The sequence below is a fragment of the Chitinophaga flava genome (assembly GCF_003308995.1).
GTDB lineage: Bacteria > Bacteroidota > Bacteroidia > Chitinophagales > Chitinophagaceae > Chitinophaga > Chitinophaga flava.
Genome location: NZ_QFFJ01000003.1, coordinates 1 through 57,671 on the forward strand (window position 1 = coordinate 1; position 57,671 = coordinate 57,671).

Annotated in this window: 35 protein-coding genes (1 of these 35 running past the window's edge); 16 read left to right on the forward strand and 19 right to left on the reverse strand. The window is 46.9% G+C overall.

What is annotated here, in order from left to right:
• Window positions 1-84 precede the first annotated feature (84 nt).
• On the forward strand, window positions 85-8,625 hold the full coding sequence (locus DF182_RS30960) for a T9SS type B sorting domain-containing protein (RefSeq protein WP_211327321.1): 8,541 nt from the start codon (window positions 85-87) through the stop codon (window positions 8,623-8,625).
• A gap of 137 nt (window positions 8,626-8,762) precedes the next feature.
• Window positions 8,763-11,006 carry a glycoside hydrolase family 20 protein gene (locus DF182_RS30965; protein WP_113619791.1) on the forward strand — a complete coding sequence of 748 codons (2,244 nt, stop codon included), beginning with the start codon at window positions 8,763-8,765 and terminating at the stop codon, window positions 11,004-11,006.
• Window positions 11,007-11,053: 47 nt separating this feature from the next.
• Here the strand turns inward: DF182_RS30965 and DF182_RS30970 are convergent, their stop codons facing one another.
• The 3 genes from DF182_RS30970 to serA form a co-directional block, all read right to left on the reverse strand.
• A complete protein-coding gene (locus DF182_RS30970; RefSeq protein WP_113619792.1) occupies window positions 11,054-12,649 on the reverse strand; it encodes a S41 family peptidase in 1,596 nt (531 codons plus the stop codon).
• A 22-nt stretch (window positions 12,650-12,671) separates the two neighbouring features.
• On the reverse strand, window positions 12,672-13,457 hold the full coding sequence (locus DF182_RS30975; protein ID WP_113619793.1) for a hypothetical protein: 786 nt from the start codon (window positions 13,455-13,457) through the stop codon (window positions 12,672-12,674).
• Window positions 13,458-13,672: 215 nt separating this feature from the next.
• A complete protein-coding gene (serA, locus tag DF182_RS30980; RefSeq protein WP_113619794.1) occupies window positions 13,673-14,908 on the reverse strand; it encodes a phosphoglycerate dehydrogenase in 1,236 nt (411 codons plus the stop codon).
• Between the two features lie 319 nt (window positions 14,909-15,227).
• On the opposite strand from serA, the gene DF182_RS30985 reads away from it, so the two are divergent.
• Window positions 15,228-16,439 (forward strand): serine hydrolase domain-containing protein, encoded by a 1,212-nt coding sequence (locus DF182_RS30985; protein ID WP_245957650.1) that lies wholly within the window; start codon window positions 15,228-15,230, stop codon window positions 16,437-16,439.
• 103 nt (window positions 16,440-16,542) lie between these two features.
• On the opposite strand, the gene DF182_RS30990 is transcribed toward DF182_RS30985, so the two are convergent.
• Complete coding sequence (locus tag DF182_RS30990) at window positions 16,543-17,520, reverse strand: cation diffusion facilitator family transporter (RefSeq protein ID WP_113619796.1); 978 nt, start codon at window positions 17,518-17,520, stop codon at window positions 16,543-16,545.
• A 178-nt stretch (window positions 17,521-17,698) separates the two neighbouring features.
• On the opposite strand from DF182_RS30990, the gene DF182_RS30995 reads away from it, so the two are divergent.
• Window positions 17,699-18,286 carry an HD domain-containing protein gene (locus tag DF182_RS30995; protein ID WP_113619797.1) on the forward strand — a complete coding sequence of 196 codons (588 nt, stop codon included), beginning with the start codon at window positions 17,699-17,701 and terminating at the stop codon, window positions 18,284-18,286.
• Window positions 18,287-18,302: 16 nt separating this feature from the next.
• Complete coding sequence (locus DF182_RS31000) at window positions 18,303-18,815, forward strand: hypothetical protein (RefSeq protein ID WP_147243607.1); 513 nt, start codon at window positions 18,303-18,305, stop codon at window positions 18,813-18,815.
• A gap of 75 nt (window positions 18,816-18,890) precedes the next feature.
• Here DF182_RS31000 and infC read toward each other — a convergent pair whose 3' ends face one another.
• Together infC and thrS are read right to left on the reverse strand one after the other, a co-directional pair.
• Window positions 18,891-19,568 carry a translation initiation factor IF-3 gene (infC, locus tag DF182_RS31005; protein ID WP_113619799.1) on the reverse strand — a complete coding sequence of 226 codons (678 nt, stop codon included), beginning with the start codon at window positions 19,566-19,568 and terminating at the stop codon, window positions 18,891-18,893.
• Window positions 19,569-19,737: 169 nt separating this feature from the next.
• Window positions 19,738-21,699 (reverse strand): threonine--tRNA ligase, encoded by a 1,962-nt coding sequence (gene thrS / locus DF182_RS31010; RefSeq protein ID WP_245957654.1) that lies wholly within the window; start codon window positions 21,697-21,699, stop codon window positions 19,738-19,740.
• Between the two features lie 693 nt (window positions 21,700-22,392).
• Here thrS and DF182_RS31015 point away from each other — a divergent pair.
• Window positions 22,393-22,917, forward strand: a complete 525-nt coding sequence (locus DF182_RS31015) for a hypothetical protein (protein ID WP_113619801.1) — start codon at window positions 22,393-22,395, stop codon at window positions 22,915-22,917.
• Window positions 22,918-22,938: 21 nt separating this feature from the next.
• On the opposite strand, the gene DF182_RS31020 is transcribed toward DF182_RS31015, so the two are convergent.
• Entirely contained in the window at window positions 22,939-25,299 is a 2,361-nt protein-coding gene (locus DF182_RS31020) for a TonB-dependent receptor (protein WP_113619802.1), read from the reverse strand.
• A 69-nt stretch (window positions 25,300-25,368) separates the two neighbouring features.
• A complete protein-coding gene (locus DF182_RS31025; protein ID WP_161964333.1) occupies window positions 25,369-25,959 on the reverse strand; it encodes a DUF3347 domain-containing protein in 591 nt (196 codons plus the stop codon).
• Between the two features lie 228 nt (window positions 25,960-26,187).
• Here DF182_RS31025 and DF182_RS31030 point away from each other — a divergent pair, with 228 nt between their 5' ends.
• The 7 genes from DF182_RS31030 (at window position 26,188) to DF182_RS31060 (ending at window position 37,216) form a co-directional block, all read left to right on the forward strand.
• Window positions 26,188-28,161, forward strand: a complete 1,974-nt coding sequence (locus DF182_RS31030) for an ABC-F family ATP-binding cassette domain-containing protein (RefSeq protein WP_113619804.1) — start codon at window positions 26,188-26,190, stop codon at window positions 28,159-28,161.
• 77 nt (window positions 28,162-28,238) lie between these two features.
• A complete protein-coding gene (locus tag DF182_RS31035) occupies window positions 28,239-28,925 on the forward strand; it encodes a response regulator transcription factor (protein ID WP_113619805.1) in 687 nt (228 codons plus the stop codon).
• A gap of 6 nt (window positions 28,926-28,931) precedes the next feature.
• Window positions 28,932-30,299, forward strand: coding sequence for a HAMP domain-containing sensor histidine kinase (locus DF182_RS31040; RefSeq protein WP_113619806.1), 1,368 nt, complete (start codon window positions 28,932-28,934; stop codon window positions 30,297-30,299).
• Between the two features lie 98 nt (window positions 30,300-30,397).
• Window positions 30,398-31,675, forward strand: coding sequence for a TolC family protein (locus tag DF182_RS31045; protein ID WP_161964334.1), 1,278 nt, complete (start codon window positions 30,398-30,400; stop codon window positions 31,673-31,675).
• A gap of 4 nt (window positions 31,676-31,679) precedes the next feature.
• The gene (locus DF182_RS31050; protein WP_161964335.1) at window positions 31,680-32,771 is read left to right on the forward strand and encodes an efflux RND transporter periplasmic adaptor subunit; all 1,092 of its coding nucleotides are present in this window, start codon (window positions 31,680-31,682) and stop codon (window positions 32,769-32,771) included.
• An 8-nt stretch (window positions 32,772-32,779) separates the two neighbouring features.
• Window positions 32,780-34,105: a carbohydrate porin gene (locus DF182_RS31055; RefSeq protein WP_113619809.1), complete on the forward strand. Its 1,326-nt coding sequence runs from the start codon at window positions 32,780-32,782 to the stop codon at window positions 34,103-34,105.
• A gap of 12 nt (window positions 34,106-34,117) precedes the next feature.
• Window positions 34,118-37,216, forward strand: a complete 3,099-nt coding sequence (locus DF182_RS31060) for an efflux RND transporter permease subunit (RefSeq protein ID WP_113619810.1) — start codon at window positions 34,118-34,120, stop codon at window positions 37,214-37,216.
• Window positions 37,217-37,396: 180 nt separating this feature from the next.
• Here the strand turns inward: DF182_RS31060 and trhO are convergent, their stop codons facing one another.
• Both trhO and DF182_RS32915 read right to left on the reverse strand, forming a co-directional pair.
• Window positions 37,397-38,362, reverse strand: a complete 966-nt coding sequence (gene trhO / locus DF182_RS31065; protein WP_245957656.1) for an oxygen-dependent tRNA uridine(34) hydroxylase TrhO — start codon at window positions 38,360-38,362, stop codon at window positions 37,397-37,399.
• Between the two features lie 274 nt (window positions 38,363-38,636).
• Window positions 38,637-38,864 carry a helix-turn-helix domain-containing protein gene (locus DF182_RS32915; protein WP_113619812.1) on the reverse strand — a complete coding sequence of 76 codons (228 nt, stop codon included), beginning with the start codon at window positions 38,862-38,864 and terminating at the stop codon, window positions 38,637-38,639.
• 296 nt (window positions 38,865-39,160) lie between these two features.
• Here DF182_RS32915 and DF182_RS31075 point away from each other — a divergent pair, with 296 nt between their 5' ends.
• Entirely contained in the window at window positions 39,161-39,553 is a 393-nt protein-coding gene (locus DF182_RS31075) for a response regulator transcription factor (RefSeq protein ID WP_161964336.1), read from the forward strand.
• A 109-nt stretch (window positions 39,554-39,662) separates the two neighbouring features.
• Here DF182_RS31075 and DF182_RS31080 read toward each other — a convergent pair whose 3' ends face one another.
• The 5 genes from DF182_RS31080 to DF182_RS31100 all read right to left on the reverse strand — a co-directional run bounded on the left by DF182_RS31080 (window position 39,663) and on the right by DF182_RS31100 (window position 45,238).
• Window positions 39,663-39,869 carry a hypothetical protein gene (locus tag DF182_RS31080; RefSeq protein ID WP_113619814.1) on the reverse strand — a complete coding sequence of 69 codons (207 nt, stop codon included), beginning with the start codon at window positions 39,867-39,869 and terminating at the stop codon, window positions 39,663-39,665.
• A 480-nt stretch (window positions 39,870-40,349) separates the two neighbouring features.
• A complete protein-coding gene (locus DF182_RS31085) occupies window positions 40,350-42,863 on the reverse strand; it encodes a DUF5686 family protein (protein WP_113619815.1) in 2,514 nt (837 codons plus the stop codon).
• A 78-nt stretch (window positions 42,864-42,941) separates the two neighbouring features.
• On the reverse strand, window positions 42,942-43,298 hold the full coding sequence (locus tag DF182_RS31090) for a hypothetical protein (protein ID WP_113619816.1): 357 nt from the start codon (window positions 43,296-43,298) through the stop codon (window positions 42,942-42,944).
• Between the two features lie 308 nt (window positions 43,299-43,606).
• The gene (locus DF182_RS31095; protein WP_113619817.1) at window positions 43,607-44,797 is read right to left on the reverse strand and encodes an O-succinylhomoserine sulfhydrylase; all 1,191 of its coding nucleotides are present in this window, start codon (window positions 44,795-44,797) and stop codon (window positions 43,607-43,609) included.
• A gap of 21 nt (window positions 44,798-44,818) precedes the next feature.
• On the reverse strand, window positions 44,819-45,238 hold the full coding sequence (locus DF182_RS31100; protein ID WP_113619818.1) for an OsmC family protein: 420 nt from the start codon (window positions 45,236-45,238) through the stop codon (window positions 44,819-44,821).
• Window positions 45,239-45,343: 105 nt separating this feature from the next.
• Between DF182_RS31100 and metX the strand changes: the two genes are divergently transcribed.
• Window positions 45,344-46,402, forward strand: a complete 1,059-nt coding sequence (gene metX, locus DF182_RS31105; RefSeq protein WP_245957658.1) for a homoserine O-acetyltransferase MetX — start codon at window positions 45,344-45,346, stop codon at window positions 46,400-46,402.
• Window positions 46,403-46,692: 290 nt separating this feature from the next.
• Window positions 46,693-49,563, forward strand: a complete 2,871-nt coding sequence (locus tag DF182_RS31110; protein ID WP_211327323.1) for a TonB-dependent receptor — start codon at window positions 46,693-46,695, stop codon at window positions 49,561-49,563.
• Window positions 49,564-49,650: 87 nt separating this feature from the next.
• Here DF182_RS31110 and DF182_RS31115 read toward each other — a convergent pair whose 3' ends face one another.
• The 4 genes from DF182_RS31115 to ychF form a co-directional block, all read right to left on the reverse strand.
• A complete protein-coding gene (locus tag DF182_RS31115) occupies window positions 49,651-51,228 on the reverse strand; it encodes a reverse transcriptase family protein (protein WP_113619820.1) in 1,578 nt (525 codons plus the stop codon).
• Between the two features lie 402 nt (window positions 51,229-51,630).
• The gene (locus DF182_RS31120) at window positions 51,631-53,283 is read right to left on the reverse strand and encodes an SWIM zinc finger family protein (RefSeq protein WP_113619821.1); all 1,653 of its coding nucleotides are present in this window, start codon (window positions 53,281-53,283) and stop codon (window positions 51,631-51,633) included.
• A gap of 25 nt (window positions 53,284-53,308) precedes the next feature.
• Complete coding sequence (locus DF182_RS31125; protein ID WP_113619822.1) at window positions 53,309-56,632, reverse strand: HEAT repeat domain-containing protein; 3,324 nt, start codon at window positions 56,630-56,632, stop codon at window positions 53,309-53,311.
• A 229-nt stretch (window positions 56,633-56,861) separates the two neighbouring features.
• On the reverse strand, window positions 56,862-57,671 hold the 3' portion of the coding sequence (ychF, locus tag DF182_RS31130; protein WP_113619823.1) for a redox-regulated ATPase YchF. It continues 294 nt past the right edge of the window; the window shows 810 of its 1,104 coding nt (coding positions 295-1,104); the start codon falls outside the window, past its right edge — the gene reads right to left on this strand; it ends in the stop codon at window positions 56,862-56,864.

Below are 57,671 nucleotides of genomic sequence, written 5' to 3' on the forward strand. Positions count from 1 at the left end.
ATCCCGGTTAGCTTCCCTGCTACCACTCCTGCCGGTACATACAACTTTGTACTGACTATCCAGGATGGTAACAACGCAGGTTGTGTGGCTACCTATCCGTTCTCTGTGAAGATTGATGGTAAACCAACTGTGAAAATCACTGCTAACCCGGCGGAAATCTGCGAAGGCACTTCCACCACCCTCAGCATTGATAACAGCAATACTGGTTACATCATTAAATGGACACTGGACGGTGCAGCCCTGCCTGCTGCTGATGGCAAAGTATCCTTCACTCACACGCCGACTAAAGTTGGTAACAACGTATATGAAGTAACCGTGACTAACGGTTCTTGTACCGTAACCGACAACACAACGGTAGTGGTAAGGTCTATGCCTACAGCAACTGTACCTCAACCAGTAATCAAACAGTGTGATAACGGTAAGTTCGATCTGGTTGCCAACCAGCCGCTGAGCGATCAGACTGGTAAATGGAGCTTCAGTGGTACTGACTTCGGTGCTACTATCACCAATCCGAACAACTACTCCACTTCCGTTACCAATGTACCTGCGGGTAAATCCGTTACACTGGTATGGACTGTGACCAACAACTTCAAAGCTTCCTGCGTAGCTACTACACAGGTTGTACTGACCAACACAGAAGCGCTCACAGTAAGCAATGCTGGTGCTGACATTACCCAGTGCGGTAACAACAAGTTCCAGCTCCACGCCAATAAACCTAAAGCTACCGAACAAGGTAAGTGGACCGGTACTGGCGTATCCTTCGATGACGATACCAACCCGGATGCTATCGCTACGCTTACCAGCACAGCTACTCCTCAAACGGTAACTGTTACCTGGACTATCAGCAACGGCGTGTGCATCGATAGCAAATCGTCTATCAAACTGATACTGAATGACGCTCCTACTGTAACAGTAACTGCTGTGAACCCGGTATGTAACAGCAACGGTTCTTTCAACCTCGTGCTGTCTAACCCTACCGGTAACATCACTAAATACTCTATCAAAGCGGCTACCACTAGCGCTCTGCCTGCCTTCACTGACATCATCGATGCAGCATGGACCGGCGCTGGCACTATCCCGGTTAGCTTCCCTGCTACCACTCCTGCCGGTACATACAACTTTGTACTGACTATCCAGGATGGTAACAACGCAGGTTGCGTGGCTACTTATCCGTTCTCTGTGAAAATTGATGGTAAACCAACTGTGAAAATCACTGCTAATCCGGCGGAAATCTGCGAAGGCACTTCCACCACCCTCAGCATTGATAACAGCAATACTGGTTACATCATTAAATGGACACTGGACGGTGCAGCCATCCCAGCTGCTGATGGCAAAGTATCCTTCACCCACACGCCTGTTAAAGTTGGTGACAATGTTTACGAAGTGACCGTGACTAACGGTTCTTGTACCGTAACCGACAACACAACTGTGGTAGTAAGATCTATGCCTACAGCAACTGTACCTCAACCGGTAATCAAACAGTGTGATAACAGCTCCTTCAACATCACTGCCAACCAGCCGCTGAGCGATCAGAATGGTAAATGGAGCTTCAGTGGTGCTGACCAAGGTGCTACTATCACTAATCCAAACAACTACTCCACTTCCGTTACCAATGTACCTGCGGGTAAATCCGTTACACTGGTATGGACTGTGACCAACAACTTCAAAGCTTCCTGCGTAGCTACTACACAGGTTGTACTGACCAACACAGAAGCGCTCACAGTAAGCAATGCTGGTGCTGACATTACCCAGTGCGGTAACAACAAGTTCCAGCTCCACGCCAATAAACCTAAAGCTACCGAACAAGGTAAGTGGACCGGTACTGGCGTATCCTTCGATGACGATACCAACCCGGATGCTATCGCTACGCTTACCAGCACAGCTACTCCTCAAACGGTAACTGTTACCTGGACTATCAGCAACGGCGTGTGCACCGACAGCAAATCGTCTATCAAACTGATACTGAATGACGCTCCTACTGTAACAGTAGCTGCCGTGAACCCGGTATGTAACAGCAACGGTTCTTTCAACCTCGTGCTGTCTAACCCTACCGGCAACATCACTAAATACTCTATCAAAGCGGCTACCACTAGTGCTCTGCCTTCCTTCACTGACATCATCGATGCAGCATGGACCGGCGCTGGCACTATCCCGGTTAGCTTCCCTGCTACTACTCCTGCCGGTACATACAACTTTGTACTGACTATCCAGGATGGTAACAACGCTGGTTGTGTGGCTACTTATCCGTTCTCTGTGAAAATTGATGGTAAACCAACTGTGAAAATCACTGCTAACCCGGCGGAAATCTGCGAAGGCACTTCCACCACCCTCAGCATTGATAACAGCAATACTGGTTACACCATTAAATGGACACTGGACGGTGCAGCCCTGCCAGCTGCTGATGGAAAAGTATCCTTCACTCACACTCCGACTAAAGTTGGTAACAACGTATATGAAGTAACCGTGACTAACGGTTCTTGTACGGTAACCGACAACACAACGGTAGTGGTAAGGTCTATGCCTACAGCAACTGTACCTCAACCGGTAATCAAACAGTGTGATAACAGCTCCTTCAACATCACTGCCAACCAGCCGCTGAGCGATCAGACTGGTAAATGGAGCTTCAGTGGTACTGACTTCGGTGCAACTATCACTAATCCGAACAACTACTCCACTTCCGTTACCAATGTGCCTGCCGGTAAATCCGTTACACTGGTATGGACTGTGACCAACAACTTCAAAGCTTCCTGCGTAGCTACTGCACAAGTTGTACTGACCAACACAGAAGCGCTCACTGTAAGCAATGCTGGTACTGACATTACCCAGTGCGGTAACAACAAGTTCCAGCTCCACGCCAATAAACCTAAAGCTACCGAACAAGGTAAGTGGACCGGTACTGGCGTATCCTTCGATGACGATACCAACCCGGATGCTATCGCTACGCTTACCAGCACAGCTACTCCTCAAACGGTAACTGTTACCTGGACTATCAGCAACGGCGTGTGCACCGACAGCAAATCGTCTATCAAACTGATACTGAATGACGCTCCTACTGTAACAGTAGCTGCTGTGAACCCGGTATGTAACAGCAACGGTTCTTTCAACCTCGTGCTGTCTAACCCTACCGGCAACATCACTAAATACTCTATCAAAGCGGCTACCACTAGCGCTCTGCCTGCCTTCACTGACATCATCGATGCAGCATGGACCGGCGCTGGCACTATCCCGGTTAGCTTCCCTGCTACCACTCCTGCCGGTACATACAACTTTGTACTGACTATCCAGGATGGTAACAACGCTGGTTGCGTAGCTACTTATCCGTTCTCTGTGAAAGTACAGATACCTTCTACACCTCCTACTGGTGTCACTGTAAATGCAGCTGAAATCTGTGATAAAGGAGATGTAGTACTGACCATCAACGGTGGCAGTCTCGGTACAGATGAGAATGGCAATACCAATGCAACCTGGAAATGGTATATCAATGGCTGCCCTGGCACCGCAGGCAGCACACCGGTAACGCCGGATGCTGTAAGTGCGGATGGCAGAATAGCTACTTTCAAAAATGTATCTACTACCACTACCTGGTATGTACATGCAGAAAGTACTGGTGCTTGTGGTAACACTACCTGCGCATCAGCTACTGTAAAAGTCTACGAACTGCCGGCTAAAGCCAGCGCAGGAGAAGACAAAACCTACTGTAACGTTACTACAGACCTCAAGCTGACTGGTAATGATCCAGCTGCAGCTGGTGCTACCGGTCTGTGGACCAGCAACAATCCGAAAGCAATCATCCGTAAACCAAATCAACCGGTTACTGATGTGTACCTGCCAGTAGGTGAAACCGCTACCTTCACCTGGACTATTACCAACGGTAATTGCGCCATGACCAGTGATGATGTGGTGCTGACCAACTACGAAACTCCTGATGTGGCTCAGGCTGGCAAAGACCAGGAACATTGTAATGATGAAAACTTCACACTGAATGGTAATGTACCAAAACAGTTTGGTGCTACCGGCAAGTGGACAGCTTCTACAATGACCGGTGTAACTATTGCTGACGCCACCAAGGCTAACACTAACGTAACAGTTGCTGCCGGCACTACTGTTACCTTCACCTGGACCATTACCAATGGTACCTGTGCGGCCACCTCAGATGATGTGGTGATCACCAACTACGCTGTAGCTGCTGATGCTAACGCAGGTCCGGACCAGAAAGAATGTAACAAAACCGACAACTTTATCATGAAAGCCAACGCTCCAAGCGTGGCAACTGCTACCGGTATGTGGAAAGACATCAGCCGTGTACCAGGAAGAGCAACCATCCTTAGACCTACCGATCCGTTGACAGCGGTAACTGTACCAATTGGCGATACGGTAGTACTGGAATGGACTATCACCAACGGTGCATGTCAGACAACTTCCAGCCGGGTTACTTTAATTAACTACAAAACAGCCGCCAACGCTTCAGCCGGTGCTAACCAGGAAAAATGTAACAGTCTCGCCGACTTTGTGATGGAAGCCAATGATCCAGGCTCCTCCAGCGCTACCGGCACCTGGACAGATGTCAGCCGCGTACCAGGCAGAGCTACTATTTATGAGCCTCATAATCCGGCTACCAAAGTGAAAGTACCGGTTGGCGACACCGTAGTACTCCAGTGGACCATTACCAATGGAGAATGCGCCAGCACCTCCAGCCAGGTAACTCTGATCAACTATGCTAAAGCACTCGATGCCAATGCAGGACCTGATCAGGAAGCTTGTAACCAGCTGACCGACTTCACCCTCGCAGCTGATGCTCCAAGTGTACCAAGTGCAACCGGCTTCTGGTCTATCATTAAAGGTAGCGCGGTAATCAGATCTATTAACAGTCCTACTTCCAAAGTAAAACTGAATCCTGGTGACACCGTTACTTTACGCTGGACCATCACTAACGGCGTATGTAGCTCAACATGGGATGACGTAACACTGATCAACTACATGGCGCCAGTAACTGCCAATGCAGGACCTAACCAGGAACACTGCAACGACGCCACCTTCAACATGGACGCCAGCGATCCTGGTGTACCGGGTGCAAAAGGTGTATGGGTAGTGACCAGCAGCAATGCAGCCCTGATCAAAATCAGCAACGTCACCGACAGAAAAACTACGGTTATCGTACCTGCCGGTGAAACAGCCCAGCTGACCTGGGTAGTAAGCAACGGTAAATGCCCTGCTACCAGCAGCAGCGTAACGCTGATCAACCGTATGCCTATCATGGGTAATACAATCCTGGCCGACCAGACCGTATGTACTACTGAAACACCAACGGCTATACGTAGCAATACACTGACCGGCGGTAATGGTACTTACACTTACGTATGGCAACAAAGCACTACTGGTGCAACAGGACCATTCACCACTATCACAGGTGCCAACAGCGACACTTATCAACCCGGTCTGCTCAGCGCAGATATCTGGTACAGAAGGATCGTTACTTCAGGCGCTTGTATCAATAACATCAGCAACGTGGTGAAAGTTACAGTGGTAAATCAGCCTCCTGTAGCGGTATCTGTTCCGCCGGCTATTACTACCGAATGTGTACAGGGTAAAGATTACACTACCCTCTTCGGTAAACCGGTATTCAGTCATGCACCATATGATAATGTGTCTCTGAACGTAACTTATAACGACGTGACCGTAGTAGTCTCTCCTTGTATTACTACCATCACCCGTACCTGGACAGCTATCGACAGATGTGGATTGAGCGCGAAAGCATCTCAAACGATCACCGTACAGGATACCAAAGCACCGGTATTCATTACCAATGCTCCGGCCAACATCACTGTTGACTGTGACAAGGTTCCTGCTAAAGTAGACCTGATCGCCAAAGATGATTGCGCTGGCAACATCACCATCCAACCGGTAGAAGTTCGTAAAGACATCCCTGGTGCCTGCGGCAATAACTACCAGCTGATCCGTACCTGGACAGCCAAAGATGCCTGCAACACCGGCTTAACACTCACACAGGTGATCACTGTAAAAGACATGACCGCTCCTGTGTTCACCATGCGACCACCTGCAGACGTGACTGTTGATTGCGACAAAGTACCGGCCACTATCAACCTGACCGCTACCGACAACTGTACTCCTGGTGTAATCACCGTTACTTCCAGAGACTCAGTTGTACGCAAATCCACCAGCTGCGCCAGCAACTACACTATCTACCGTAAATGGACCGCGCTGGATGAATGCGGCAACGGCAACACCGTACAGCAGATCATCCTCGTACAGGACACCACCAGACCGGTATTCTCTATGCCTGCGCCTAAAGACACCGTAGTAGATTGTGATAAGGTACCAGCATGGCCTACCATCACTGCCAAAGACAACTGTACCGGTAACATCCAGGTGTTTACCAGCACCAAAACCCAGAGAACTCCTGGCGCTTGTGCAGGCAACTACATGGAAATCCGTACCTGGACAGCTACTGACGATTGCGGTAACAAAGCCACCATGCAGCAGACCATCACTGTACAGGATACTTCTAAACCAGTATTCACAGTACTGCCTCCTGCTGACACCACTGTTAACTGCGACAACATCCCGGCACCTGCTACCAATGTAACAGCAACGGATAATTGCAGCACTATGGGTAATGGCCTCACTGTAACACGCCAGACCATCACCGAATCAATACCGGGCGCATGCGGCAGCAACTACCGCATCATCAGAACCTGGATCGCGAAAGACGCCTGTGGCAACACCGCTACCATGAAACAGGTGGTAACTGTAAAAGACACCACCAGACCGGTGATCATGCCTGCTCCTGCAGATGTGACCATCTTCTGCCAGGACAAAATCCCGGCTGCTCCGGTACTCACCGCTACAGACAACTGTGATCCTTCCTTCCCGAAAAAAGCAACTTATAGTGAAGATCCTTATGTAAAAGACATCTGTAAAGGATACACCATCATCAGAAGATGGACCATCACCGACGCCTGCGGCAATAAAGCCAACGACGTAATACAACGTGTGATCATCATGCCTTGTCCGAAGCCACAGCTGGACGCTACCCTGCCAACCAACTGCTCTGACAATCCAAGAGTAGCATTGCAACCGGTAGGCAACGTGTCTATGCCAACCTTCACCCTCGTAGCAGTAACACCTGCCAACGCGGTACCTGGCCTGCCACTCACACAAAGCAGCAACCAGTTCAACCTGAACGGCGCTACTTCCGCGTCCTTTATCATGACAGATGGCAAAACCGGCTGTTCTTCCGATACAATGACATACCAGCTGAAATACATTCAGAAACCGGTTGTCAACCTCGGTAACGACACCACCATCTGCGGCGGCAACAACCTGGTACTGGATGCAGGCGCTTCCAACTTCGCCTACACCATCAAATGGTCTACCGGCGCCACCACACAACGGATCAAGGTTACACAGGCCGGTACCTACTGGGTAAGCGTAAGCAACGGTCAGTGCATAACTACCGATACCATTAAAGTGGGCCTGATCCCGACACCACTGGTAACTATCCCTGATACTACCATCTGCCGCGGACAGTCCGTGAAACTGGATGCTTACGTACAAGGCGCTACTTATCTCTGGAGCACTGGTGCCACTACCTCTTCTATCCTCGTAAGCACACAGGAACAATTCTGGGTGAAAGTGATGAAGAGCGCATGTATCACCATCGACACCGTGAAAGTGAGCGTTAATCCGCCACCAGATATCACACTGAGCCGTGACACAGCTATCTGCCCTGACCAGTCTATCATGCTCACCGTTACTTCCAACGGCGGACGCATCAAATGGCAGACAGGCGAAACCAGCAACTCCATCATCGTCAACAAACCCGGCGGTTATTGGGTAGCGGTAAGCAGAGACAACTGCGTGGTAAGAGATACCGTGAACGTAAGAATGAAACCAGGTATCAATGTAGACCTCGGACCTGACAGGAACATCTGCCCTGACGGCACCATCACCTTCGACGGTACCAACCCGGATGCAGTATCCTACCTCTGGAACGATGGCGACACCAATCCTGTGAAACAGGTATCCAAAGCCGGTAAATACAAACTGGCGGTAATGGACAAATTCTGCCAGCGCGTATACCTCGACAGTGTAAGGGTGAACATCACCGGCCTGCCGAAAATTAACCTGGGCAATGATACCGTGATGTGTATAGGTGAAACCCTGACACTCCGTGCGGAAGGTGGCGGCATCACCAGCGTACGCTGGGATAATGGCAGCACCTCACCCACCCTGCAGGTGACCAACGGTGGTACGTATACAGTGACTGTGTTCAATGATTGCGGCAGCGCAACAGACGACATCAGAGTTAACTTTACACAGTGCGAACCTAAACCACAATTCCCGAACGCCTTCTCACCAAATGGCGACGGACGGAATGACTTCTTCAGACCAATTGTACGCGGACCAATGTTTGAATACGAACTGCGGATCTTCAACCGTTGGGGTGAATTAATCTTCGTCTCCTCCGACAGCCACAAAGGATGGGATGGTAAATTCAAAGGAACACCTGTAGACATCGGCACCTACGTATGGTGGCTCACCTACAAGAAAGTAGCCGGCGGTCCTGCCAATGTTATCAAAGGCGAAGTGACCGTGGTAAGATAAAAATGTGTTGACCGAATACTCCTGTTATGCAGAAAGCATAAGGCCTCCGGGCTTTATGCTTTCTGCTTTTATATCCCCTTTCATTCTCTTTTTTGTGATTCTTTCCCTATCATTGTCGCTTAATCTTTTTGAGTTGTATGTTTAAGCATTGTGTCAGCGCATTAGTATTGACTGCTTGTAGTATTCTTCCGGGGAAAGCACAGTATACCGGTAATCTCGACCTGATCCCGCGACCAGCACATATTACCGCTGGTAGTGGATTTTTCAGGATGAATGCCAAAGGATTGATTTTTCCGGGGAAGGATTTCCGCCAGGCCGCCCAGCTCCTGCAAAAAATGGGTACCCTGCCTTCTGATGTAAAAGCAAGCCCTCACCAGTCTGCTATCATTTTCAAACGGGCAAACGCCGCTGCCATTCCACATCCGGATGGATACCAGATCAGCATCAGTCCGGCTAATGTAACTATACAAGCCCGTTCAGAAGCAGGCGCTATCAACGCCGCCCTATCCCTGCTCCAGTTAAGTCTGCTACAGCCCGACCCGTCTTTATTACCCTGTGCCAATATCAGCGACCAGCCTCGCTTTGGATACAGAGGAGTTCACCTCGACGTGTCCCGGAATTATTTTCCCACTGCTTATGTCAAAAGATTTATCGATCTGATGGCATTGTACAGGATGAATACCTTCCACTGGCATCTTACCGATGGCGCCGGCTGGAGACTGGAAATCAAACGTTACCCGGAGCTAATACGACAGGCCGCCTGGCGCACCCATGGCAACTGGAAAGAATGGTGGAAGAACGGCGATCGTCGCTATTCTCACGAAGGAGACCCCAATGCATACGGAGGTTACTATACACAACAGGAAGCCCGTGATATCGTGGCCTATGCTGCTGCCCGCGGTATTACCGTAATCCCGGAGATTGAAATGCCCGGACATTCTGAAGAAGTGCTGGCCATCTACCCGGAATTCTCCTGCTCCGGCATCCCTTATAAAAACTCGGAATTTTGCCTGGGCAACGATTCCACTTTTTCTTTCCTGCAAAATGTGCTGGATGAAGTGATCAGCATTTTCCCTTCAAAATATATTCATATCGGCGGCGATGAAGCTTCCACAAAAGCATGGAAACAATGTCCAAAATGCCAGCAACGCATCCAAGACGAACATCTGAAAGATGAAAAGGAATTGCAGAGTTATGCTATCCGTCGAATGGAGAAATTCCTGCTCTCCCGCCACCGCAAACTGCTGGGCTGGGATGAAATACTGGAAGGCGGCCTTGCACCGGAAGCAACAGTGATGTCATGGCGTGGTGAAAGTGGTGGTATCGCTGCTGCCAGAGAAGGACATGATGTGGTAATGACACCTGGCTCCCATTGTTATTTCGACAGCTATCAGGCGGACCCTGCTACACAGCCGGAAGCCATCAGCGGATATCTTCCGTTGGAAAAGGTATACAGCTATGAACCGGTTCCCCGTGAACTTAATGCTGCAGCCGCTCAACATGTACTCGGCGCTCAGGCCAATATATGGACGGAGTATATCCCCCATACCAACCACCTTGAGTATATGGTGTATCCCAGGCTGATAGCGCTTTCGGAAGTAGTATGGTCTGACACGCTGTATAAAAACTGGGACAATTTTCAACAACGCCTGCAATCACATTATCACTTACTCCAACGGCTAAACGTAAATTATTATCGTCCCTCCTATGTGGTGAATATCCATCCGGAGATAGATATCACACAACATCAGGCGGCCATCACCTTCAGCTCAGAACAGTACAAACCAACCATCCGTTATACACTGGATGGGAAAATGCCGGATAAAAATTCTTCCTTGTATACCGGTAGATTTACAGTGTCCGGCTCTGCGATCATAACAGCGGCCATCTTCCAGGATACAATAATGAAAGGCAAACCTACCGTACTGGCTGTGGATGATCATCTGGCGCTGGGTAAAAAGGTAATCTACAACCGGCCTTATAACGAGAAATATGCAGCACAAAAAGAAGCGACACTGGTAAACGGCTATCGCGGATCATTAACCTATGGAGATGGCCAGTGGCAAGGTTTTCTGGGAGATATGGATGTGACGGTAGACCTGGAGAAAGTAATATCACTGCACAATTTATCCATCAATTTTATGCAACTTACCGGCCCTGGTGTTTATATACCGGCCTGGGTAGAAGTACAACTTTCTGATGATGGTAAAAATTTCCGTACGGTGCAGCAGGTTAACAATGATGTCCCGGTGAGTCTGTCTACGCTGGCTTTCAAGGATTTTAAGTTTGATCTGAAAGATCAACAGGCCCGTTATATCAGGGTACACGCCCGCAATGAACAACGGGGATTTATGTTTGCGGATGAGATAATTGTATATTGATAAATTATTTGCAGGAAGATGCTTGTAGCATCTTCCTGCAAATAACCTTAACGGTTTAAGCGTAAAGCACGGCTACGTTCATAGTCCACCATGCCGTTAAAACCATTCACAGGTTTCAGCGCCGGTATTCCTACCCGGAGGTTGTCCAGTTCGGGAGTAGCTGTACGGGCTCCAGGAGCAGTAAAGCTGCCGTTGTTTATATAATTGACAATGGCTTTCAGATTGGCGTCGTCAGCTGTATTACCCCATGCAACATTGACGTAGTCTACGGCCGGAGCATCCACATCGATACCAGTATAATACCCTCCCACTCCGCTTGCGTTTTTAGTTTCGAAATTAATGGCGTACAAATCCGCCAGGTATTTCTGGTTATGGTTCTGATCAAAAACAGAAATGTTGAAATCAATGAATCCTACAGGTTTGCCATATGTTTTTTCACCCACCAGTTTTACAGTCATATATGGCTTCAGGTTGTTGAGGGTTAGCTCACTGGCCGAAGCAGTGCTGCCGCTGGTGATAAAGAACACATTATCCAGTGTGAGGCGGCTGGTAGCAGCTGCATAGTTGGTGGTAGTCGTCAGTTTCACATCAGAAATATGTGCCATGATCTTATCATTATAGATCGTGTTGTACATCAGGTTTCCGGCTGCGTTGGCTGGCGCAATAGCGTTGTCAAGATATTCCGCGGTAGAAACGGCACCACCTCCATTATAGCGCAGGTCTACGATCAGGCTGGTAACTCCCTGTGCCTGAAATTTGGAAAAGAGCTGGTCCAATACTGTTCTTGTGAAGGTAGCCTGTCCATTGGAATTGATCACACTGGAGAACGTATACATGGAGAAATAACCCACCTTCTTACTTACCTTGGTCGTTGGATTTGTTACCGTGAGCACGGAATCAAAAACAACCGGGTTGACATTATAGCTTCCTGTATTCAGTGTTTGGGTAAAGGTAGTATTGTCAGGCCGTCTGAATCCCAGTGTAACAGAGGAGCTGTTAAAAATCGCATCGTACGTTGATCTCAGGAAAGCATCGCTGGTGTTGATATTACTGTTCCCATTAACAGAGATAATTTCCCAGCCACGGGTAACACCGAGCTGACCAGCGGGACTGTTTTTATCTGCGTACAACACATAGATATGAGCATTGTTAGATCTGTCCAGCGCTACACCGTAATCAAAACCGAAGTCGCCTTTATTGGTGGCAGCGAATGTCTGTGCGGAAATACCGTTAAACAGCTTGTTGGTGAGTACGCCATTACGGTCCAGGAAACTGTAATGATCATATGGCTTGGTAGTTCCCGGGTTGATCGCATATGTTTTCATCGCCGCCAGCAAACTATCGGCATCGGCATACTTACTGTCCAGCGGATTGATCGACGGCACCTGTGAATACCAATAATATGTAGGCAAACCACGGGAAGGTGTTCTTCCTCCATCTGCATAAGTAACCTGCATAATCTGATACATCAGGTATTTCAGGGAGTCTTCATATTGAGACTGACTTCCGGTAGGGTTGTTAACAGGATTTGTTGTCGGGTCCGGAGACGTTTTATTGTCTTTGCGGCAGGCAATCAACATGATCACGCAGGCAATACCGGCGAAGGCTGCCCTGGCTCCTGAGGTAAACAGATTTTTATGCATAGCAATAGTTATGACAAATGAATTATGGGTGTGTTGCTAATGTTTGTCTGGTCCAGAATTCGTTGGAAAAGAACAACATCATGTTAAAATCGGGGTCCATCGCCATGCCGGGGCCGCCGCCCTGTTCTTTTGCTTTGGCCATTTTTTCTCGCATGGCTTTTTCGTGCTCCTTGCGTTCGGCATTACTGAGCGAATTAACTTTAAAACGATATGCGATCGGCTTATCGTATCCGGCAGGTATTCCTGCTGCGGTAAGGGGTACAGCCATTTCACATACCAGGTTGCCAGCTCCATCAAAAGTGGAGGCGGTACGGATACCGTAGGTGTTGTTTACCGGAATGTTGCCATCTGCAATACCGGTGAAGCCTTCCACTTTAACTTCCTTCACATTGGCCAGGATCTGCTTTTTCCATTCGTCCGCTACCTTTTGCCGCGATTCCTGAGGTACATCCGGTGTTGGAGCCGCTTCAGTGGTCAGGGGGAAAGTAAGGGTAGCTCCTCCTTTTTTCTTCCCTGTCGGATTGATGGATATACTCATTCCTGAGCGCATAATCCGCTGCTGGCTTAGTTTGTCGGGTACGCTGACAACGACGAACAACGTGTCCTTGTTATTAGCGATCGTATAAAAAAGCTTGGTATCGTTATTATAGAATTGTAGGGGCTTGGGCCATTCGGTGGCCTGGCCGTCTATTTTGATATGATCAGGGACCCACTTGTTGGGTTCACTGTCCTGCGCGTTTAGATTAACCTGGCATAGCAGGGCTGCTATCAATCCGGCCCCTGCTATACGTACTTTGATACTGTTCATGCGATTATTTGATTTCTGTTACGCCTGCAAGGTTAATAAACAAATCTGAAACAATTTACTGAAAAAGCGTATAAGCGGGAAAAAGAATCGACGAAAAGGCGTTAAATAAAGTTGGAAGGAAGACAAATGGTGATGTGGGTATGCAGCAGGAAGATATAAGGGAGAAGGGATTTTTGAAAAATCCCTTCTCCCTTATCAATACTATTATAAAACAATTAATACAGTAGTCTGGCCTTGATGGTATGTTTAACGTCTTTCAGCAAAGTAAGTGCTTCCTGAGACAGTTGTGTGTCTACGTCCAGCACCACATAACCAATCTGGTCGTTGGTTTTAAGATACTGGCCCAGGATATTGATTTTATTTTCGGACAGTGCAGTATTGATAGCAGACAGCACACCGGGCACGTTCTGATGCACGTGCAGGATACGGTGGGTATTTTCAATAGGCGGCACGCTGAGAGCCGGCACAGTATGAGAACCAAAGCTGGCACCTTTTTCCAGATAGTTAAGCAGTTTGCTGCTCACATCCAGGCCGATGTTGTGTTGGGCTTCCTCGGTACTGCCACCAATATGCGGTGTCAGGATTACGTTGGACAACTTCTGCAGCGGCGTGGAGAAAGCTGCACCATTTTTTTCCGGCTCTACCGGGAACACGTCTACTGCTGCACCAGACAGTTGTCCGCTTTCAAGCGCTTCTTTTAATGCTTCCAGGTCAACTACTTCCCCTCTCGCATAGTTCAGGAAGATAGCTCCCTTTTTAACATAAGACAGCGTTTCCTGATTGATCATATTTTCAGTAGACCTATTGGAAGGTACGTGCAGGGAAATGATGTCTGCCTGTTCGAACAGCTCTTTCAGAGAACGTTGTTGTACAGCGTTACCCAAAGGCAATTTGGTTTCAGCATCATAGTACATCACGTTCATGCCCATCCCTTCTGCCAGTACACTTACCTGGCTGCCGATGTTACCATAACCTACGATACCAAGTGTTTTACCCCTCAGTTCGTAGCTTCCTTTTGCTTCTTTCATCCATATGCCGTTGTGAGCGGCAGCGTTTTTGTCAACAATACGACGGATCAGAACGATAGATAAACCGATTACCAGCTCTGCTACGGAGCGGGTATTGGAGTAAGGGGCATTAAAAACAGCCACCCCATTTTCGGTGGCAGCTTTGAGATCTACCTGGTTAGTGCCTATACAAAAACAACCTATTGCCTGGAGTTTCCTGGCTGCTTCCAGCACTTTACGGGTAACCTGTGTTTTGGAACGGATTCCCAATAAATGAACATCCTTAATTTCATTGATCAGTTCATCTTCCCCGAGCGCGCCAGCCATTTTGCGCACACTATAGCCTGCGGAGGTAAATTCTGCCACAGCAGCGTCGCTAATATTCTCCAACAATAAAATGCTGATCTTTTCTTTCGGATAACTTGTAGACTTTACCTGTTCCATGATATTATAAAGAATTATATGTAAAAGTTGTTCATGCAATTGGCTTAATAATTGCGGTTACGCGGGTCAAACAAGGCACAAACCTACTCGATGTTGAGGAATTATCAAATACTATCATCATCAAATTAGATTTTTATCAAAAAAAACGCGCTTCCATCCTGTTTTTTTTGATGTTTATTAAGCAACGGGCTTAAAAATATATTAAAAGCTTGCCGAGAGTCAGGTAATATTTGGTACACAAACACAATGAGTATAATTTTAGCGCCTTGTATTTTATCGAGAGAGAATCAGCATTAAGTAAGTCAGTGAATCACCTCTAATGAAGCGATTGAAAGCAGTAAGCATCATCTTATCTATCACAGGTATTGCCATTATCTCCAGTTGTCAGGGCAATGCCGCGCGTAACAAAGCAAGCAGAAAACAAGCCATATCAGACAGTACTTTGTACACGCTCAATTTAACGGCAGCGCAAAAAGAGGCTATCCTCAAAGCTCCGCGCACCATGCAGTTACAACAGGAACTGAGTTCATTTTACAGCAACAAACTACTACGCAGTGGCTTCAACGGAGCCATCATTGTTGCTAAAAAAGGTGTCATCATTTTCGAGCAATATCATGGTTTCGAAAATTACCGCACCAAAAGTCCGGTCATGGACAGCTCATCATTTCAGCTTGCCTCCATTTCCAAAACCTTTACCGGCGCTGCTGTATTATGGCTGGCCGAAAAACAGAAGCTAAGCCTGGAAGACTCACTGCAGAAGTTCTTCCCACATTTTCCTTATAAAGGTATCAAAGTACGCATGCTGCTGAATCATCGCAGCGGCTTGCCCAACTATCTGTATTTCTGCGACAGCCTGGTAAAAGACCAGTCTGGTTTCCTTACCAATGATGAGGTGATCAGACTAATGGAACAGCATAAGCCGCGTATTCAGCATCTGCCGGATACTCACTTCCAGTATTGCAATACCAACTATCTCCTGCTGGCTTCGATTATTGAAAAGGTCAGCGGACAAAAATATGCAGACTTCATGCAGCAGACATTTTTCAGGCCGCTGCATATGGTCAATACTTTTGTATATGACCCTACCTCTTCACCTCATCCTCATCAGACCCAAAGCCATAAGTACAACGGGCAGGCAGAACCCGATACTTATTTCGACGGAGTGATGGGCGATAAAGGTATTTACAGTTCCGCACGCGATATGCTGAAATGGGACCAGGCACTGTATTCCGGTCACCTGCTTGACTCAGCCACACTGAAAGCTGCCTACACACCTTACAGTCATGAAAAAGCAGGCATCCGTAACTATGGGCTGGGCTGGCGACTGATGGTATATCCGGACAGCACCAGAAACATTGTTTACCACAACGGCTGGTGGCATGGCAACAATACTGTGTTTTACCGTTTTGTGGAAGATACCACCACCCTGATCATCCTCGGCAACAAATATAATCGCGGCATATACCAGGCTGTAAAGCCTATCCGGGAAATGCTGGGACATGATGATGGTGAAGAAGCCGGAGCAGAATAAATACCCAAAGGATTTTTAAACCAGTCGTATAAAAATAGAGAAGCGAAGATTACCACAGCATGGTCATCTTCGCTTCTCTATTTTATCTAAAAAAGATACCGGCCTACCCGTGTTTTCTGTTGGGCAGCACGTTATCTCTTGTCCAGGTAATTTCTCCGGTGAAAGCGTGTTGTCTTACCGGGCATGCATCCTTCAGGCAATAGTGGCAGCAGGAAGGAATACAGGGATCCATATGAATAAAAAATTCTACTTCTCCCTCTTCAAACTCTTTATTGACCAGTACTTCCACCTTTTTCACTTCATCATGCGCTTCATTAAGACTCAGGTAATAAGGCATGGTAATATGGCAATCGATATGGTAGTTGTTGCCGTATTGTTGCACTCTCATATTATGAACGTCTATCCAGTTAGGCACCCGGTGAGACGACAGGATAGCAATCACCTTGTCCACCACTTTCATATCTGTTTCGTCCATGAGGCCGGAGATAGAACGGCGCATCAGCTGGTAACCTTTAGTCAGAATCAGTATACTCATTAGCACGGAAACTGCAGGGTCCAGCCAGTTCCAGCCGGTATAGTGAATTACACTCAGGGCAACTATCAGCCCTGTGCTGCTGTATACGTCTGTCATGATATGCTGACCATTACCGCTGATGGTAATGGAGCCCAGTTGCCTGCCAGCGCGGATCAGGTACAGTCCCAGTAACAGGTTGGCAACAGTGGTAGCTCCCAGCAGCCATAAGCCGCTTTCCATGCTATGCAACTCTTTCGGGCTGATGAAATACTGCACCGCTTTAAAAAGGATGAGCATACCCGCAAAAAAGATCATGGCACCTTCGAAGCCGATGGAGAAAAATTCCACCTTACCATGTCCATAAGGGTGATTGGCATCTTTGGGCTTGCCGGAGAGGTAAATACTGTAGCAGGCAAAACCACCGGCGACTACGTTGATGATAGACTCCATTGCATCAGAGAGGATGGCTACGGAGTGGGTCATGTAAAAAGCTACGAATTTGGCCACCGTTAAGATAAAACTAACGATAAGCGACACCAGGATGACGCGTAATTCTCTTCTAAGCAAGGATTCAGATTGAGTGTATGATAAACCGCAAAGGTAAGGTTATTCTGAAAACGGGAGTGGTATCTGGTCTTGAAAATTAATATTCCGGTAACACCCTTCAACAGAAATTTTCCGATCTTAATAGGCATATCCCGTTCCTCATAACAATTTAAATCCTAACGTAAACCTATAAACGAAAATGACAAATAGAGAAATCCGGGCTACCGCTATTGTGGACGAGCTCTTCGGGTTGTATGAGCAGCATGGCCATCATGCTTACGGAGAGCAGGTGACCATGTTGATGCATATGATGCAATCGGCGCTGATAGCGGAACAGACAGGCTTTGATGATGAGATGATACTGGCGGCTTTTTTACATGATATTGGCCATTTTTTTGAAACAGGCGGGCAGATGGACATTTACGGAGCCAGGGCCCACGACACTATCGGTTATCGTTATCTGGTATCCTGTGGTTTTCCGGCGAGAATGGGTCAGCTGGTGGCCAGCCATGTGGCAGCCAAAAGATACCTGACCTGGACAGACAGTGCCTACTATGAAACCCTCTCCGAGGCGAGCAAGGAAACATTACAGTACCAGGGTGGCCCGATGACGGAATCCGAGGCCATGGTGTTCAGGGCAGACCCTTTGTTTGAACAGTATATACAACTGAGGATATGGGATGATATGGGGAAGGATCCTGATATGCCGGTAGCAGCAACAGACCTGGAACGTATGCGGGACAAAATGTTGCGTTATCTGCTGGCCTATGGGCAACTGGAAGAATAATTTTATATTGCTGTCTATGGATTTACGCAAAAAAATACTGACAGCGCATAATAAAGAACATTCTCTCTATATCGCGGGCTGGATTGGGCAGGATGCCCAGCGTTTTGCCCAGTTGATGAAACTCTTTCTGGAAGATGAGTACCGGGTAGTACAGCGGAGCGCCTGGATTATCAGTATTGTAGCAGACCAGCATCCTTCCTTACTGGAGCCCCATTTACGGGATATGGTCAGCCGGATGGATATGCCGGGACTGCCTTCTGCGGTGAAGCGTAATGTGCTGAGGGTAATGCAGGATATGAATCTACCTCCCGAACTGCATGGAGAGGTGATGAATGCCTGTTTTCATTATATAGAAGACCCTAAAGAAATGATTGCTATCAAAGCCTTCTCTATGACGGTGCTGGCCAATCTGGCCAAAGCATATCCGGATATTAAAAACGAGATCCGGGTGGTATTGGAGGATCTGTTAGAACACGATCCTTCGCCCGGTATTCGTTCAAGGGCAAGGAAAGTGATGAGCTCTCTTTGACAAACAAAAAGGCGGCACAACAAGTATAAGCTACTTGTTGATGCCGCCTGTATAAGTTAAAGATGCCAGTTAAGCTTAAGCCTTTTCTTCAGGTTTGCTTTCAGTAGCACGCGGTTCCCTTGGTTCCCTTGGTTCTCTTGGCTCCCTCGGCTCTTTTGGTTCTTTTTCTTTCTTCTTGGCTCCTTTCGGGGCGAAGATGGCGATCATACGCTTACCTTCCATGGTGGGCATGCTTTCGAGGCCACCTACCTCAGCCAGCCTTTCGGCAAACTTCAGCAGGATCAATTCTCCACGCTCCTTAAACATGATCGCACGGCCTTTGAACTGTACATAGGTTTTCACCTTGTTACCTTCTTTCAGGAAGCTTTCAGCATGTTTAGCTTTAAAGTCGAAGTCATGATCGTCGGTGTTAGGCGTAAAGCGGATTTCTTTCACCTCGCTTTTATGCGCCTTAGCCTTCATTTCTTTTTCCTTCTTCTTCTTTTCGTAGAGGAATTTATTGTAGTCGATGATGCGACAAACAGGGGGTACTGCGTTTGGAGAAATTTCAACGAGGTCCAGGCCTTGTTCTTCGGCCATACGCAACGCATCCTCGGTCCTGTAGACGCCCACCTCCACATTCTCACCTACCAGTCTGACCTCAGGAACGCGTATCATCCTGTTGGTCCGGTGTTCTTGTTGTTGTTCCCTGCGGAAATTTGGGTTTTTACCCCTATTATTACCGCCAAAATTTGGTCTGGGTTTTTGTTGCATTAAAAAAATTAAAATTTATTAATTAATTGTCCAAAGTCCATGGTCCACATTACACGCATGGACCAGAGACAACATATACAAAAGTAAGGGGAAATTTCAGTGCAATTAACATACCTGATTCAAGGAATGTTCATTGTTTTATATACTTTTTTTCCACATTTGAAATTGCTTACTCAATTGGCTTGCGGTTGATGACTTCTTCATTCACCGTTGCGATGAATTGTTCCAGGGTCATGGTTCCGAGGTCCCCTTTAGCCTGACGGCGTACTGCCACTGTATTATCAGTAGCTTCTTTTTCACCGAGGACCAGCATGTAAGGGATTTTAGCCAGTTCTGTATCGCGGATTTTCTTACCTATTTTTTCACTCCTATCGTCAATCTCTGCGCGAATTTCCGCTTTTTTTAGCAATTCTGCCACTTTTTCTGCATAGGCCTGTGTCTTCTCACTGATGGGCAGGATTTTCACCTGGGTAGGTGCCAGCCAGAGTGGGAATTTACCACCACAGTGTTCTATGAGAACAGCGATGAATCTCTCCAGTGAGCCAAACGGTGCACGGTGGATCATTACCGGGCGGTGCCGCATGTTATCTGCACCGATGTATTCCAGTTCAAAACGTTCGGGCAGGTTATAGTCTACCTGAATGGTACCCAGCTGCCATTTACGGCCCAGGGCATCTTTCACCATGAAGTCGAGTTTGGGACCATAGAAGGCAGCTTCACCGTATTCGATCACTGTCTTCAGTCCTTTTTCAGCGGCAGACTCGATGATGGCCTGCTCTGCAAGGTTCCAGTTCTCTTCAGAACCGATGTACTTGCTGCGGTCTTCCTGATCACGCAGAGATATCTGTGCGGTGTAATCAGTAAAGCTGAGGCTGTTGAACACATACATTACCAGGTCGATCACCTTCTGGAACTCTTCTTTTACCTGATCCGGGCGGCAGAACAGGTGAGCATCGTCCTGAGTAAATCCTCTTACACGGGTAAGACCGTGGAGTTCACCATGCTGTTCGTAGCGGTACACGGTACCAAACTCGGCAAAACGCACAGGAAGATCTTTGTAGGACTTGGGCGAGCTCTTGTACAGTTCGCAGTGGTGCGGACAGTTCATTGGTTTCAGCATAAACTCCTCACCTTCTTCCGGTGTATGGATAGGCTGAAAACTGTCTTTACCGTATTTCTCGTAGTGACCGGAAGTCACGTACAGATTTTTGTTACCGATATGCGGTGTTACTACCGGCAGATAACCGCTGGCAAGCTGAGCTTCCTGCAGGAAACGCTGCAGTCTTTCACGCAGCATAGCACCTTTAGGGAGCCACATAGGAAGACCGAGACCTACTTTTTCAGAGAAGGTGAACAGTTCCAGTTCCTTGCCCAACTTACGGTGGTCACGTTTTTTCGCTTCCTCAATCAGTGCCAGGTATTCATCCAGCTCTTTCTGGTTAGGGAAGGTAATACCGTAGATGCGGGTGAGCATTTTGTTTTTCTCGCTACCCCTCCAGTAAGCACCAGCAATGCTGGTCAGCTTGATTGATTTAATAAAGCCGGTATTAGGGATGTGTGGTCCGCGGCAGAGGTCTGTAAAGCCTCCCTGTGTATAAAATGTGATGCTTCCATCAGGCAGTTCATTGATGGTTTCCACCTTATAGGGATCTCCTTTATCGGTGAAATAGGCCAGTGCGTCTGCCTTGCTTACATCCTTGCGTATGTATTCGCTGTTCTTTTTAGACAGCTCTACCATTTTAGCTTCGATCGTCTTCAGGTCATCGTCGGAAATGGTGCGGTCGCCCAGATCAATATCGTAGTAAAACCCGTTTTCAATAGAAGGACCATACCCCAGTTTCACACCAGGATACAATGCTTCCAGGGCTTCGGCCATCAGGTGCGCAGAGGAGTGCCACATGGTAGATTTACCATCTGTATCCGTCCACGTCAAGAGCTGCAACGTTGCATCCGTTGTAATCGGGCGTGTAGCATCTACTACCTGCCCATTAACTTTTGCTGCCAATACTTTACGTGCCAATCCTTCGCTGATGGATTTGGCAATGTCCAATGCAGTTGCTCCCGATTCATACTGACGAACTGCGCCATCCGGAAAAGTGATATTTATCATACGTTTTACTATTAGCGTCATACTTTTTTATATGCGCTATATTTCCTTTATAAAATGTTTGCGAAGTTAAGAAATAGTTTGTTAGCTTTTGCTTAGTCCGCCATTGAATTACAGGATTTTAAAAATAATTATCTGTACGGCGGTGGGGTATCAGTCCTGAAAGTTAACAAGTAAACAAATATAACAAATTTGCCTCACTTTAAAAAACGGCTGATCGGCGAATTCTCAAAAACCTGACAAAATCGTTATTGCACAATGACGATAACAGGAGAAAAAACTCACCGTTTTTTCCTGGATTACCAATGAGTCCAAAAAACGATAGAACCCGCTACTACAAACGCACTAAACAGCTACCACTCCTTTCATCTCCTCTTCTTCCCAAAAAGAAATGCAAAAAAAATACTGTGCAAAAAATTGGGATGATCAATGACCCGGGATACCTTTGTCATATCATTCAAAAATATTCATCATGTGCAAATCAAATCATAAAATCATATGATAATGAATTTAATACATTAAACTTCCAGTGAAAGCTGCTAAAGGAAAGGATCAATAAGGTGGAAGCCGATTTATCGAAGATGGAAAACTGGGAATGGCGCAAGTTTGATCCTATCAACTACCATTTTAAGGAAAGCTGGATGAGCTGGAGAAAATGGCAAAGCAAGCTAAATGGGACTTTTTAAAGAACACTTTGTTTAAACCAAATCAAAATTTATGTTCGCTAACAGTCTAAAAATTTATGACATATTCAGGCTTGACCTACATCTCAGTGATGATAAAGCTATGGAACTCGTCAATGAACTGGACACCACTATCTGTTCCCACTATGACGAAAAGCTAAGTACCCTGGCCACCAAGGCGGAGCTACAACTATTGGAAGTAAGAATGGAAAACAGCATCCGGGAGATCAAAGAAACCATGGCCACCAAAGCGGAACTAAAGGAGGTGGACAACAAAGTGGAACAACTCAAAATCCAAATAGAGCAAACACTAGTCACCAAAGATGCATTCGTAAAAGAAATGAAAGATTTGAGAGCAGAAATAAAATCCGATTTTAAAGAGGTATTCGACAAGATGGATAATATGAACAACAAGATGGATGGTTTAAACAATAACTTGAACAACAAGATCGACGCCAATTACAAAGACCTCAACAAATTCATCAAAATCATAGGAGTGGTAAAAGCCGTTATCATCCTCTCCGGCATTCTCGGGCTTCTTATGGCATTTAAAAAATAGCCCCTCCTTCACCTATTTTCATTAAAATCTGAAATTATACGTTACAGAAGGGATGATCGGAAACAATGACACCTGCTTGGCTTTTACCGTCAAAGACCCATCAGCAACACCTCCCTCCTGATCAAAATAAATAAAATAGGGATTCTTCCGGCTGTACACGTTGTATATAGAGAAGGTCCAGCTACTCTTAATCCGTCTCTTTTCTTTTTTAGGCTTCGGTGTATAGATAGCCGACAAATCCAACCGGTTGTAGGAAGCCATACGATATGAATTGATATTCCCGTAACCTTGTATCAGCGTACCTTCCATGAAATAAAAGCGTTCCGGTAATGTGGTAGTATTACCTGTCCCATAAATAAACACACCCGACAAACTCCAGCGCTTGTTCAGTTCCCAGGTAGCTACAGCCACCAGATCATGACGACGGTCGTATTTGGCCGGATACCGTTTTCCGTTGTTCAACTGTGGGAACTCCCGCCAGGTCCAGGCCAGCGTATATCCCAGCCAGCCCGTAAGCCTCCCCTTTTTCTTGTTGATAAAAAGTTCCGCACCATAGGCCTGCCCCTTGCCGAAAACAAAGTCCAGCTCCGGATCGGTCAGCGAAGGCGTATATCCTTCCCGGTACTCGATCTGATTACTCATATCTTTGTAATAGACTTCCAGAGAGGTCTCATAAATATTTTCCTTAAAGTTGCGGAAATAGCCAGCTGAATACTGCCATGATAGCTGGGGTTTTACCAGGTAAGTACTGGGCACCCACACGTCTGTAGGCAACGTAGTACCGGCATTGGAGACCAGGTGTATAAACTGGTAATTACGCGTCACGGATGCCTTTACAGAGCTATGATCATTCCAGGCATACCGCAGGATAATACGCGGTTCGAGGCCCCCATAACTCCTGACCGGCTGGCCACTTGCATATTTTATACTGTCTATCGGCCTGCCGGAAGCATCCCTGGCATAACGTATATAGGGCCCAATCTGCATAAAACCGCTATAACGCACACCTGCATTGAGTTGCAAACGAGGGGATATTTCCCAGTCATCCATCAGATAAACACCTATTTCATGGGCATATTTCTTAAACGCATTCTCCGGACTGAATTTGGTAGAGTCCTGTCCCCCACTCACCGTACTGGGTGTAAACACATGGTAGATATAGTTTCCGCCAAACCGGACATGATGCCGGGTGCTTAAAAAATAATCCAGATCCAGCTTGGCATTTGCATCACGGATACCGGAAGACAACCTTATATCAAAATTATTTTGCAGGGCGCTGAACTGAAATTTATAGTCATTATAAATCAGGGACGTATTGGCAAACAGCTTGCTGTTGAACACATGGTTCCAGCGTAAAGTAGCAGTACTGTTGCCCCAGGGGATCTTCACTTCAAAACGGCGGTTGGAACTGGAGAAACTGAAGACATCCCTTCCCAGATAACCGCTCAGGAACAGACGGTCTTTATCGGAAAGGATATAGTTCATTTTCATATTAAGGTCATAGAAATAATAACCGGAACCGCTATAGGAAGTGTTTTTGATAAAGGGTTTGGTGATAAGGTCAATATAGGTACGACGGCCGGAGATGATGAAGGAGGCTTTGTTTTTTTTGAGAGGTCCCTGGAGTGACAGCCGCGAGGCAATGAGGCCTATCCCTCCTTCTCCCTGGAAAGTTTTATTGTTACCTTCCTTCATGGCAATATCAACTACAGAAGAGAGCCGTCCGCCATAGTTGGCGGGCATACCGCCTTTGATCAGCGTTGTATTTTTGATGGCATCTGCATTAAAGACGGAGAAAAAACCGAACAGATGGCCGGTGTTATAAACAGGGGCTTCGTCCAGCAGGATCAGGTTCTGATCGGGTCCGCCACCGCGTACATAAAAACCAGCATTCCCTTCTCCTGCAGCCTGTACACCAGGCATTAGCTGCAGCGCTTTCAGCACATCCACCTCTCCCATCAGTGCCGGCAGCTTCTTTACATCAACAGCTGTCATTTCAATACGTCCCATGTCTGTACTTTTTACATTCGCATGTTGCTGCTGCCCGGTAATCACCACCTCCTGGGCCACATAGGAATGTGGCAGCATTTCCATGTTCCGGACGGTATTGCTGCTCAGGTTGAAGATAAAGGCTTTGCTTTCATAGCCAACAAAAGAATAAATTATTGTATAGGTGCCCGCAGGCAGTGTAAGAGAGTAAAAGCCGTAGTTGTTGGTTTGTACGCCAGTACCGGCATCTTTTACCTGAATAGTGGCTCCTGGGAGGAATTCGCCGTTGGTACTATCTTTTACATACCCACTAAGGGTATAGCGCTGCGCCTGTACAGACACGCAGGCAATAAGGATCATCAGGAAAGTAACCGCATTACAGACAATCTTCATAGTACTGTCTATTGTTCCGGGGTTTGGCCAGGACAATAGACAGTAATTTACGATTTACCTTTCAAGTAATTACTGATAACTTAAAGTATCTTTTGTTTCGCCGCAATGCAGCATCTTCTTTCCGAAGTAAGGATTGAGGATTTCAGGTTTCTCACTGAGCCAGTAGGCGCCTTTGTCATCGAATGCCATGGGGCAATACTGATGGTAAACGGTTTTTCCTTTCAGCCCTGTATTCTTAACCAGGTCGAATAACATATCAGACACCATCTGGAAAGAGGCACGTTTACCCTCCAGACCTGTTTCGCCTTCAAAGCCGGCCAGTTCAGCACTGATGCTGCCGGTGGTGCCGGTAATGATGCCTAAATGGGAACTATCCATCTGCAGGCTTTGAACCGGTAAACTGTCCATATGTTGTTTCAAGACTGCCGCCGCATTGTTGGCCGCCACGCTGTCTGCTTTTACCAGGGCATCTGCCAGCTGATAATAGGAGTGCATCGCCAGCTGCAAGGAGTCGTAATACACCTGGCTATATGGCGCCTGCAAAGCTGCTGCAGGTGCAGTAGCTGCTTCTTCTGTCGTTTTCGGGGCAGCCTGCTGACATCCATACAAAGCAGCTGCTATCAAAAAGGTCCCTATGGGAACACGTACGCTAAAGTTCATAGATGGTAGCATTTTAAGGCGATAGCATCGCCCAGCAAAAGTAGTAATAATAAGCGGACTGAAAATCAGGCAGAAAATGTTAAAATCTTAATCTCCATTAAATCTTTTTAATTTCTAATTAATTATTAAACAACCAGTAATGCATATAAATTATACAAAAAACAGCTAAACATTAAAATGATATAAGTTCTGGTTACCTTTGCACGTTTTTATACAATTTTTGATTCTATGTTAATCGCATTACAGGACATTACTTTTGAGTTTGGATCCAGGGTTATCCTGGAAAATTCTTCCTGGCATATTGAGCCGGGTGATCGCGTTGGCCTTATCGGACTGAATGGAACTGGCAAGTCAACCCTGCTGCGTATTATCAACGGCGAATATTCCATTTCCAAAGGAAGCGTCAATAAAAGTAAGAACCTGACGATTGGGTTCTTCAACCAGGACCTGCTCAGCTTTGAAACACAGGAGTCGATCCTCACCGTAGGTATGATGGCTTTCGGCAAAGCGCTGGAACTGGAGAAGGAAATCGAAAGGCTCACCAAAGAGCTGGAACATGACCAGACAGAGGAATTGCTGCATCAGTTCAGTGATGCCCTTCATGAATTTGAGGCGCTGGACGGTTACAACATGAAGCACAAAACCGCTCAGGTGTTGGAAGGCCTTGGTTTTACCACCGCCGACCTGGACCGCCCCTATAGCGAGTTTTCTGGTGGATGGCGCATGCGCGTTCTCCTGGCCCGCCTGATCCTGCAGCAGCCCGATGTGCTTATGCTTGACGAGCCCACGAACCACCTCGACCTTCCATCCATCGAATGGCTGGAACGTTATCTGGTAGGCTATAATGGCGCCGTGATCATCGTATCGCATGACCGTTATTTCCTGGACCGTATGGTGAACAAAATCGTGGAAGTATACCAGCAGGAACTGCACCACTACGCAGGATCCTATGCCGACTATGAAGTGGAGAAAGAACTGCGCCGCGAAATGCAGCAAAGGGCTTACGAAAACCAGCAGGACTACATCCGTCAGCAGGAACGCTTTATCGAGCGTTTTAAAGCAAAAGCCTCCAAAGCCGCACAGGCACAGAGTATCGCCAAAAGGCTTGATAAACTGGAACGTGTGGAACAGGTAGACAATGGTCCTTCTAAAATCAAGATGAACTTCACCGTAGACAAAACACCGGGCAAGATCCTGTGTACGCTGAATAATATCAGCAAAAACTATGGTGATATTCAGATATTAAAAAATACCAGCGCCGAAATCAACAGAGGCGACAAAATTGCCCTGATAGGTGCCAACGGTAAGGGTAAATCCACCCTCCTGCGTATCATAGCGGGTATGGAAGCCATGGAAGGAGAACGGGTTCCGGGCCATAACGTAGTCACCAGCTTCTATGCCCAGCATCAGCTGGAATCGCTGGACCTGAGCAGTGAGATCCTGGACGAGCTGAAAAACTTCGGCTCCGGCCGTACAGAGCTGGAATTACGCCAGCTTCTGGGCTGCTTCCTCTTCACCGGCGATGACGTATTTAAAAAGATCCGTATCCTCTCCGGAGGTGAAAAAGCAAGGGTAGCCCTGGCCAAGACCATCATCAGCCAGGCCAACTTCCTCATGCTCGATGAGCCTACCAACCACCTGGACATGAACTCCGTGCAGATGCTGATTGATTCCCTCGCCAAATACGAAGGCAGCCTGGTACTCGTATCGCACGACCGTTATTTTGTAAGCCAGACCGCTAATAAGATCTGGGAAATCGTTGACGGGGAAATCAAGGAATTTAAAGGCACCTACACCGAATACGAAGAGTGGAAAAAAAGAATGGCCGCACAAGCGCAGGCACAGCAGGCTCAGGTGAAAGCCCCTGCCGCCAGCGAAAGTAAAAAAGAAAACAAACAGGCGCCTGAAGCCAGTACCCCCGCTCCCGCCACCAAAGGCGCCATCAATAAGGATGTACAGCGGGAACTGCAAAAACAGCAGAAACAGTTTTCACAGGTAGAAGGGCAACTGGCCAGCCTCAAAGAACGTAAAGCCAACCTGGAAGCCTCCTTGGGCAACCCAGGCACCTATAATGACAGAACTAAATTTGCCCAGGTAGAAAGCGAATACCAGGAAGTATTGAAATTCCTCGAGAGAGCCAACGAACAGTACGAACAATTATTCGAGAAAATCATGCACCTGGAAGCCAACCTGGTAAGCTAAATCCATTACGAATGATGAATTACGAATTGATCACCATTCGTAATTCATCATTCGTAAGGATCATAAAATCTCCCTTTATGCAAAAAATACTGGTGGTGGAAGATGAAGTCAAAGTAGCCAACGCCGTTAAAAAGGGGCTGGAAGAAAATGGTTTTGATGTGGAAGTAGCATACGACGGGCGGATGGGGAAAAGCCTTGCTGCCAGTAATCACTACGACCTCGTCATTCTGGACCTCAACCTGCCCCATAACAACGGATACGAACTCTGCGAAGTCATCCGCCGTAAAAACAACCGTGTACCGGTGATCATGCTCACCGCACTGGGAGGTGTGGAAGATAAAATGCAGGCATTTGAACTGGGAGCCGACGACTATCTGGTAAAACCCTTTGATTTCCGGGAACTGCTGGCACGTATCCGTGTATTCCTGAAACGCGCCGGATCTGAAGCCCCACACAGTACACAGTACAAGATCACCATTGCCGACCTGGAAATAGACCGTGAGAAAAAAGAAGTAACCCGTGGCGGCAAAAAAATTGCCCTCACCGCCAAAGAATACCAGCTGCTGGACTTCCTCGCCTTGCATAAGGGTAAAGTCATTTCCAAGCTGACCATTGCCGAAAAGGTCTGGGACATTGATTTTGATACCGGTACCAACGTCATTGAAGTATACATGAATTTCCTCCGCAAGAAGATAGATAAAGACTTTGAACAGAAGTTACTACATACCAAAACCGGTATGGGATACTATCTTGCGGAAGAATAACCCTGCATGAAGATAAAGTATAAAATAGCACTGTATTATACACTATCAGCTTCCCTGATGCTGATCGCCTTTGCCGTGCTCGCTTATTATTTTTCTGCCAAATCCAGAAAAGCTGAATACCTCGAAAGACTCGAATACCGCGCCCGGTCTATCGCCAATGTAATTATTGAAGACGGCAACGTAAAGGTAGATCTGTTACGTAAGCTGGACCGTACCACTTTCCAGGACCTGTACAAGGAGACTATCCTCGTATACAATCCATCCTACGACCTGCTATACAGCAACCTGAAAGACACTACCATCCGTACTCACCGTAGTCTGCTGGATTATATCAAACAAAATAAACTATACAGCTACGATAAGGGCAACGGCGAAGTAGTAGGTGTGTACTACACTGAAGGCGACATGTCGGTGGTCGTGCTGGTATCTTCCTTTGATAAATACGGTTTCCAGAACCTGCAAAACCTTCGTCAGATACTACTGCTGGAACTGGTCACCGCTGTTCTCATCCTCGTGGGCGTGGGGTACTTCTTTGCCCGGAAAATGGTACAGCCCATCGACCGGCTGGTACAACAGGTAGACAGTATCAACGCCAATAATATGCAGGATGCCCAGGTGGCTGTTAAAGGAAAAGATGAAATTGCCACACTGGGCGCTAACTTCAACACCATGCTGCAACGTCTGAGCGACTCCTTTGACCTGCAGAAAAGTTTTGTCAGCAACGCCTCGCATGAACTGCGTACTCCCCTCGCCGCCATCATCAGCCAGTTGCAGGTAACCCTGTCGAAAGAACGAACCAAAGAAGAATACCAGTCGGTGCTCGCCTCTGTACTGGAAGATGCTGAAAACCTTTCAGACCTCTCCAACGGGCTGCTTCAGCTGGCACAGTCAGAGCTGAACCAGGAACAGTTTGTATTCGCCAGTGTGCGGATCGACGAACTGCTGATGGACATGGCTAATCTGATTCGTTTAAAACAGAAGGCCCACAACAAGGTGGATATTCAGTTTATCAAAGTACCGGAAAACGAACTGCTGGTGACCTGCTTTGGTAATGAAAGTCTGCTGAAAGTACTTTTCCTGAACCTTGTAGACAATGCCTGCAAGTTTTCTCCGGACAACAGTGCACATGTATGCATCGATTTCTTTACCCAGTACCTTACTGTACAAATCAAAAATCAGGGGCCGCTTATCACTGCCGATGAGATCAACAAAATCTTCGAACCATTTTACCGTGGCGAAAATGCGCACCAGACGCGCGGTCATGGCCTGGGACTTTCTATCTGTAAGAAGATCGTTCAGATACATAATGGCCATATCACGGTAACCTCCAATGAAGAAGGCAATACTTTCACGGTGATACTCCCGCATCTCTGATCTCATCTTATCTTAATGCTTTTTTAATATGATTTTAATACATCTTAAAGCCGTCTTTAATTTGGCTTGGGGAGCTTTGTACCATGAAAATTGGCATTATGCGAACCAAGACGGCACTGATTCTATCAGTATGCATTATCAGCCTGGGCATTATACAACCTATACAGGCACAATCTCCCGCTAAAACGGTCACTCTTCAGGCCGTGGAAGACTCCTTCCTGGTTAAGAACTATCTGTTACTGGCACAACGTTACCAGATCGATGCCTCCAAAGCATTGACACGTCAGGCAAAATTATGGAATAACCCATCATTCAGCACGGTACTGGGTTTCGGTAGTACAGACAAGGTCCAGCCCTTTAAGGTAGGCTCCGGAGGGGAAACACAGTACACCATCGACCAGCTGATACAACTGGCAGGTAAAAGAAACAAAAACATCCAGATCGCTGCAGCTGCCACCAGGATGAACGAGGCTACCTTCGATGAACTGGTGCGTACCCTTCGCCTGCAGCTGCGCGAAAACTTCTACACCCTTTACTACCGCCGTCAGACAGGCAAAGTACTGAAAGAGCAACTCGAAAATCTGCAGCGTATCGTAGACGCCTATGTGGCCGCAGATAAAAAAGGTAGTGTGGCACACGCAGACCTGGTAAGGCTGCAGGCCCTGCAGGTAGGTATTGAAAACGATTACGCTGACCTGAAACAGGAAGAACTGGAAGCACAGAAAAACCTGCAACAGTTACTGCATAGCCAGGATTTTTACGAAGCAGTGGTTACCGGTACTGACCTCGCCCCCTATCGCCTTGATCATATCCAATTATCCCCGCTGCTCGACAGTGTGGCCATCAACCGGCCCGATGTGCGGATTGCCAGCGTAGAATACCAGACAGCTGAACTCAACTACCGCCTGCAAAAATCCATGGCGGTGCCCGACCTTCACGTGGGTGCTACATATGACAAAAAAGGTAGCTACATCGATAATTTCATTGGTCTTACCCTGGGTATTGATCTTCCGGTGTGGAACCGCAATCAGGGCAATATCCGTGCAGCAAAGCTACAGATAGGTGCAGAAAAACAACAACTGCAACAACAACAGTCCATTGCACAAACAGAAGTGCTGAATGCCTACCAGCGCATCGTAGCCCTGGAAAAACGTTATAAGAGCTTCGATCTGCACCGTTTCCAGGACGAATTTGATACACTCATTGCTGAAGTAGCCAAAAACTTCAGTAAAGGAAATATCTCTCTGCTGCAGTTTATCGACTATTTCAACAGCTACAGCGACAACGCCAAAAACATCAACAAGTTTTTATCCAACCGGGTAAACGCTTATGAAGAACTTAATTACGCAACAGGACAAGAATTATTTAAAAACTAAGCACATGAAACAGCCTATTATCCTCGTTGGCTTTTCGCTGCTGGCAGCAGTTATATGGAGCGGATGCAAACATAGCCAGGCAGAAGATTCAGAAAAGAGCACGTTCGTACTGAGCGATACAATGTTAAAAAACACCCGCATCGATACTGCTCACCTGCAACCAGTGATGAATGAAGTACGTTTATCCGGTAAGGTAGCCCCCAATGGTGGCAAGGTATTGAAAGTATATCCACTGGTGAGTGGTTATGTAGAAGATATTAAAGTACAGCTGGGTGATTATGTCCAGAAAGGACAGGTACTCGCTGTCATCCATAGCGCCGAAATCGCCGACTACGAGAAACAACTGGCCCAGGCCCGTTCCGATCGTTCCGTAGCAGAGAAAAACCTGAAAGTAGCTCAGGACCTGTATGACAGCCGTCTGAGCACGGAAAAGGACGTAGTCAATGCCAAAGGTGAACTGCATAAAAGTGAAGCGGAAATTACCCGCCTCAACGATCTCTTCAAAATATACCGCAAAGGGAAAGGCGCTACTTACCTCGTTACCGCTCCTATCTCTGGTTATATCATTGAGAAGAACATCAACAACAATATGGAAATCCGTACAGACAACAGCTCCAATATCTTCACCATCTCCGAACTGGACGATGTATGGGTAATGGCCAACGTGTTTGAAACAGATATCGCCAAAATCAAGGAAGGTTACGAAGCCGAGGTAGTAACGGTGAGTTATCCCGATCAGCCCTTCCATGGGAAGATTGACAAGATCAACAACTTCCTGGACCCTGCCACCAAAACCATGCAAATAAGAATCCGGATCGATAATAAAAACATGTTGCTTAAACCGGAAATGTTTGCTACTGTTTATATTAAGTACGCAGACCAGGACCACAAGATTGCTGTTCCTTCCGCCTCCATCATCTTTGATAACAGTAAGAACTATGTGCTGGTATTTAAAGATAAATTCAATATCTCTGTAAGACAGGTGGAAGTTGACAAAACAGCTGGTGATCTGACCTATTTACAATCAGGCCTTCAGGCAGATGAAAAAGTAATTTCTAAAAACCAGTTACTGATATACGACGCATTGAAAGATTAAGCGGGAACATGAGGCAATTATCATCTTCTATAATACTAATAGTACTGTTTGCAGGTAAACTGGCAGGACAAAACAAGGTAAGGGACAGCATCCTTCCCTATACGTTCCATTTCCAGCAAACGCTGGTGACCCAGGGACATTTTAACTTCCCTGCGAAATATTCCGGCGTCAACAGCTTTCAGACGAGCGAAAGCGGTAAAACATCTATTACCAGTACAATTTATGCAGGCATCCGCCCATTGCGGAACCTTGAACTATATATAAACCCGGAACTTGCTGGTGGTGAAGGTCTCAGCCATGCCACCGGCATTGCGGGTTTCCCAAACGGGGAAATCTACCGGGTGGGTGATCCCAAACCCACTATCTATCTGGCCCGGGCATTTGGTGCGTATACCCTGCCATTAACCAGCAAAACCACTGTAGATGAAGATGATCTGAACAATGTAAAAGGCCTCACTCCTACCCGCTACCTGCGGTTTATAGCCGGCAAGTATTCCCTGGCTGACTTCTTTGACCTAAACGCCTTTAGTCATGATCCCCGTACCCAGTTTCTTAACTGGGCACTTATGAGCAATGCTGCCTGGGACTACCCGGCAGATGTGCGGGGATACAACATGGCCTTAACCGTGCAATACCAGTACGACAACTGGATGGTACAGGTGGCGACTTCTCTGGAGCCGCTGGTGGCCAACGGTTCCAAGTTGAACTTTAATTACGCTAAATCCAACGGAAATGTACTGGAGGTTACGCATACCCATCAGCTGAAAAAGCATGAAGGGAACATCCGGCTGATGGCCTATCTCAACCAGGCGCCTATGGGTAATTACAAAGAAGCTATTACCGTCGCAGCCGCCAGGGACACCGTACCGGATATTACCGCGGTAAGGCGTAATGGCCATACCAAATACGGATTCGGTATCAATATGGACCAGGAAGTCGGCAGAAATGCCGGCGTTTTTGCCAAAGCATCCTGGAGCGATGGACATAACGAAACCTGGGCCTTCACCGAAGTAGATCAATCCATCAGCGCAGGCTGGCTGCAACACGGAGCCCCCTGGCATCGCCCTCAGGACAATGCCGGCGTCGCCCTGGTGGTCAATGGTCTGTCGCCTGACCACCGCCACTATCTTGAGGCCGGAGGCGCAGGGTTCATCATCGGTGATGGCAAGCTGAACTATGCCCCCGAAATGATCGCAGAAGTTTTCTATCAATTAAACATTAGCAGGCTACATATTGCTCTAAGCCCCGATTACCAGTTTGTACTGCATCCCGCCTACAACAAGGACCGTGGGCCCGTACACATCGTCGGATTAAGGACCAGAGTGGCTTTTTAAAGAACTGGAGTTATGAATAAATTCATCAGAAATATTGTAGCTTTTTCGCTTAAAAACAAACTGTTTGTTTTTATCAGCGTTGTCACGCTGATCATAGCGGGGGTGGTTTCTTTCCTGCATACCCCCATCGAAGCATTCCCGGATGTTACCAATACCCAGATCGTGATCGTGACCAAATGGAACGGTCGCAGTGCACAGGAAGTGGAACGTTTTGTAACACTGCCCATAGAAGTATCTATGAACGCAGTACAACGTAAAACCAGCGTACGCTCTGTTACCATGTTTGGTCTTTCTGTGGTAAAAATCATATTTGAAGATGATGTAGAAGATTTTTTTGCGCGGCAGCAGGTGAATAATATGCTGGCAGGCCTTGGCCTGCCTGAAGGCGCATCCCCGGAGGTACAGCCCCCCTACGGCCCTACAGGGGAAATCTTCCGATATTATCTCAAGAGCAGTAAACGTGATTCCCGTGATCTGCTCACCTGGCAGAACTGGGTGATAGACCGTCAGATCCGCAGTGTGCCCGGTGTGGCCGATGTGGTAGCCTTCGGCGGCCAGGAAAAAATCTACGAAATCTCTGCCGACCCGGTACGTCTTGCCAAATATGACATCACTCCATTGGAGCTGTATCAGGCCATTACCAAAAGTAATGTGAACGTAGGTGGTGACGTTATCGAAAAAAACGGGCAGGCTTATGTAGTGCGTGGTATAGGTCTGCTCAGCAGCATCTCCGGCATCCAGAATATCATCGTTCAGAATATCAATGGTGTACCCCTGCTCGTTAAAGACCTCGCCGCTGTACGTGAATCGTCTGCGCCCCGCGTAGGCCAGGTAGGACTGGACAAAAGCGACGACCTCGTAGAGGGTATCGTGGTAATGCGTAAAGGCGAAAATCCTTCCGAAGTACTGAAACGCCTTAAAGACAAACTGAAAGAGCTGAATGAGACAGTATTGCCGGAAGACATCAAAATGGAGACTTTCTACGATCGTGACAACCTGATGGAATTCTGCACGCATACTGTAATGCATAACCTGGCAGAAGGGATCATTTTTGTGACAGTGATCGTATTCATTTTTATGGCCGACTGGCGCACTACCGTGATTGTGTCCATCATCATACCGCTGGCACTGTTGTTTGCCTTCATGTGTCTGCGTATCAAAGGTATGAGCGCCAATCTACTCTCCATGGGAGCCATCGACTTCGGTATCATCATCGATGGTGCTGTGGTAATGGTGGAAGGAATCTTTGTAATGCTCGATCATAAAGCCCATAAATATGGGATGGAGCGGTTCAACAAGATGGCCAAACTCGGCTGGATCAAACAAACCGGCGGAGAGCTGGCTAAAGCCATCTTCTTCTCCAAACTCATTATCATCATCTCTTTGATACCTATCTTCTCTTTCCAGAAAGTGGAAGGTAAAATGTTCTCCCCGCTGGCATGGACGCTGGGCTTTGCCCTGTTGGGCGCATTGCTGTTTACCTTAACATTGGTGCCGGTACTGTGTTCTATCCTGCTTAACAAAAATGTGAAGGAGAAAAACAACTTTGTGGTGAATTTCTTTGACCGCATTGTTACCAAAGGTTTCAACTGGACTTACCGCAACAAACGTCTGAGTATTACCTGCTCACTGGCGTTTATAGTGGTTACATTCTTTTCAGCAAAGTTCCTGGGTACTGAGTTTCTGCCTCAGCTTAATGAAGGCTCACTGTGGGTGACCACGGAGCTGCCAATGAGTATGTCGCTCACTGAGAGTGTTAAGATGGCGCATAACATCCGGGAAGATCTGGGCAATTTTCCTGAAGTGAAGCGGGTATTGTCTCAGGTAGGCCGTTCCAATGACGGTACAGACCCTAACGGTTTTTATTTCGTACAATACCAGGTAGACCTGCTGCCTAAGGAAGAATGGAAACGTAAAATCAGCCAGGACGCTCTGATTGGGCAGATGGAAGGACGTTTGAAAAAATACCCTGGTATTATTCTCAACTTTTCCCAGCCCATCAGTGACAACGTTTCTGAAGCGGTGGCCGGTTTTAAAGCGGCCAATGGTGTGAAAATCTACGGCGCTGACCTTACACAGCTGGAGTCTCTGTCGCAGCAAGTCATTGCACAGCTCAAGAACGTGCAGGGTATCAAGGACCTGGGTGTGATCCGTAATATTGGTCAGCCTGAGATGAGCATCAACCTGGATGACAACAAGATGGCGCAATACGGCGTATCTACCGGTGATGCCCAGGCAGTGATAGAAATGGCGATCGGTGGTAAGACTGCTACCCAGCTGTATGAAGGAGAGAAAAAATTCGATATCCGTATCCGTTATGATGCCAACTATCGTAAAAACGAAGAAGACCTGGCCAATCTGATGGTACCTACTATCAACAATAACAAGGTGCCGCTGAAAGAAATCGCGGAAATCAGGACCATTACCGGTCCGGCTTTCATATACCGTGATCTGAACAAACGTTTCATCGGGATAAAATTTTCGGTGCGTGACCGTGACCTGGGGTCTACCATTAGCGAAGCTCAACAAAAAATTAACAAAGCTATTAAGTTACCCAAAGGTTATAGTGTAGGCTGGACCGGTGAGTTTGAAAATCAGGTGCGGGCCACCCAGAGACTGGGGCAGGTAGTGCCTATCAGCCTTGTGGCCATCTTTATGGTGCTGTTTATTATGTTGGGTAATGTGAAAGATGCAGGACTGGTTTTAATGAATGTTCCTTTTGCCCTGATAGGGGGAATTCTCGCATTGCACGTTACAGGTATGAACTTCGGTATTTCTGCCGGTGTAGGTTTTATTGCCCTGTTCGGCATTTGTATCCAGAATGGTGTAATTCTGATATCAGTGTTTCATAAGAACCTGGAGGCAAGAATGAGTCTGAATGAGGCGATTAAGCTGGGAGTTCAGAGCCGTATCAGGCCAGTAGTGATGACAGCATTGATGGCAGCGATAGGTCTGGTTCCGGCGGCGCTTTCACACGGTATTGGTTCTGAAACCCAGAAGCCGCTGGCGATTGTGGTGATTGGAGGCTTAATTACCGCTACAGTTCTTACTTTACTGGTATTTCCGATTATTTTCTATAGCGCTTATAAGAAAAAAGTGGAAGCACTTTAACAATATTACCGGCCTTCCGGCGGATTATTTTTCCGGGAGGCTGTTAACTTTTTAGTTCGCATATAGGTTGATAGAATGGTTATGAAAAAGGTAAAGGCCGGACTAGGTCCGGCCCCCACTGATTTTATAATCTATCTCTACTCCGCCCTGCCGAGAAGAAACAACGCGGGGCGGATTTTTTTATTTCAGTCTTTTTCTTCTGGATTTATTGAACATCAGTCCTTTATCTACACCTTTACGCAGTTCAGCTCTTTCTTCTTCCGGCAGTGCATACACGTCCTTGCAGGCGTCACTGCAGCAGCCATCATATTTCTGGGCGCAGGATTCGCACTGGATGAATAAAAGGTGACAACCGTCATTCAAACAGTTGGTGTGGGTATCACAAGGTTCCCCACATTGATGACATTGACTAATAATATCCTCACTTATTCTTTCACCGAGACGGTCATCGAAAACAAAATTTTTGCCTTTGAACTTGATGGGTAGTTCCTGTTGCCGTGCTTTGTTGGTATATTCAATAATACCGCCTTCCAGGTGGAAAACATTCTTAAAGCCGTGGTGCAGCATATAAGCAGATGCTTTCTCACAGCGGATTCCCCCCGTACAATACATGATAATATTTTTATCTTTCTGATCTTTCAGCATGTCCACTGCCATGGGTAACTGATCGCGGAAAGTATCAGAGGGAATTTCTATGGCCCCGTCAAAATGTCCGACTTCATACTCGTAGTGGTTACGCATATCAACGATGACTGTGTCGGGATCGTCAGTCAGTGCATTAAACCCTTTCGCATCAACGTATTTGCCGCGGTTGGCCATGTCGAAGGTGGGGTCAGAAATACCGTCGGCCACAATTTTGTCTCTAACCTTGATTTTCAGTACGAAGAAAGACTTGCCATCATCGTCTACAGCGATGTTGAGACGGATGCCGTTGAGGAAATCGATAGCGTAGAGGGCATCGCGGAAAGCCTCAAAGTTGTGTTCCGGAACGCTGATCTGGGCATTGATCCCTTCATTGGCAACATAGATACGTCCGAAAACATCGAGTTTAAAGAGGGATTCGTACAATTGATCGCGGAAAGCTTGCGGATCCTGAATTTTCGCGTACTGATAGAAGGAGATTGTAACGCGTTTGATTGTTTCCATTAACAGCCGTTTCTTGAGCTCAGCGGCTGATACTCTGTTGTGTAATACCATTTTGTTTGAAATTTTAAGGACACTTGCGTTGTGAACAAAATTTCAATCATTACCCTGGTTAACAAGGTTGTTGATCGATTCGTCTTGAAAGTATGTCTAAAAACCTGTTTTTTGATCAGGCACCGCAAAGATAGGTAATCCGGCGGGATCTTTTGCTGATGAGCAGGCATGAATATGGCTACAATGCAAGCATTGGCCAAAACGCATAAGCGAAATGCTATATTTATAAATCTTTCATAAGTCCGGAAATATCGGTACCGAGTGCTCTAGCAATGGCTTCCATTGTACTCAAAGTTGGATTACCTTTCCCTGATTCTATGCTCCAGACCTGGGAATAAGCTATGCCGGCTGTATCTGCAAATTCACGTGTGCTCAGACCTGTCGCCTCACGTAGTTTCCGGAATCGTTCGCCAAATCTCTTGGATAAATCCTGGTTGCGCACTCCTATCATTCACACAAATTCAAAAAAAGGGATAAAATTATTGACTTGATAGATCAAGTCATTTTAAAAAAAATATTATATTCGGTTATCTTTGCCTCCCCCAAAAATAACAATATTACGAGGCATCGCTTTTTAGCCTGTTCTAACCGCCAAATTAAGAACACAGGTATAGAAGGTGAGGCCCGCGACGTATGTGCGCGGGCTCTTCTTTGCTGTGTTCGACTTGGCGGTTAGAGCAGCATTGTAAGAGTTCCGCGCTTTTATTTTCCTGCGCGTTTTGTCCCAGAACCAAAACATCGTTTCCCATGATAACCAGGCAGCGCAAGACCTACAAAATTTTCTGGGTAGATGATGACCCCTTTTTTCTGAACTGGATCATCCCTCAGGTAACCGACCAAACCTGTTTTACAGTCCATATCTGTACCAATGCCCGAACAGCACTATACACCATAGGCACAGCCAGTCCGGACATTATACTGACCAACCTCGTCATGCCCGGAATGTGCGGACTTGAAATGATCGCTGCCATCAGGCACCAGAGCCCTTCCATCCCTATTGTGGTAGTTTCCAACAGATTTAATGATTGTGATAAACTGGCAGCTTTCGAAGCGGGGGCCGACTGCTTTCTTTCCAAAGCCGGGGTTAACGGAGAGGTGATCATCGCCGGCATATTACCTTACCTGAACAGAAAAGACTAACACAAAACTTTACAACTTACTCCCTTCTTTGTCTAAAGCAGGGGTTCATAATCCTTATAAATGACAGATAAAAAAAACGCCGGATTTTTATCCGGCGTTCTATAATTTCTTAGGGTTGAATTGTTTCCGCGTCTTTATTCCATTTATATAACCAGTAAAGGGAAAAATAAGCAGCGGCACTAATGATAAAAATGTAACCGATAAAACCAACGGTCCGTAATTCCACGGCACCCGGCAGATCATTCGCTTCTGTTATATATGCTGCGGCGGCCAGCAACATTCCTGTGATAAGGGCTATCAACGCTAGCTTTTTCATAACAAATGGTTTTTCATGGAGTAATGGTCAAAATAACACTTCTGTGTGATAAATTCCATAAAAGTGTATGCGGTCGAGTTTTCAGATTTACAACAGAACTGAACTGACAAATGTTCATCAAAGTGTTAAAAAAATATTTATGGTTTTATAACTATTTGATATTTATTGTATATATCTTTGCATATAAGTTACAACCCCGTATTGGCACCCTTTTTGAAAATAACGTTCTGACGAAAAAAATTGATTAACCCGAAAATGTTATGTTATGAGTATTTACCTTACTTACTTTATGTACGCTATCGTAGGCATCTGGATTTACAGACTGCTGGCTTATTTTTTTGATGAAAGAAAGGAAATGAGAAGCAAAAAACGTTAGGTCATGCTGAGTAGATGTAAAAAATTTGGTTATTTGGGTATTTGTTTACCCCGATAAATTCATCCCCAAATAACCAAATACCTGCTCTTCTCCAGACCTACTGACTAAGGCCGCACCAGATTTCCGAATACACCGCCAAATCCCACTCTTACGCCTACACGTGTATCATCCTGGCTCTGATAACCCGCTACCACATCCACTCTCAGCACCTTCAGGATGTTCTCCAGGCCCAGAAAAGCTTCTACGTAATTATTCTGCCCGTTCACATAAAAAGCATTGGACCCTGCTACCAGATTCCATTTCAAACGATTCAACAATGGGATTTTATTAGTCAGCAGCCCATTAAAATGATGCTCAATATTAGCCGTTACAAAAAACGGAGCGGTATTACTGTATTTGTAATATGGCGCCAGCTGGAAACTGTTGAGATACCGGGTATTGTAGAATGTCTGGTTACCATTAAAATGCTGGAAATCTGGAATCTGGACATTGCGGTCGTTTAGGAAACCACCAGCAGTAAGTCGATAGCGGAATTCGCCAAACAACTTGAAGTTCATACCGTCAAATACAGAGACCCGCCATTTGTCGAAATCAACAATGCTATTGGCCACATTGGGAATCCCTTTACTATAGGACAATTCAAAAGTAGGGTACTTTGATCCCAGCGGCACCTTACGATCCGGCAGCTCCATAAACTGCTGTCCTGGCTGGAAACGGAAATTCAGGTCCACAATAAAAGCCTGGTGCCGGTTGAATGGTACATTCGCCAGATCTTCCGGATGATTGGGCGTAAACTGTTTTTTATCATTCTTAAAAATCACAAAATCGGTAGTGTTTTCTACCGGTATCCGGCTTTCGTAACGCACGCCGGCGGTTAAACGATCATTTGTTTGAAAGGTACGGCTGTATTGCAATTGAGCGAACCAGTTTTCATACAGCTTCATATAGTTTTCTTTCAGGAACAGCGTATAAAACTCGTTGGCGATATTATCTATCGGATTGTCAGGGTTGAACTGGCTGATACGTTTCCCTCCTCCTACTGTCCAGTCATTACGGCCATAACGGTTACGTACACGGCTGTTGGCACTATACGTCATAAACGTATAGGCATTCAGGTGAGTATTGCTCAAACCGTAACGTATATACGGAGTTACTTTCAACTGCTTCTCTTCTCCCAGATTAAAATTGAATTTCGGCTCCAGCGCCAGCACCAAACCTTCCACAGTATTATATTTCAATGCCTTCAACAAACCTGTCAGTCTTATATCATGTGAAACGATGGCGCTGTCTCTGCGGAAATAAGATTTGCGGTTAACACCATTCCACAATACGTCCATCACCTTCACCGGCTTCTGTTTGCGGCGCATAGAGTCGAGTGTATTACCAGACATGGCCGCCAGTTTGTTGGCCTGTGCAGTGCTATCTTTCTGGTGGTAGTCTCTGGACTCTGCTACTTCCAGCGGCACCGGCCGGATACTGTCCCAATAATGCGCTTCTTTTTTATCGAAAGCGGAATCGTATTTAATAACGGTATTGTCAAAAAACTTTGCTGGGAAATTGGGATGAAGATTATAATCGGAATAAACATTCACAATATTGCCTTCCATACCGAAGCCAAACTTATTGACGCCTATATGCAACACCTGGTCTTTAATACGCCACACATCACCCGATACAGGCACATGAGTTTGCCGGATACGGAGTGTGTCCATCAGCTCCAGCTGGTATTCGCTGGTAAGGAAAAGGTCTGTGCTATGGATACGCCAATCATTATCCGTAATAAAAATATACCCGGCAAACAGCGGCTCATGTTTACGCCGGGGTATCACACGGATTCTGTTGACCATCCGGCCATCTTCCATAAACTCACCTTCCAGGCGGTATTTGTAATAGGCCAATGCGTTTTCTGCAATCGGTGAGATATAGCCCCTCGGTCCCATCTGTGTGATAACAGCGGATACATTGTTATCATAAAAACTGATAATGGCCGGAAAACTCATCCCGAAACCACCGCCGCTCTTTCTGTCGGAAATGACTTCCAGCTTCATTTTATCGGGCATGCGACTGGATATCTTAGTGACAGATTCAGAGAGGAAAACCATCCCTTTTCCGGCGCTATCAACACCCATATCCTCTTTATCGACTTTTTTTCCGAGAAACTTTTCGGGCATCCCTTTCATATTCATGGTACCCTTGATATAAGACATACAGGTATACTCCCGCACCTGGTTCTGATAAAAAGCCCTTTTCTTAATGGCTGCACGGATTATAGCATAGGCAGGATCTTCCCCACCGGCTTTCACCACCACTTCCCTGATCTGGAGATTGACGGGTAACAAGATGAAGTTAACGGTTTGCGTAGCGGCGTCTACGTTAATGGTTGTCTCCGTCTTACGGTAACCAATATACTGACACACCAGCGTATAGCCTCCAGGAGCAATATCCAGCTGATATTGTCCGACAGCATTGGTAGTAGTACCGATGGTAGTGCCCTTTATCAGCACAGTAGCGAAGGGCAATGGCGTATTTTTGTCATCGGTCACCAGACCTTTGACGATAGCGGCTTCACAGTACGTTGTCAACAACAGTAAAAACAGGGTAGGTAGGTATTTTATCATATATCAAAAATAACTTCCTGATATTTACGCAAATACCCACCCTTTTGTTTTACCACAATTTTAACAGCACATGATAAGCTAGGAAACTGCTTTCCGGGGAGCCCGTAAGAAAGCGGCACTACAGGCAGCAAAACCAGCCACCAGCGCGCCAAGGAAAGCACTCACCACACCCAGCAACGGAGCACTGCGTACCTTCAGAATCATCTCACTCATACGGTTGGCCAGCAAATGATCATTGCGAACATCCAGATAAAAAGCCAGTACCAACCACAATATAAAAATGGATAGGAAAGCGCTGAAAAAAGATTTACCCGGTGACAATGGCAACACCAGCGTAACAACAAAAGCCACCAGCGCTACGCTCCACCAGGGCATTACAATACCGGCAGCATAGGCCAGGGCAAGAATCAGCAGAAAATGGGAAAAGGATTTCATAATTCTAATATAAGAAAATAACTCCAATTATTCCTGGTCCCAGGGCTAAAGCCCTGGGCTAAATTTGTTGGGGAAAATACGGAGGCCTCTTTATCAATTGGGTATTTGATAAAAAGAGGATTTGGTGTTTTTGATATTTGATATAAAATAGAAAACCCTCTGTTTATCATTTGAGGATTTGATAGAAAGAGGATTTGGTGTTTACTACGTTACAATCGTCATACAAAAAAGAAGGGCCTCTGTTTATCAAATACCCAAATGATAAACAGAGGCCTTCGTATTTTCTCCAACAAATTTAGCCCAGGGCTTTAGCCCTGGGACGACAAATTAAGCGCTTGTTCGATATCAGCGAGTATGTCATTGATGTTTTCGAGTCCTACGGAGATGCGGATCAGGCCGGGGGTGATGCCTACTGTTGCTTTTTCGGCATCGCTTAGTTTAGCGTGTGTAGTGCTGGCCGGGTGAGAGGCGATACTACGGCTGTCGCCAAGGTTGGCTGTCAGTGACAGCAGCTTCAGGCCGTTGAGGAAACGGACACCACTCTGGAGGCCTCCTTTCAGCTCAAAACAAACGATACCACCGCCGCCGCTCATTTGTTTGCGGGCGATTTCATATTGTGGATGGCTTGTCAGGAAAGGATACTTTACACTGGTAAGGTGTGGGTTGCCTTCGAGGGCCTGTGCCAGTTTAAGGGCGCTATCTGAATGGCGCTCCATACGCACATGCAGTGTTTCCAGGCTTTTGCTGAGCACCCATGCATTGAAAGGTGACATAGCGGGGCCGGTACTTCTGCAGAAAGTATAGATCTCCTTGATCAGTTCTTTTTTACCAACGATAGCGCCACCGAGCACGCGTCCCTGTCCATCGATCCATTTGGTGGCGGAGTGGGTAACGATATGTGCTCCTGCTTCGATAGGCCTTTGTAACACGGGTGTAGCGAAGCAGTTGTCTACGTTGAGAATGATATTATGTTTATTGGCGATTTCTGCCAGCAAGGCGATGTCGATGATCTCCAGTCCCGGGTTGGACGGTGTTTCCACGAAGATCATCCGTGTATTGGGCTTTATCATGGCTTCAATACCGGCCGGATCGTTGAGGTCGAAGTAAGAAGATTCGATACCCCATTTAGGCAGAAATTTAGTGATAACGGTATGTGTAGAGCCGAATATAGAGCGTGCACTCAGCACATGGTCTCCGGCTTTGAGCAGGGCCATGAAGCTGGCGAAGATGGCACTCATGCCGGAAGCTGTGGCATAGCCGGCTTCGGCGCCTTCGAGCGCACACATTTTCTGTACAAACTCGTCTACATTGGGATTGCTGAAACGGCTATAGATATTAAAATCCGTTTCATCAGCGAAGGTGGCTCTCATTTCTTCCGCGTTGTCGAAGCAGAAGCTGGAAGTCAGGAACAATGGTGTGGAATGTTCCATTTCGTTGGTCCTTGCTGTTTGTATCCTGACCGCATTGGTTTCCGGTTGGTATTGATTCTCTTTGCTCATAGACATGGTGGTTTCTCCGTATTAGGCATTCAGTTTCACTTCCCAGGTCAGTTTGGTATTGGCCTGACGCAGGGTTTCGGCTACAGAGCAATATTTATTCATGGACAGTTCTACTGCACGGGCAGCTTTGTCCGGATCGATGTTACCAGTAAAGTGAAAGATGATATGTGCTGTTTCCCATAATGCTGGTTCTTTTCCTTTCTCTCTGTCTGCTTCGATTTCGATACGGAAATCCTTCACTTCCTGACGTTGTTTTTTCAGGATCATCAGCACATCGATGGCAGAGCAGCCACCAAGGCCCATGATGATCATTTGCATTGGTCTTACTCCGTTGTTCTTTCCTCCATTTTCAATGGATGAATCCATCAACACTTTATGACCGCCTTCGTCTACGGCTTCCATGTTGAATCCGTCGTCTACTCTTTGTAATGCTATTTTCATGATAAGTGAGTTTCTACCAACAAAGATAAATAATTCAACTGCGTAATTCACAATTCTCTTAGGTAATTCCGGCGTATAATGTAGATTTGCAAAAATTTTGGATTATTGTCTGTAAAGGTTTTTCACAGCAAAGCACCGTTCCGGTTAGAGTCCGGTCAGGTATTACCTGAATTACATATCGCCTATCATACATATGGCACCATGCAAGCAGATGGCAGCAATGTCGTATGGGTATGTCATGCGCTGACGGCCAACAGTGATGTTGCCGACTGGTGGAGTGGTCTTATCGGCCATGACCGCGTTATTGATCCTGCCAGACATTTTATCGTCTGCGCTAATATCATTGGCTCCTGTTATGGCAGCTCGGGTCCGCATACTGTCAATCCTGACACTGAAACCCCCTGGTTCCATTCCTTCCCGGCTATTACTATCCGTGATATGGTACAGGCACACCGTCTGCTGCGTGAACACCTGCAGATACAGAGGATAGACCTCCTCGTAGGCGGCTCCATGGGCGGTTATCAGGTACTGGAATGGGCTCTCACAGAACCGGAGATCATCAGTCGCCTGTTCCTGCTTTGTACCGGTGCAGCAGAAAGCGCCTGGGGCATTGCTATCCACACTGCGCAACGACTCTCCATTGAAGCCGACAGCACCTGGAAAGATGACACCTACAGTGCCGGCCACAACGGTCTTAAAGCCGCCAGAGCCATTGGTATGGTCACTTACCGTAACTACCAGACCTTTATGCGCACCCAGTCTGATCCTGATAAAGAGAAAACAGATGGTTTCCGCGCATCCTCCTATATTAGCTACCAGGGCGACAAACTGGTAAAACGCTTCAATGCACAATCCTACTGGCTCCTCACCAAAGCCATGGACAGTCACAACATCGCCCGCGGACGTCATGAAGATATCAGTACCTCCCTCTCCCATATCCAGCAGCCCGTATTGCTGATCGGTATCAGCAGCGATATTCTCTGCCCTCCCGAGGAACAACGATTGCTGGCCACCTATCTGCCTCATGCAACCTATCACGAAATAGATTCGTCATATGGCCATGATGGTTTCCTCATTGAGTTTGAGAAGATCGGAAAAATACTCTCCCACTGGAACTGTGATGCGTATGATCTTTCTGATGACCGGACGAAATGGGAGCTGTGATTTTTCTGATGCATGTGATTTTTCTGATGAGCGGATGAGGACTGTTAGTATGAGGATGTATTGAAATTTTATTAGCTTATAAGAAAATACCCCTGGGATAAACCCAGGGGTATTTTTTTGCAGAATTTGCAAAAATAATCCTGCCTCTATCTTCTCTGGTGCTCAGCAAATCTCCGCTCCCATCCCCATTTTATCCGGTCATCAGAAAGATCATATGCATCATAGTTGGTATTAGTTTTTTCCCTATATTTAGATATAACCAAGTCTAAATCACTAAACGTCCACTGCGTATGAAAAGCATTCTATTGAAGGCATGTTTGGGCACCCTGTTGCTATGTATGTCCTTATTCCAGGTTACGACAGCCCAAACGCCAACAACTATTACCGGTACTGTAACAGATAAAACTTCCAGAAGCGGTATGCCGGGAGTTACTGTAGCTGTGAAGGGTGTCGCAACCGGCACCATAACAGGCAATGGCGGCAACTTCCAGCTGAAGACCACACATTCCCTCCCATTGACCCTTGTATTTACCTATGTGGGCTATCAAAGCACCGAAAGAGTAGTCAGCAGTGCTGATGAAAAAGTAGCTATCTCCCTCAGTTCAACCGAAATTCTGGGCCAGGAAGTAGTGGTGGCCGCCAGCCGTGTGCAGGAAAGCATTCTGCAATCGCCGGTGTCCATCGAAAAACTGGACGCACGTGCTTTAAAAGCCTCTCCTGCCCCCAGCTTCTATGATGCTCTCGCCAACCTGAAAGGCGTGGAAATGAGCACACAGAGTCTCACCTTCAAATCAGTCAATACACGTGGTTTCAACAGCAATGGTAACACCCGTGTGCTGCAATTGAATGATGGTATGGACAACCAGGCCCCCGGCCTCAACTTCTCCGTGGGCAACATGGTGGGCATTCCTGAGCTGGACCTCGACAACGTAGAACTGATACCTGGCGCCGCTTCTGCCCTCTATGGCCCCAACGCGCTGAATGGTATTGTACTGATGACCAGCAAAAATCCCTTCCAGTACCAGGGACTCAGCGCCCAGGTAAAAACCGGCTTCCTGAATGACAAAGGCCGTACCAACGCTACTACCGGCTTTTATGATGTGTCTGTACGTTATGCGCATGCCTTCAACAACAAATGGGCATTCAAATTAAACGTAGGTTATCTCAAAGCAGACGACTGGCAAGCTTATGATAAACGTGACCAGAGCCTTGCCAATGGCCATACCCTGCAGGACGGCACCCGCGCCAACAACGAAGGCTACAATGGTGTGAACGTGTATGGCGATGAAAATACTGTCAACATGAACACAGTACTTGGCGGTGGTATGCTCGCTCAGCAACTGGCTGGTATTTCGGCCATGTTTGGGGGTAAAGTAACACCTGACCAGATCTTCAAAGCTGCTATCCCGGCTGCCAACAGGGCCAATATCACCCGTACCGGCTATAACGAGTCTGACGTGGTGGACTATAATACCAAAAACATGAAACTTAATGCCGCTCTCCACTATAAAATCAATGAAAAACTGGAAGCACTGATCCAGGGTAGCTATGGTACTGGTACGACCGTGTATACAGGCGCCGACCGCTACTCTCTGAAGAATTTCAGTATGGGTCAGTATAAAGTGGAATTAAGAGGCTCCGATTTTTATGTGAGAGCTTATACTACACAGGAAAGGTCAGGTGACAGTTATGCCGGCGGCACATTGGCCTCAGGTATCAATGAAGCCTGGAAACCCAGCTCTGTATGGTATTCCCAATATTTCTCCACCTACGCCGCACAATCCCTGGGTACTTTTGCACAGGCGTATGGTGCAGCACTCGCAAGAGGTGCTTCTGACGCAGACGCCTATGCGGCAGCTCAAAATACCGTTAACACCGCGATGCCCACTTTCTTCCAGAACGCCAGAGCTAAAGCCGATTCCGGTCGATTCCTCCCCGGTACTCCGGAGTTTAATGCAGCCGCTGAACAGGTGAAAAATAAACCGATCCCAGGCGATGCCAAAGGTGTTGGTGCGAAGTTTACTGATAAAACCAATCTGTATCAGCTGGAATTTATGTACAACTTCCACAACCTGATAAAATTCGCTGAAATCCTCGTTGGTGGTAACTATCGCCGCTATGCACTGAACTCCGAAAAAACCCTGTTCGCTGTTAATGATAATGGCGATGAGTTCCGTATCAATGAATACGGTGGTTATGTACAGGTCATGAAAAAACTGATAGACGACCATCTGAAACTCACCGGCTCTCTGCGTTACGACAAGAATATGAACTTCGCAGGCCAGTTCAGCCCTCGTTTATCTGCTGTATATACTTTCCTGCAAACACATAACCTGCGTGTTTCCTATCAGACCGGTTTCCGTATCCCGCACAACCAGGACCAGTATATAGACCTGGTTACGCCACAGGCGCACCTGATTGGTGGTCTGCCGTTCCTGCGTGAACGTTATGGTTTGACTACAGGCCCTGTATTTACACTGCAATCAATACAAGCCGGCGCACCTAAACAGTATACTTTCCGTGAATTCAAACCAGAGAGAATACAGGCTTATGAAATCGGCTATAAGGCACTGGTAGCGAAAAAACTGCTGATAGATGCGTATATCTATAAAAATGATTTCAAAAACATGAACGGTATCCAGATCCTCATCAAACCAGCTTCCGGCACCACTCCTCAACAGGTGTTCTCCCTGCCTGTAAGTGCCGAAGAAACTGTTAAATCATGGGGATGGGCACTGGGACTGGATTACAGCCTGCCGCTCAACTTTACCGCCGGTGGTAACATTTCCTACAATGAGCTGAGCAACCAGAAAGACCTGGGTAGTTTTATTGCCATGTACAACACGCCTAAAGTACGTTACAGCCTGAATGCCGGCAACCGCAACATTGCCGGTTCTAATATAGCCGTAAACGTTGTATGGAAATGGCAACAGTCTTATGTATGGCAATCTTCCTTCGTAGGACCCAACGTAAATACTGCAGGACTGAGCGAGATTCCGGCTTTCGGCACTCTCGATGCCATGATCAGCAAATTCTTCCCCAAAGCCAAAACAACGGTTAAACTGGGCGGTGTCAACATCCTTAACAAAGCTTATGTGCAATCCTGGGGCAACCCCACTATCGGAGCACAATGGTATGTTTCATTGGGATACAACCTCTAGTATAACTGTATAACACATAAAAAGAGAAAGACCTGCGCGAACATGTTTTGCGCAGGTCTTTCTCTTTTTATGAAGATGTGTGATAAACTACAGAATATCCCACCATGGCTTTTCTGTTTTAGCCGATGATGAAGGATTGCTGGCAGGCGGAGCCTGAGTGGTTGCTGTAGTATCAGTTGTTTTTGTCGTATCGGCCTGGGAGGCAGGACCAGCTTGCTGTTGCGCAGGCGCCTGTTCACCTGTCCACAGGCTGCGGGCCTGGGCTTTGATATCCTCCCTTTGCAGCAGTGCTGTAAGTGTAGCTTTCAGTTTGGCACCCTGTTCGGGTTTTACCATATATACGTAGTTCGCGTACCCTTCTATACTGCTGATGATATTTTTGCCTTTGCCCCAGCTTTTGCCGGCCAGACCTGTTTTAGAGATCTGGTGCAACAACGCACGGAAACGGCGCAAGGTTTCTCTGTCGAGACTGAGCTTTTCATTGACAACAATACCGGTTACTTCCCGCTTATCCCCTTTGCGCATCACCTTCAGCTTATCAGGATGGATGGTGAAGCCTTCTTCTTTCACGACCTGTTTGATAGCCCATAATACCTGTCCGGCTTTGTCTGCTACAGCTGCTTTGGCGGAGAAGGTCATATCATCGGCATACCGCGTATAGGCGTAACCGTATTTTGCTGCCAGTCCTTCAAAACGGCGGTCCAGTTTGAAGCAGATGAGATTGGTGATGGCTGGGCTGGTAGGCGCTCCCTGCGGGAGATGACGCTCTGTTTTAGCTACAAAGTACCTGCGATTATCGAGCAGGATTTCGTCTACTTCCGGTTCTGTACAGATAAGTCCCAGGATGGAAGCCACCTGTTCGGCATAACCCAGTTTACAGAACAGCCCTTTTACTCTTTTGTAAGGGATGGAAGGGAAAAAGTCACGCAGGTCAATATTGATCACAATATCCTGACCGATGTGCGGAGCGGCATTGGTGACAATAGACTTACCAGGAACGAAGCCATGCGCGGCATCGCTGTTTTTTATCTTATAGAGTATATTCTCCAGTATCCAGTGTTGTGCGGCTTTCAGTTGTGGCATGGGTGCAGAGATCACACGGGTTCCACCGGATTTTTTAGGTATCTGAAAGCGCTGATAGTGGCTGCTGTTAGACACTTTACGGTTGAAGGCCAGGAAGCGCAGTTTCCCTAGTGTGATCCCCATAGCGTTGGCTAGTGCGGTAGCGTCTTTGAACACCGGTAATCCGAATTTAGTCAGCTGTGCTTCATCGGGTGTTACTTTATTCAGTCCGGCAGACACTTCTTCACCCAGGTACAGGATGTCCTGTTGTTTTTTTTCGGCCCAGGCGGCAGCGCGGGCTATCCTTTCTTCTTCGTTGCGTTTCTTTGTTTCTGCGCGTTTCTGTTTGGCTTTGGCCATGCGTTCCTTGCGCATGTCGGCCAGCATTTTTTCCTTGTTGCGGTATTTTTGTCTTTCTGCCAGCAGCTCATTCAGTTCGCGGCGCAGCTCACCTTCTTTACGTATAAGCGTTTCCGGTAGGGATGGCTGGGACGAGTTTTGTGCCCAGAAACCCAGACGGGTCATTTCTTCCAATATGTATTCCTCTTTGGAGGATGCACGTATCCTGTCGTACAGCTGTTGACGGGTTAAGCCTTCGGCCATAATGTTGGCGGTTTACTTTTAAAATGAATGTTAAGCAGCTAAAGCGGGAGTGTGATTGGTCCGGCTTGAAGTGGCTGCGATAGCCATGCCTGACGCGGAAGAAAACAAATTTTTGTAAAGAGGAAGAGGCCTTCGTGCAAGCCATTGACTAAATCAATCAACTCCAGGGAGGGGCGTACCTAGTGTGAATTTCAGCCCCCGGGGCTAGTACCGTAAATTCGCACTAGGTACGCCCCTCCCAAAGTAAAGATTGCATTTAGTGAAGCATGTATAGTCAAAATACCTGAATGACGAAACATCATTCGTCCCTTTTACGGGCGCAAGTGCAATCAATTCCTCTTTACAAAGATCTTTGTTTATTAACGAGCAGGCAAGTTAGAAAATAATTCTGAAAAATAAAATTTATCCTGCAGAATTATTTTCAGCATGCGTCATACGCAGCGCCAGCATGTGTTCGCAGGGCCCTTTGTACAACTTATTAGTATTATAAAAATTACAATCACAGTGTGCTTCGCTCAGTCTTTCATCCTTATCGATCACTATAACGGGATGGTATACACGCTGTGCACCTTTTACGTTGCCTTTCAGCTGCAATCCTACTCCTGGTATGTCCTGTTCAGTAAGCGTAACTTTTTTCTCCTGTACCAGCTGAGACGCTTCAGCTTCCAGCGGATTGGCAAAACGCAGCGATTCCAGCGGCAGTGGTTCTCGGCTCAGCTCCCGCAGGCGATACATACCGGTATGCAGATCAAAGATTACTTTGCCGGCCTGTGTATAGATTCCCAGTGCGCCCAGTACAGTGGCTTTATCCAGCCCGGTAGCTGTTGCAATGGTTTCCGGTTTGGCCATCCAGCGGGTGCGCAGGTCTGCAAACACTTTCAGCTTGGCGCTGTCGTCTACGATTGCACGAGGTGCCATGAGATCGAACTGTCCGGCACGGGACCAGTCGTTGGCTGTCCACCCTGAAAGTCCCAGTGTAAACTGCATATCTCCCAGATCGGCTACATAGAAGGATGGCAGCCCATTGCCGGTGAGATGTACCGTGAATTTTTTAGCAATAGGTATCAGTCGCTCCAGAATCAGCAATCTCCTTCTACCCCATATTCTGATCTCCCTGCTTTGTCCTCCTTTGTATATCGATCTCGCACAAACGATTTCATGATTCCATGGCTCAAATACAGCTCTGACAGGCTTTCCTGGCTCCAGTTTAAAACGGATGGAACGAGGCCCTGCTTTTTCCTTGAAGCGGCGCAGCCAGAGACAGAAATTATATACATCCATCGGATGCAGATCAAAGGTGGCGGCAGGCAGTGTCATGGCTGAACTTACCTGTAAAAAGCCTCTCACCCAGCTGTCCGGCAGATCGATCTTTACTTCGTGATACAGCTCTTCCTGCGAAGTCTGTACCTGGAATCCTCCCGGATCTACTCTAAAGTCTGTTTCCTTATAGTCACGGATCTTCTGGAATTCATTGTATAATGCGGCAGAGTAGTCAATGTTGGTAGTACCGCATTCAAATTCATTTACCTCTTTAAACACATTGTAACTGGCGCTCAGTTTACCATAGGTAGATTCATCCTGGCTGAAACATTCGAAGAACATTTCATCCGGATGTACCGTGATAACAGGATCCAGTACAAACCAGGCATCCCGGTCTTTCTGATAGAGGAAATCGAAGTATTGTTTTCTGGCCTTATAGAAAGGACCCATCACTTTGTCTTTCTCGTCATTCACTTTTTTCAGCTCGTCGGAGATAGACGCTATTCTTGTATCTGCCGCAGCCCGGTCGTAACCGTTCATGTATTCGGCCAGCCAAACAGATTCCTGCTGGGCGGCCCATTCCTTATAGGCAGTTTTGTCTTTGGGTTTAAAACGGAGGTCAGACACCACTACATCATGCAGGGCGGATATGGCTTCGCGGAAAGCGATTTTTTTATGGAGTTTACCTACAAAAAAAGTCGGGTCACGATGGGTGTCCGGCGCGAAGGATATGCCGGCAGATGTAGCATTGCTATACACCTGGGAGTTACCGCTATATCTGTAATTAAATAACATACTCTTTGATTAAAAGCTGGCATTCCTACCGGATGACGGCAGGCACTAACATGATAGGCAATGAAAGTTCGAACTGTTGCTGGATATTCCGCATAATCTGTATGCAGCGGGCTTTATCTGCGATGGACACTGTTGCTGAGATGTGGGCGATGATCTCTCCTACATAAGTAGCAGCATCAGCCGACTTCAACGCTTCTTTTTCCAGCAGATTAAAAATACGCTCCTTGGCCACACGGGCTTTGTTGACACGGCTTAACACAGAACGGAAATAATGTTCCATGCTCCGGAGATATTCCAGATTACCAGCGGCATAGCCTTCCAGATAGTTAGTAGCAAATATCTGCATAGCAACGCTCGGATGCTGGCTCAGCTTCAGCAGATAAGAAGGACCGTCAGCATCACGGAAGAAACGCATCAGCATTTCGCGACCGAAAGCCTGAATATCCGGGCGTACGCTATCTGCCACCGCTACCAGTGTTTCTGGTGTCCAGTCGTTATCGGTGAACTGTGTGCGGAAGAACTCCTGTGCAAACAGTCTTGTATCGTCCCATTTGGCATCCAGTAAACCAATAGCAGCATCGCGCTCATAGCGCATACGCGCGGCATTGGTATTAAAGAAAGACCAGCACCATTGTCTGACTGCCAGCAGTTCGTGACTGCCCGCAGCGATCACCTGTTTTACGGTGAGTGCTTCAGCAGGAATATACTTATACAATACTACTACACCGAATTCCTGGGCGGAACGGTAGTTGGAATACAACAAACGTAAAGCCGTAGCCGTATCTACATCCTGCAGATGTTCCACCAGTTCGTTACTCAGAATGGCTGCGATATCCTGGTGTATGCCTTCTACAGGTTCCTTGCGCATCAGGCGGGGCACCAGTTCATTGACGAGATATACGGCCAGCCGGTTATCTTTCTGAACAAGCTGTTTAATTAATGTGCGTATTTCTTTTCGTACATCCGCATGCGTAGCCAGCACCATCTGAAGCAGCAGCTCCGGTCTTTTCAGCAGCTCATCTTCCGGCATCACGCCAAACACAGATACACCGGCCATTCTAACCGGCGCATAGTCGTTGGTGATGAGGTTGGTGAGCAGTTCGTCTGATACTTCGCGGAAATCCATCTGCCCTTGTTTCTGTATCAGCAATCGTGCTGCAAAAGCCTGGTTGGCCGGTACGCCGGTCTGCATCAGGTCTGCAATCACCTGCATTTCTACTTCGCGCAGCGCGCTGGCGCAGAAATGTTCCAGGATCAGGCAACCATCGTTGAGATTATCGTTTACCTCAGGAGAAGGATTTTTAGAAGCCAGTAAAGAGGCTACCGACTTACCTACCAGTACACGGGCCTTATCTATCGGGAGATGATCGGCCGTTAAATGCTGGCGTACATAGTTGCGGATGTCCAGGTATGGGTTGAACATCATACGCATCAGGAAATCGGCATCAGCAAAGCAGGCAGCCTTGTGTTGGGAGATCCATTCCAAACCTTGTGCTCTGGCCTCTTCCAGCGGACTCATTGTGAGAGCGTATAGCAGGAAGAAAGAGAGATTGGAAGGATTGTATTTGTCTTTGGCCAGTTCGAGGCCAAACAATGCAGGGATTTTAAATGGACTGATGAGGAAGTTGTAGATCACTTTCTCATCCATTTTATCTTTCAGATCTTTGTAATCGGGATGTGCTTTTAATTGCTCAATGGCAAACAGATGTACGGCTTCCATCCGGCCGGATACGAGCAGCTGTACGAAAGCCTGAGGCATTTTTTGCCACAGCTCCAGGTAAGGCACATCACTAACGGGTTGCGCAGGTGCCGACATCGGTTTGAATTCCGGAGGTACAGCGCCTGCAGATGATGCCTGCTTCTCCCCTCCCAGCCAATTGAACAGCTTTTTGAGGAGATTACCTTTTTCAGCTTCCTTCACGGCATCCGGATGTTCGCGCAGAGTTGCAGCTTCGCGTGTTGGACCATTAGCGTCTCTGGGCTCTTCAAAATACCATACGGTGCTGTTGGTATCCAGCTTCAGATTAGGCATATTGCCCCGCAGAATATAGTTCAGGAATACAGCGCGGGAGTTGGCAGGAAATTGTCTGTACCAGGAAGTATACCTGCCATTGATCCAGGAGTACTGGCGTGTCTGGTATTCTTTGGTAGCATCTCTTCCTTCTTCATACTGCAGCAGCAGTGCGGTTGCCAGGCGTACATATTCCATATCACCACTGGTACCCATAGCACGAAGATTGCGAAGCACCCTGCGTTTCAGGTAGTTCCTCGTTTTATTGGAATAAGCGAGTCTGGAAGCGGGTTTCTTCAGTTCTTTGATCACCTTCATGTATTCCTGCAGTTCAGGAATAAAGACGTTGGGATGATATTCATTACCATCATAGTCCAGTCTTTTGCCCGGGTGATTAAACATGGGTGCTTCCCGTTCAAAACGTATGGCCATGGTGCCTACAATACCCTGGTCATCTCTCAGTTCGGCCTGTTTGAACATATGCCGCATATGCTGGAAATAACTGGGACGGAAAGGCATGTATGCTAAAAAGCCGACGATGGCATTTTTCACTGCTTCGTTGTTATAGGCAACGATATACAGATCTTCCAGCATCGGATAATTGAGTTCGGTTTTTACCATCACCCGCTCCTGCACTATATTGAAGATAGCCTGTGCATTGTTGGAGGCGATAACTTCCTGAATTGCTTCCGGCAGGCGGAGCAGGTGGGATTGTATGTGTGCGTTACGTTCTTCCTCCGGAAGTACCAGCAGGAGGCCGTTGGCTGCCAGCATCCGTACATTCAGGCTATAGGAGCCATTATCAGCATATGAGCGCAACACAGGGGCAGCAGCAGGATCCGCGCATTTACCCAATGCCCATAATGCAGCATAACGTTGCATGGCGTCACCCTTCTCTACCAGCTTGATAAGATAAGGGACGGCATCCTTTAATTTGCGTACACCGGCTTTCCAGATGACACGGGAAGTTTTCCAGGGTGTTTTATAGGCGGCCTTGCCTTCTATCACTCCTTGCAACCTTTTGAGAATGGCGGCATCTTTTGGATCTGCTACCTGGGAAGTATCTACTGGTACAAAAGACAGGTCCTGTACTGCTTCCTGCTCACCCAGATATCCTTTACTGCGTTTTTCCTTTTCCAACGCGTCGAAGATAGTGGTGGCGGCGGCCAGGGCTACGGGGTTTACGGTCTTGGTGCCTTCTTTCAGGGTTCCAAAGCGTTTTCCGTATCTAAAGCTAACAGTATATTGTTCCGGGCCAACTTCACAAAGGTCAATTTCATATGTCTTATCTGAGTTTCCTTCCCGGAAAAACAGCTTTACATTCCTGACTAATCGCATGAGCTAACATTAAAATAGTAGGCTAAACTAATAAATTACTGTTATTAACAAAGCATATTTTTTTCAAGGCGAGACACGTGGAGGGGTATACGTAGTTTAAAATTCAGTACAGGCAAGGTTTTCCGACTCTCCTGTTTAAAAAAAAGAACGGGCCGGCAAGTACCGGCCCGCATGATTGTTGTAACCTCATGGTTAAATTTCATGAAGTATCTTATTGTAACGGAAATGATTACACGTTAAAGCGGAAGTGCATGACGTCACCATCAGAAACTATATATTCCTTTCCTTCTATTCTCAGACGGCCATTGTCGCGTGCTGAAGATTCGGAACCGTATTTCACGTAGTCATCATAGGCAATTACTTCAGCCTTGATAAAACCTTTTTCGAAATCGGTGTGGATCACGCTGGCAGCCTGAGGAGCCTTCCATCCTCTGTGGATAGTCCAGGCACGTACTTCCTGCACGCCGGCAGTGAAGTAGGTAATGAGGTTGAGCAGATGATAGGCAGAGCGGATCAGGCGGTTGAGGCCTGGCTCAGTAAGACCGTATTCACCGAGGAACAATTCCTTGTCAGCCGGATCTTCCATTTCGGAAATCTGTGCTTCAATGGTATTGTTCATCACGATTACTTCAGCATTTTCAGCTTTTACGGATTCTTTCAGCGCTTCAGAGTATTTGTTGCCGGTATGCAATGAAGCCTCATCTACGTTGGCAACATAAAGTACCGGTTTTTCGGTCAGCAGGAACAGGTCAGCGATTGCTACACGTTCTTCCTTACTCAGGCCCAGTTCACGGATGTTACGGCCTTTTTCGAGGTGTTCCTGGCATCTTTTCAGAACTTCAAATTCTGCTTTTGCCTTGGGGTCACCACCGGTTTTAGCCATTTTTTCCGTACGGCTCACTTTACGTTCTACGCTGTCGAGATCTTTCAGCTGCAGTTCGGTATCGATAATTTCCTTGTCACTAACGGGGTTGATAGCTCCTTCTTCGCGGAGGATGTTATCATCTTCGAAGCAACGGATTACATGCACGATGGCATC

Bases quoted from the DNA above. Each gene is read 5' to 3' on its own strand.
- DF182_RS30965 (WP_113619791.1), top strand. From the start codon at position 8,763: ATGTTTAAGCATTGTGTCAGCGCATTAGTATTGACTGCTTGTAGTATT.
- DF182_RS30970 (WP_113619792.1), bottom strand. From the start codon at position 12,649: ATGCATAAAAATCTGTTTACCTCAGGAGCCAGGGCAGCCTTCGCCGGT.
- DF182_RS30975 (WP_113619793.1), bottom strand. From the start codon at position 13,457: ATGAACAGTATCAAAGTACGTATAGCAGGGGCCGGATTGATAGCAGCC.
- serA (WP_113619794.1), bottom strand. From the start codon at position 14,908: ATGGAACAGGTAAAGTCTACAAGTTATCCGAAAGAAAAGATCAGCATT.
- DF182_RS30985 (WP_245957650.1), top strand. From the start codon at position 15,228: ATGAAGCGATTGAAAGCAGTAAGCATCATCTTATCTATCACAGGTATT.
- DF182_RS30995 (WP_113619797.1), top strand. From the start codon at position 17,699: ATGACAAATAGAGAAATCCGGGCTACCGCTATTGTGGACGAGCTCTTC.
- DF182_RS31000 (WP_147243607.1), top strand. From the start codon at position 18,303: ATGGATTTACGCAAAAAAATACTGACAGCGCATAATAAAGAACATTCT.
- infC (WP_113619799.1), bottom strand. From the start codon at position 19,568: ATGCAACAAAAACCCAGACCAAATTTTGGCGGTAATAATAGGGGTAAA.
- thrS (WP_245957654.1), bottom strand. From the start codon at position 21,699: ATGACGCTAATAGTAAAACGTATGATAAATATCACTTTTCCGGATGGC.
- DF182_RS31015 (WP_113619801.1), top strand. From the start codon at position 22,393: ATGTTCGCTAACAGTCTAAAAATTTATGACATATTCAGGCTTGACCTA.
- DF182_RS31020 (WP_113619802.1), bottom strand. From the start codon at position 25,299: ATGAAGATTGTCTGTAATGCGGTTACTTTCCTGATGATCCTTATTGCC.
- DF182_RS31025 (WP_161964333.1), bottom strand. From the start codon at position 25,959: ATGAACTTTAGCGTACGTGTTCCCATAGGGACCTTTTTGATAGCAGCT.
- DF182_RS31030 (WP_113619804.1), top strand. From the start codon at position 26,188: ATGTTAATCGCATTACAGGACATTACTTTTGAGTTTGGATCCAGGGTT.
- DF182_RS31035 (WP_113619805.1), top strand. From the start codon at position 28,239: ATGCAAAAAATACTGGTGGTGGAAGATGAAGTCAAAGTAGCCAACGCC.
- DF182_RS31040 (WP_113619806.1), top strand. From the start codon at position 28,932: ATGAAGATAAAGTATAAAATAGCACTGTATTATACACTATCAGCTTCC.
- DF182_RS31045 (WP_161964334.1), top strand. From the start codon at position 30,398: ATGCGAACCAAGACGGCACTGATTCTATCAGTATGCATTATCAGCCTG.
- DF182_RS31050 (WP_161964335.1), top strand. From the start codon at position 31,680: ATGAAACAGCCTATTATCCTCGTTGGCTTTTCGCTGCTGGCAGCAGTT.
- DF182_RS31055 (WP_113619809.1), top strand. From the start codon at position 32,780: ATGAGGCAATTATCATCTTCTATAATACTAATAGTACTGTTTGCAGGT.
- DF182_RS31060 (WP_113619810.1), top strand. From the start codon at position 34,118: ATGAATAAATTCATCAGAAATATTGTAGCTTTTTCGCTTAAAAACAAA.
- trhO (WP_245957656.1), bottom strand. From the start codon at position 38,362: ATGGAAACAATCAAACGCGTTACAATCTCCTTCTATCAGTACGCGAAA.
- DF182_RS32915 (WP_113619812.1), bottom strand. From the start codon at position 38,864: ATGATAGGAGTGCGCAACCAGGATTTATCCAAGAGATTTGGCGAACGA.
- DF182_RS31075 (WP_161964336.1), top strand. From the start codon at position 39,161: ATGATAACCAGGCAGCGCAAGACCTACAAAATTTTCTGGGTAGATGAT.
- DF182_RS31080 (WP_113619814.1), bottom strand. From the start codon at position 39,869: ATGAAAAAGCTAGCGTTGATAGCCCTTATCACAGGAATGTTGCTGGCC.
- DF182_RS31085 (WP_113619815.1), bottom strand. From the start codon at position 42,863: ATGATAAAATACCTACCTACCCTGTTTTTACTGTTGTTGACAACGTAC.
- DF182_RS31090 (WP_113619816.1), bottom strand. From the start codon at position 43,298: ATGAAATCCTTTTCCCATTTTCTGCTGATTCTTGCCCTGGCCTATGCT.
- DF182_RS31095 (WP_113619817.1), bottom strand. From the start codon at position 44,797: ATGAGCAAAGAGAATCAATACCAACCGGAAACCAATGCGGTCAGGATA.
- DF182_RS31100 (WP_113619818.1), bottom strand. From the start codon at position 45,238: ATGAAAATAGCATTACAAAGAGTAGACGACGGATTCAACATGGAAGCC.
- DF182_RS31110 (WP_211327323.1), top strand. From the start codon at position 46,693: ATGAAAAGCATTCTATTGAAGGCATGTTTGGGCACCCTGTTGCTATGT.
- DF182_RS31115 (WP_113619820.1), bottom strand. From the start codon at position 51,228: ATGGCCGAAGGCTTAACCCGTCAACAGCTGTACGACAGGATACGTGCA.
- DF182_RS31120 (WP_113619821.1), bottom strand. From the start codon at position 53,283: ATGTTATTTAATTACAGATATAGCGGTAACTCCCAGGTGTATAGCAAT.
- DF182_RS31125 (WP_113619822.1), bottom strand. From the start codon at position 56,632: ATGCGATTAGTCAGGAATGTAAAGCTGTTTTTCCGGGAAGGAAACTCA.